The organism is Castellaniella caeni NBRC 101664 (assembly GCF_001592225.1).
GTDB lineage: Bacteria > Pseudomonadota > Gammaproteobacteria > Burkholderiales > Burkholderiaceae_B > Castellaniella > Castellaniella caeni.
Genome location: NZ_BCWN01000004.1, coordinates 165,188 through 210,602, shown reverse-complemented (window position 1 = coordinate 210,602; position 45,415 = coordinate 165,188). Strand labels below are relative to the sequence as shown.

The window sequence follows — 45,415 nt, the reverse complement described above, 5'->3', positions numbered from 1 at the left end:
TAGGTGCCGCATAGGCGCTTCGCGGTAGCAAGCCTAGGAGCGGCGGAGCGGGCAAGGTCGCACCGCTATCATAGCCCGGCCTATCGCAAGCCACCGCTCAAAGCGAAAGCGCAGCCCTTGGGCTGCGCTTTCATCGTGGGCGGATGGTAGAGGCGTCCGCATCGTCAACTCGGCTTCGGCGGGGCGGCCTTGCCTGCCCCTCCTTTTCTGAATCCCCGATCCCCCGCCATGAACGCTTCCAGCATGTGCGGGATCAGCGTCGCCGCATCGACTGCCTCGCCATACGCCTGCGCGTGCAGCGCGGCGTAGCGGTCGAGGTCGGTTTTAAGACTGGCCGGGCAGGCAAAGGTGAGCTTGACGCTTTCGGTCTTGGGCAGCGGCCCCAGCCGCAGCTTCTTGGTTGTGCTCATCGTGAAGTCCCCCGATTGAAGAACAGCGGCTGGTACGGCCGCAACACCAAGTCGCGGTTGACGATGATCCGCACCGGCAGGCCGGGCCGTTGGGTCAAGGTGGGCTGGATGTTGAGGTTGCGCCGGGTCACTTCCTGGCCGATTTGATTCACCGTGTCCTGCAAACTGTCACGCCCGGCGATGATGACGCGATCGCCATCTTGTCGATTCTCCGGCGCGGCCAGTTCGGCGCCGACGCCCAGCAGGGTCGTCAGCGCCGCACCGGCAAAGATGCGGCCCCAGTGGTAGTCCACATCGTCTTCCAGGCCGGCATAGCCGGCCGGATCTGCGCCGGCCAGATTGTCGAGCGTCAACGAAGACGTGTCCGGCAGAATGATCCGATTCCAGACGACTTGAACGCGGCTCTGCCCGTAACTGACCTGGCTGTTGTATTTGCCCAGGATGCGCGAACCCTGCGGGATCAGCAGGAAACGCCCGGTGGCCGTGTCATAGACCGGCTCTGTCACAGTGGCGATCACGTCGCCGGGCAAGTCCGACTTGATGCCCGTCACCAGCGCTCCGGCAACCACCGTTCCGGCCATGACCTGATACGGCGAAGCCGGCAGGGTCAGGTTGCCGGAATTGCGGGTTTCCGTAGAGCCGCCTTTCAGGAAAGCCTCCTTCTGGTCTTGCCGGTTCTGCACGGCGGTCGGATCGGCAGGCTGGGCCGCCGTCGAGGCCGGCCCGGCGGCCATCGGGTCGAACGCCGCATTGGCGGCGAAGCCCGGCGCGGTGGCGGCCTGCGACTGCGCGACCGGCGCGGCCGCCTGCGCACCCGAGCGGAAGAACACGGACGATGCTGCGGCAGCTTCGGCTTCCTTGCGCAGCGCATCGTTCGGGTCGTGGCCGGGAGCCGCGTAGGCGGCTGTCACCGGCTGCTGCGACTTCACGATGGCCGGGCCGAGGTCGCCCGGCAGCGGCGGCCCCAGCTCGGGTACATCGTGCGGCAAGGCTGGCGGCAGCTTCGAGTAGTCCGTCGGTAGCGCATCCAGCCCTTCGGACTTCGAGACGCGATCGACGTTGTAAAGCTCGGTTTGCTCGCCCGTACCGCGCCGATGCGGTTGCAGCGACCAGATCGTGGCCCCAAGCACGGCGACCGACAGGCCGCCCGCGAGGATGGCCAGCGTGCGCCGGTTCAGGCGCGTGACCGGACGCGGCTGGGCACGCAGCGCCACAGCCTCGGGCGCCACCTTGCCCGCCGGCGGAGCGGCGAGGTCGGGAGTGTCATCCTGGCTCATGGTCAGTTCCTCCGCGCCACGCCATCGGTGCGCTCGATCCGCACCACGTCGCCGCCATCGCCGCCCAGCCGCAGTTCGGCCGCGCCGAACAGGCGATCCACGATGTAGTACGGCGAGCGGAAACGATAATTCACCAGTTGCCCGTCGCCCTGCACGCCGATGACGAACAGCGGCGGCAGCTCACCCTGGGCAATGCCCGCCGGAAACTGGATATAGACCTTCTCGCCGTCATCGAAGGCACGCAGCGGCTTCCACGGCGGGTTGCTGCCCGATACCGCGTAACGGAAGCGGATCTTCTCCAACGCCAGGCCGGTATCGACTGGCGCGGCGGCGCTGGCCGCCTGCGACTGGCGCTGCAAGGCCAGCATCCGGTCGCGTGGATAGTCCCAGGATACCGAGGCCATCCATGCCTTTTCCGTTGAGGTCAGCTCCAGCAGGTAGGTGCGCCGACTGGTGGTGATGACCAGATTGGTTTTCAGGCCCGAGCGGATGGGCTTGACCAGCACATTAACGCGCAGCGCGTCGCTGCTGCCGCTGGACGTGTCGCCCACGATCCAGCGCACGGTATCGCCGGCGGCGACCGTCACCAGTTCCTCGCCCGGCTGGAGCGAAACCACGGTCACGCGCCCCGGCGAGGCATAGACCTGATAAAGCGCACCATCGGTGAAAGGCCACACCTGGATAGCATTGACGTAGCCCTCGCGTGTGGGTGCGATGCGTGCCTCGGCGTTGGCACGGGAAACACGTACCTTCTCGTCGGCTGGCTCCGGCGCAGCCGGGGCCGCATCGACCTCCGGCAGTGGCTTCAACTGCGCCGGCAACGCCAGCGGCTCGGGGACGGCGACGACTTCCACCGGCGCGAGCGGTTCGGGCAGCGGCTGGGCCAGCACTGACTCATCAAGTGAGATGGTCGGCGGCGGCTTGCCCTGCGAGGCGCAGCCCGCGAGGGCAAGCAGGATCAACGGCAAAGCGTGAAAGCGGAAAGGCAGGTTCATGGCTTGGCTCCTTCGGAAGAATCCAGTTCGCGGCTCCACGACAGGCCGTTGACGTAGATACCCAACGGGTTCTTGCGCAGGCGCTGTTCGGTGCGCGGGGTTTGCAGGACGGTGGAAAGCACGGCGTTCCAGCGTTCGGTGCCAGCGGGTGCGCCATTGACGAACCGTTGCTCCGTCCAGCGCACGTTGAAAGACGTGTCGCTGGCACGCACCACGCTGGTGATCTGCACCGTCACCGATTCCTTGCCGATGCGAGCGAATGGATCATTGGTGCGGGCGTAGTCGTTGAGCACGGCCGCGCCCCGGTCGGTGGTGTAGTCGTAGGCATCGAGCCAGTTTTGCCGCACGACGATGGGGTCGATGGACAGCGAGCGCACCAGGCTGACGAAGCGTGCCAGGTGGTGCGCGATCTGCGCATCGGCGGGCCGGTACGGCGTGGCGGCCTCGCCCACGGCGCGAACCTGTCCGGCCTGATCGACCTCGATGACGTAAGGCGTCACGATGGACTGCGCCGAGCGCCATACCAGGCCACCGGCCATCAGTAGCGCGAGCACCAGGCAGCCGAAGGCCATCAGCCGCCAGTTCTTGGCCTGCACGCGGGCCGAGCCGATACGCTCGTCCCACACCTGGGCGGCGGCTTGATACGGGGTGGCAGGCTGCGGCGTATCGGCGTAGCGCACCTGCGGTCGTTTGAATCGCATGGGTGTTCTCCTTGAGGGTCAGGTATCGGAATCGCGCAGGCTCGGGCCTTGCCCTGAGCCGCCGCCGTCGCCACCGCGCAGCGTGTGGGCGGTGGTGGTCGCGGCATGGGTGATCTGCTGGCGGCGGTGCATCCGCTTGGCCCAGGCGGGTTGCTCTTGCTTCTGCGAGTTGGCAGCGCCGTCTGCGGCCTCGCTTGCGGCGGATTGGCCCGCCGCGGCTGCACCGGCATCGTCCGAAGATCCGTTCCAGCCGGCACGAAAGGAACTGGTCATCTTCTGCCCTGCTGCGGAAGCACCAGAAGCGACGCGGCGGCTGGCGGCCTGTGCGCTGGTCTTGGCGACATTGCCAAGGCCAGCCGCCGCGCCTTTGGCCCCGCCGCCCGCAGCGGTGGAACCCGCCTGGAACGCCGACCGCGCGTTGCCAGCCGCTGAGGTGGCGGCACGCGCCCCGGCACCGGCCAGCTTCGCGGCGGCTGGCGCCATGCGTGCCCCGGCGGCTACGGCGGCGCCCACGCCGGTCGCGGCGGCACCGATGGCGACGCCCGTGCCGACAGCGCCGACAGCAGCACCGGCCATCGCGCCCGCGCCAAGCTGAGGCGCACCGGACACCAGGCCGGTGGCGATGCCGGGGCCGAAGATGCCCAGCGCCAGCAGCGCGAGCGAGGCCAGCATCACGACCAGCGCATGGTCGATGGATGGTTCATCGGGATGCGCTTGGAACTCGGCGAACAGACCCGAACCGATGCCGACGATGACGGCCAGCACCAAGACTTTGATGCCCGAAGACACCACGTTGCCGAGCACCTTTTCCGCCAGGAAGCTCGTCTTGTTCCACAGCGCGAACGGCACCAGCACGAAGCTGGCGAGCGTGGTCAGCTTGAACTCGATCAGCGTGATGAAAAGCTGCACCGCCAGCACGAAGAAGCAGAGGATCACCACCAGCCAGGCGAGGAACATCACCACGATGGGGTCGATGTTCACGAACACCTCGGGGAACCCGGCCATGTCCCCGATCTGTTCCAGAATCGGTGCTCCTGCGTCAATGCCGGTTTTCGCCAGCCGCCCCGGCTGAAGAAAATTCTCCATCGTGATGGCCGATCCGGTGGCCGTGATTCCCAGGCCGGCGAACGAGCGGAACACGATGCTCGCCAGCCAGTTGAAGTTGCCGATGATGAAGGGTTGCCGGGCGGAATTGCCCGACCCTTCCGTGGCACGGCGCAGCGCAAGCAGTCAGGGGGCAACGACGGCCGCCAGGACGCAAGCGCCATCGGCGCGCAGCCCTTGACGGCGAGCACGCCGTGGCACGATGAAGGGAACAGCAAGACCGCCTCCCTTGCACCTCCATATGCGTCGGTTTTAGGCGAGCAGAGCACCCAGGTCGGAGGCGCCAGGGGGCATAGCCGGATGGCCGTGATTCGACACGAAGCGCGGGACATAGCCCGCGAACCCGACGGCGGCACGAGGTTCTGTTTGCTGGTTTCTTGCACAATGATTCAATAAATGTTGTATTATCGAACCATGAACGAAGATCAAGCTGTTTCCGCCCTCGGTGCCCTGGCCCACACCCAACGCCTGCGCGTGTTCCGCGCCCTGGTCGTCGCAGGCCCCGAGGGGCTGACGCCCAGCGTCTTGGCCGACCAGCTCGACGTGGCCCGCAACTCTCTGTCCTTCCATCTGAAGGAGCTGGCTCACGCTGGCCTCGTCACCATCGAACAGCAAGGGCGCAACCTGATCTATCGCGCCGACTTCGCGCAGATGAACAGTCTGCTTGGCTACATGACCGAGCACTGCTGCCAGGGCGGCGTATGCGAAGTCACTGAATCTCCCTCCACCTGTGCCTCCTGCTGAAAGGAACTCTCCATGAAGCGCTTCCACGTCCACCTGCACGTCGATGACTTGAACCGCAGCATCGGCTTCTATTCCCAACTATTCGCGGCGCAGCCTGCGCGCGTCGAAGGCGACTACGCGAAGTGGATGCTCGAAGACCCGCCGGTCAACTTCGCCATCTCCACGCGCGGCAGCAAGCCGGGCATCGACCACCTGGGCATCCAGACCGACGACGCCGAGGAACTGGCCGCCCTGAAACTCCGCGCACAAGCCGCCGACATGAAGTTGCTCGACGAAGGCACGACCACCTGCTGCTACGCACGCAGCGAGAAGCATTGGGTCACCGATCCGCAGGGTATTGCCTGGGAGCACTTCCACACGTTAGGCAGCATCCCGGTCTTCCATGAAGCGGCCTCAGTCACGACACCGATCACCGCACCGGCTTGCTGCACAGCAAGCCCCCGTTCTTCCTGCTGTTGAGAAAGCACACCATGACCACAGAGGCCGCATACAACGCACTGTTCATCTGCACGGGCAATTCCGCACGCTCCATCCTCGCCGAAGGCATCCTCAACAAACTGGGCCAAGGGCGCTTTCGGGCGTACTCGGCAGGTAGCCAGCCCAAGGGCGAAGTGCATCCGCTGGCGCTCGCCACGCTGGAGAGGCTGCACATGCCAACGACTGGCTACCGCAGCAAAAGCTGGGATGAGTTCGTAGCGCCGGGGGCGCCGGTGTTCGACTTCATTTTTACCGTCTGCGACAACGCCGCTGGCGAGGCGTGCCCGTTTTGGCCGGGCAAGCCGGTATCGGCTCACTGGGGCGTGCCCGATCCGGCAGCCGTCGAAGGCAGCGAAGAACAACGACTCAAAGCGTTCAAGGATGCCGCGCTGATCTTGCGCCGCCGCATCGAGCTGTTTCTCTCGCTGCCACTGCAACGCCTGGACGCCATGTCGCTGCAACGCGAGTTGCGAAACATCGGCCAAGAGTGAAGAGCGTCACTTCATCAACAACCAATTTGAAAGGACACCCCATGCCAAACATCCAGATTTTCGACCCGGCGCTATGTTGCAGCACTGGCGTATGTGGCGTTGAAGTGGATCAAAACTTGGTGAACTTCGCCGCCGATGTGGATTGGGCCAAGCAAAACGGTGCTCAGGTCGAACGCTTCAACCTGGCACAGCAACCCCTCGTTTTCGCCGAAAACCCGACTGTGAAAGGCTTTTTGCAACGCTCGGGCCAAGAGGCGCTGCCCCTGGTTCTGGTCGATGGTGAGGTGGCCTTGGCCGGCCGCTACCCCAGCCGAAGCGAATTGACCCGCTGGGCTGGCATCGAGGCGCCCGAAGCCTCGCCAGCCCAAAATGCCTGCTGCTCTGGCGGCCGCTGCTGCTGAACAAGGAGATCCCATGCACTTTCTGACCCAGCCGCCTCGCTTCCTGTTTTTCACCGGCAAAGGGGGCGTCGGCAAGACCTCCATCGCCTGCGCAACGGCCGTGCAACTGGCGACCCAGGGCAAGCGTGTGCTGCTCGTCAGTACCGACCCGGCTTCCAACGTGGGGCAGGTTTTCGGCGAACGCATCGGAAACCACATCACGACGATTGCCGCCGTGCCGAATCTATGGGCACTGGAAATCGACCCGCAGGCAGCCGCGCAAGCGTACCGTGACCGCATAGTCGGCCCAGTGCGAGGCGTGTTGCCCGATGCGGTAGTGGATGGCATCGAAGAATCCCTGTCGGGTGCCTGCACCACGGAAATCGCCGCCTTCGATGAGTTCACGGCCCTGCTGACCGATGCGGCGCTGACGCAGGATTACGCGCACATCATTTTCGACACAGCCCCTACCGGCCACACCATCCGCCTGCTGCAACTGCCGGGCGCATGGAGTGGCTTTCTGGAAGCAGGCAAAGGCGATGCGTCGTGCCTGGGGCCGCTGGCGGGCCTGGAAAAACAGCGCAGTCAGTACAAGGCTGCGGTAGAGGCGTTGGCCGATCCCTTGCGCACTCGTCTAGTGCTGGTTGCCCGTGCGCAGCGCCCCACGCTGCGCGAGGCGGCCCGCACCCATGAAGAACTGGCCGCTATCGGCCTGTCACAGCAACACCTGGTCATCAACGGCGTATTTCCTGCCAGCGAGGCCGAAACCGATACGCTTGCCGCTGCCATCTACGAAAAAGAGCAGGCTACGCTGGCCGCCATTCCGTCTGTCCTCCAGGCGTTGCCTCGGGATCAGATCGCGCTCAAGCCGTTCAACCTCGTGGGCCTCGACGCTCTGCGCCATCTGCTGGTCGATACCGACGCCACATATGGCGCCGATGCCATCGAGCTGCCCGACCAGATCAATGCGCCGGACTTATCCGCCCTGGTCGATGAAGTCGCTGCCGATGGGCACGGTCTGGTCATGGTGATGGGCAAAGGCGGCGTGGGCAAGACCACGCTGGCCGCTGCCATTGCCGTGGAGCTGGCGGGCCGGGGCCTGCCCGTGCATCTGACCACCTCCGACCCGGCTGCGCATCTGGCCGACACGCTGGAAGGTTCGCTTCCCAATCTGGCTCTCAGCCGCATCGACCCCCAGGAAGCCACGGCACGCTATCGCCAGCATGTGATGGACACCAAGGGCGCGCAGCTCGATGCCGAAGGCCGCGCCTTGCTGGAAGAAGACCTGCGCTCGCCCTGCACCGAGGAAATCGCGGTGTTCCAGGCATTCTCCCGTGCCATCCGCGAAGGGGGCAGAAAGTTCGTGGTGATGGACACCGCGCCCACAGGCCACACCTTGCTGCTGCTCGACGCCACCGGCGCATACCACCGCGACATCGCCCGGCAGATGGGTGAGACGGGCGTTCATTTCACGACGCCGATGATGCAGTTGCAAGATCCGAAGCAGACCAAGGTGCTCATTGTCACCCTGGCCGAAACCACGCCCGTGCTGGAAGCGGCCAACCTGCAAGACGACCTGCGCCGCGCGGGCATCGAGCCGTGGGCCTGGATCGTTAACAACAGCGTGGCGGCCGCACATCCGCATTCCCCGCTGCTGCGCCAGCGTGCACGCAACGAGTTGCGGGAAATCGACGCCGTGGCCACACAACATGCCCGACGCCATGCTGTCGTGCCGCTTCTGACCGAAGAGCCGGTGGGAGTGGAGCGTCTGCGGGCTTTGGCAAACAGGAAAACCTCATGAATCACGACAGCCCCCAAAGCGGGCATTCGATGCTGAACACGCCATCGCGCCTGTCCTTCCTAGATCGCTATCTCACCGTCTGGATTTTCGCCGCGATGGCGCTGGGTGTTGCATTGGGTACGTTCTTCGACGGTTTGCCCGATGCGCTCAATGCGCTCTCGATCGGCACGACCAACGTCCCGATCGCCATCGGCCTGATCCTGATGATGTACCCGCCGCTGGCCAAGGTGCGCTACGAGACGCTACACGAGGTCTTCGCCGACCGGCGCGTGCTGTTGCTGTCACTGGTGCAAAACTGGATCATCGGGCCGGTGCTGATGTTCGTGCTGGCGGTGATTTTCCTACGCGACCAGCCGGAATACATGACCGGCCTGATCCTGATTGGACTGGCACGCTGCATCGCTATGGTGCTTGTGTGGAACCAGTTGGCGCGTGGTGATAACCAGTATGTCGCGGGCCTGGTCGCCTTCAATTCGATCTTCCAGATCCTGTTCTTCTCGACCTATGCCTGGTTCTTCCTGTCGGTGCTGCCGCCTGTGTTCGGCCTGCAAGGCAGCGTCATTGACGTGGGCTTTTGGACGATCACCGAGGCGGTACTGATTTACCTGGGCATCCCGTTCCTGGCCGGCTACCTGACCCGGCGCTCGCTGATTCGACGCAAGGGCCAGGACTGGTACGAGCGTGCATTCCTGCCGCGGATCAGTCCCATCACGCTGGCGGCGCTACTGTTCACCATCGTGGCCATGTTTAGCCTCAAAGGTGCCGACGTGGTGCGCCTGCCGATGGACGCGCTAAAGATTGCCGTGCCGCTGACACTCTACTTCGTGATCCAGTTCCTCATCAGTTTCTTTATGGGCCGGCTGATCCAGGCCGACTACCCACGCACCACCGCCATCGCCTTCACTGCCGCAGGCAACAACTTCGAGCTGGCCATCGCCGTGGCTATTGCGTCGTTCGGCCTGGCTTCGCCTGTCGCCTTCACCACGGTGATCGGGCCGCTGGTGGAAGTGCCGGTGCTCATCCTGCTGGTGCATGTCGCCTTGCGGTTGGGCCGCCGGTGGCGGCTCAAGGGCGCCAGCATGTATTCCGCCAACCCCACGAATCCCTGAACCGAGGCAATGGCATGAGCCAGATCACCATCTATCACAACCCCGACTGCGGTACGTCGCGCAACGTGCTGGGCTTGATTCGCAACAGCGGCGAAGAGCCGACCATCATCGAATACTTGAAAACACCGCCCGACCGCGAGACGCTGAAAACGCTGATCGCTGCGATGGGTGTGCCAGTGCGTGCGGTGCTGCGCGAGAAAGGCACACCTTATGCGGAATTGGGCCTGGATGATTCCAAATGGAGCGACGAACATTTAATCGACTTCATGCTCCAGCACCCCATCCTCATCAACCGCCCCATCGTGGTCTCGCCGCTGGGCGCACTGCTGTGCAGACCTTCGGAAGCGGTGCTGGACATCCTGCCCCAGCCGCAGCGCGGTGCATTCAGCAAGGAAGACGGCGAAGCCGTCGTGAATGCGGAAGGCCGCCGTGTCTGAATCCAGAATCGACCTACCCAATATCGACACCGCGCTGTTCCAGCAACCCGATGCCCAGCGGTTAATGGCACCCGAGCGTGCCACCCACGCGCCGCGCTTCCTGCTGCTCTATGGCTCGCTGCGCGAACGCTCGTTCAGCCGCCTGGCTGCTGAAGAAGCGGCACACATCCTGAGCGCGCTCGGCGGCGAGACACGGATGTTCAACCCCTCGGGCCTGCCGTTGGTGGATGACGCGCCTCACGATCACCCAAAGGTCAGGGAACTGCACGAACTGGTGCAATGGGCCGAAAGCATGGTGTGGAGTTCGCCCGAGCGCCACGGTGCCATGACCGGCTTGATGAAGACCCAAATAGACTGGATTCCTCTGTCGGTCGGCGCGGTGCGCCCGACACAGGGCAAGACGTTGGCGGTGATGCAGGTGTCGGGTGGATCGCAGTCCTTCAACGCCGTTAACCAAATGCGCGTGTTGGGCCGCTGGATGCGGATGCTGACCGTCCCAAACCAGTCTTCGGTCGCCAAGGCATACCAGGAGTTCGATGAAGCGGGACGCATGAAGCCCTCGGCCTATTACGACCGCATCGTGGATGTGATGGAAGAGCTGATGAAGTTCACGCTGCTCACGCGCGACGTGGCGCCATATCTGGTAGATCGCTACAGCGAACGCAAGGAAAGCGCCGAAGCCCTGAGCCGGCGCGTCAATCAAGCAGCGATCTGAGAGCCGCCATCGCAGCAAAATGGGGGCCGAAGCCCCCTCGGTCAAATCAGACCGCGTTCGGCGAAGGATATGGTGCTGCCACCCGCCACGATGATGTGATCCAGCGTGCGGACATCCACCAGCGCCAGCGCCTCCCTGAGCCGCTGGGTCAGTACCTTGTCGGCGCCGCTCGGTTCGGGGTTGCCGCTCGGATGGTTGTGCGAAACGATGACCGCTGCCGCATTGAGCCGCAGCGCCTCCTTGACCAGCTCGCGTGGATACACCGATGCACTGTCGATGGTGCCTCGGAAAAGCTCGCTGTATTCGATCAGGCGATGCTGCGTATCCAAGAACAGCACAGCGAAGACTTCATGCTCGAAACCAGCCAACTTGGCGCTCAGGTACTCCTTGACCGCCACCGGCGAACTGAACGACGCACCGCGCTGCATCTTGTACTCGATGGCCTGGCGCGCGGCCTCCAGAATTTGGTCGGCCGTCGCCAGCAGGTAGCGGCCCTGTGCATCGCGCACCATCAGCGAGGCATCGAACGAGGAAAAGGACAGTTGCGACATGATCGTGCTCCGGTTGCTCGGGCGGAATTGCCCGGAACCGTGGCCAGCACGGCGCAGCGCAAGCAGTCAGGGGTCGCAGACGGCCGCCAGGACGCAAGCGTGCATGGCACGCGCCGCCCTTGACGGCGAGAACGCCGTGATACGGTGAAGGGAACAGCAAGACCGCCCACACCCCGCCCACTGCACACTGTCGTCTTTTGGGCAAGCGAAGCACGCAGGCCCGGCAGGGCCGGAGGCGGCAGGGGCCAAAGCCGGATGGCCGCGATTCGGCACGAAGCGCGGGGCGCAGCCCGCGAACCCGACGGCGGCACGCCGGGACGCCCGACTGCTTGGGGCAGGGCTACTCGTTGTCGGTCTTGCGCTGCTCGATCTGCAACTGCGCCCGCTGCGTTGCCTGTTGTAGCCGCTCCACCAGCACGCCCCTCGGCGGCAAGGCGGTCAGGTACTCGGCGACGTGGATGCCCGACTTGTCCAGCTCCAGCAATTCGATCTGCTCGCGCTTCTTGCCAGTGCAAAGGATGATCCCCAGCGGGGAGGCTTCCTCCGGCTCGCGTTCGTGCTTGTCCAGCCAGCGCAGATAAAGCTCCATCTGTCCCTTGAAAGCCGCCTTGAACTCGCCGACCTTCAACTCTACTGCCACTAGCCGCCGCAGCTTGCGGTTGTAAAACAGCAGGTCAAGGTGGAAATCCTCGCCGTCAATTTGGATGCGCTTCTGCCGGGCCACGAAGCTGAAACCCGCGCCCAGCTCCAACAAGAAAGACTCCATTTCGCGGATGATCGCCGCCTCCAAGTCGCCTTCCTGCCAAGTGTCCCGCAGCCCCAGGAAGTCGAGGATGTACGGGTCGCGCATGACCAAAGCGGGCGACATGCGCTGCGCATCGCGCATCTTCGCCAACTCCTGTGCGATCGTCTCGCCCGGCTTTTGGGACAGCGCCGTGCGCTCATACAGCATCGAGTCGATGCGTTCGCGCAGCGTGCGCACGCTCCAGCGTTCGGCACTCGCCATCTGCGCGTAGTAGTCCCGCTGGAGCGGGTCTTTCAGCGGCATCAGGGCGATGAAGTGCGTCCAGCTCAATTCTCGTATCAGTGATACGAGAATCTGCTCGTCGGGGAAGGTGGCCGCGAACTGCACCATACGGCGCAGGTTCTGCTCGGCAAAGCTGCTGCCGTACTCCTTCACCAACTGCGCCGCCAGGGTGGGCAGGACTTCCTTGCCATAAGCGCCCCGGCGCCCGTCCAAGACCTGCGTGCGGATGCGCTGGCCGATGCGCCAATAGAGCATCGTCAGCTCGCTATTCACCGTCGAGGCGGCGCGCTTGCGTGCCGCCTCGATCAGTGCCCGAATGTCGCCCAGCAGCGCCGACGGTGCTGCGGGCGATGCCACAGATGACCGTCGCCTGGTCATGCTGTCGCCTCCGCAGGAGGCTGCTTGGCGCCGGTAATCGCCTTGCGCCGGTTCGCCACCAGTTCGGCCGCCTCGCGCACTGGATCGTCCTCGGTGTGGACATAGCGCATGAACATCACGACGGTCTTGTGCGCCGTCAGCGCCATGCCGACCTTGACCGGGATACCTGAATTGGCAATGTCGGTCGCAGAGCGATGGCGGATGCCATGCGTCCCCACGTGCGTCGCGCCAGCCGCCTTGAGCGCGCGGCACCAGCCTCCGTAATATTCGCCTGTGGTCAGGTGCTGCGCCGGATGGCGTGGCGACGGCAGCACATAGGGATTGCATTCCTGTCTCGGTGCCGTCGAAAGCAGCCGGTAGGCTTCCTCGCTCATGGGCTTGGACATGCCGCCGGTCTTGCTGTCGGGCCAGACGACGCGCCGATTCTCCAGATCGACCCATTCCCATTCGAGCGTGACGATTTCGGAGCGGCGGGCGGCGAACTCGAATTGCAGGCGAATCGCCAGAGGGATGACGTAGTTCTCAAGCCCTTCGACCTCGATCTTGTCGAGCTGCCGGAACAGCTTGCCCATGTCGTCGTCGCTGATGAGATGGGTGGACTTGCCGGCAGGGAACATCGGGACATGGCGGCAAGGATTGGTGCCGTCTGGCCGATAGCCCCACACCTCCGCCATGTTGAACATCTTGCGCAGGATGCTGAACGCCTTGTTCGCCTCGGTCTGCTTGTATGAAAGTTTCTCCATCAGTCCGGCAACGTCCGGCCGCTTCACGTCGTGAACCTTCTTGCGGCCCAGCAGCGGGATGATGCAGCGGTCGATGACGCCTTGATAGCCGACTCGGGTGCTGGGCTTGTTGCGCTTCTTGGAGTAGTCCTCCATGAACTTCTTGCACAATTCCTCAACGGTGGGTGCCTGGCGTGCCTCGGCCTTGTCCGCTGCCGGATCGCCGCCCCGGCGCACCTGGGCCAGCCATTCCTGCGCCAGCGAGCGGGCCTGCTCAACGGTCAACTCGCCGAACAGGCCCAGGGCCGGCTTGCGTCGCTCGCCGGCGTTCGTTCGGTACTGGAGCATGAACACCTTGCGACCGGCCGGCGTAATCTTGCACAGGAAGCCGGGAACAAGGGTATCGCGCAGCTCGATGGCTTGCGCTTGGGGTTGTGCCGCATCTACTGCGGACTTGGTGAGCTTGATCTTAGCCATGATGACTCCTCGGAAAGACCCGATTCCCAGGAGCCTCGTAGGAGCCAGTAGAAGGGAAGCCGGGTCAAGTTTCAGAAAGCACCGGCATATGTTGAACTCGCCTAAGTCATTGATAAACCTGCTGTATATGGCTGTGGCGTAGTCCAGCAAAGTGCGGTACTGGAGTCATCCTGAAATAAAAAAGCCGCCTGCAAGAGGCGGCGGTGTGGCCGGGCGAGGGGGCTCAGGGCACGATGTGGAAATCGATGACGATTTCGCCCGGATTGCGGGCCAGGTATTCAAACTGGATGTTTTCGCCGAAGTGGTTCTTTAGCTGCTGCAGAAGCGGCAGGGGGTCGTGATCGTTGCAGAAGCGCATGGTTTCGCCCGGCTGCAGGGCCGACAGCGCGCCGAAGATGGCGGCGTGGCGAAAGCGCTTGGCGATGCCGCGGGCATCGAGGGGGTAGGTGTTTTCGGCAAACATGGGGATAGCGTCAGAAGCCACGGTGCGTCATTCCTGATGAGGTGAGTCGAGCTTCTGATTATAGGAACGCGACCCCGTGAACGCGGCAGGAACCCTATGCCCAGCGAGGGAACCCGGCAGGTCAGTCGGCCTGCGCCGGTTTCGCGTGGCGCAGATCCCATTCTTTGACCGCCTGTTGCCAGGCGCGCTTTTCATCGGCGTAGGTGTCGAAGACGCACGGGCAGCAGCCGTTGCCGCAGCACTCGTTCAGATCGGGTTCGATGGGTTCGACCGGGCGCGGGTCGTCGGTTTCGATGGTAGTGCTCATGGTGCGCTGGATGATGGGTTGGCGATGAAGGCCGGCGGGGCGCTCTCAGGCGCAGGCCAGGTTTTCGCGGTTGGCGCGCTGGATGGCTTCGGGGATGGCGATTTGCTCGCTGTGCTGTCGGCGGCCATCGGCAAACATGAGCAGCTCGCCCGTTTTGAACGGTGTCCAGGTTTCGTTGTCGGTGAGCGGCTTGGTGGTGATGACCGACACGCAGTCGCCGGGCTGCGTCACTCGGGAAAAATCAAGCGAGGTGCCGGTATCGACCAGGTGTGCCACCTGAAACGGCCAGGCGCGGGTGATGTAGGCCAGCCGGGTCGAGCAGTGCGCCAGCATGCAGCGCCCGTTGGAGAGCAGGAAATTGAACACCCCGTAGCGGGTCAGCTGCGCCGTCAGCTCGGCCACGGCGGCGAACAGGGCTGCATCGTCGGGCTCGTGCGTGCCGAAGCGGGCGCGCAGGCCTTCCATCATGAAGCAGAAGGCGCGTTCGCTGTCGGTCTGGCCGACGGGTGAATAGTCGCCTCGCAAGGCCGGTTCGAATGCCTTGAGGTCGCCATTGTGGGCAAACAGCCAGTGCCGCCCCCACAGTTCGCGCACGAAGGGGTGGCAGTTTTCGAGTTCGAGCGCCCCTTGCGTGGCCTTGCGAATGTGCGCGATGACGTTGCGCGACTTGATGGGGTAGCGCTTGATGAGTTCGGCCACTGGCGACTGGCAGCAGGGGGTGTTGTCGATGAAGCAGCGCGCGCCGCGATTTTCGTAGAACGCGATGCCGAAACCATCGGCGTGGTGATCGGTATTGCCGCCGCGCGCGGCAAAGCCGGTAAACGAAAAGGTGATGTCCGTGGGCGTGGCGCAATTCATGCCCAGTAGCTGGCACATGGCAGGCTGGTCTCAAGAAGATCGGGATGCTCGCGCCCGGCGTGCTCGTCGCTGGATTGCCACCTGCCGAAGCGGGCGGTCGGGGTGCGAGTCACCCTGAATGGTTCATGCTTGAAATTGTAGCCTTCCTGGCGCCGATATCACCGTCAGTTGGTATGGAAAATCCGCATGAGCTTATGCAGTGTGCCCCAGGCGCCACGGTTGCGGCCATGTCCGCCCTAATCGTCGTGCCGGATCATCAAAATGGCTTGCCGATAGCCGCTGGCCGGGTAAATGGCGGGCATGGGTGGGTGCTCGTCGCTGGGCTCCAGGTGCCGGGTGCCCGCCAGCAGCGCCTGGATCATGGCTTCGAGTTCGAGCCGGGCGAGTGGCGCCCCCGGACAGGCGTGGATGCCCACGCCATAGAGCAGGTTGAGTGCGGGGTCGCGGTCCAGGCGGAATTCATCGGGGTCGCCAAAGACGGCCTCGTCGCGGTTGGCCGAGGCCCAGATGAGCGTCAGGCGCTCGCCTGCCTGGATCTGCGCCGCCCCCACGCGTACCGGACAGGTGGGTGTGCGCCGGTTGGCGATGAGCGGCGCGTGGATGCGCAGGATTTCGTCGTTGGCCGCCCGCACCAGGCTGGGGTCGTGGCGCAGCTGGTCTTGCAGCGCCGGGTGGGCTGCCAGATAGTAGGCGATGATGCCTACGCTGGAGGCCATGGTGCCCAGCTCGCCCACGGTCCAGTTGCGCAGGATGCTGACGATTTCTTCTTCGGTCAGCGGCTTGCCGTTGACGGTTTCGTGCATCAGGCGCGTGGTGGCATCGTCGGGTGCCTGGTCGCCCGCCTGGCGGCGCACCTTCAGCAGGTCGCGGATGGTCTGGTCGAACTCGGTGGCCACGGCGGCGATGGCGTGCGCGTCGCCCGAGAGCGTGGCCACGTTCTTTTTGTTGATCCACTGCAGCAGCGGTTCGTACAGCGTCTTGGGCCAGCCCAGGAAGGCGCACTGCATGCGCAAGGCGAACGGGTGCGCCAGGCCGAACATGATCTCGGTGCTGGCGTTGTGCTGCAGGGCGGCCACCAGCTCGGCGCAGATCTGCCGACAGGTGGGCTCGAACTCGGCCATGCGTGTGGCGTTGAAATAAGGTTCGATGGCGGCCCGGTAGGCCGTGTGCTCGGGCGGGTCCATGCTGTTGGGCACCGAGACGAAGCGCGAGGCCTGGCTGCTGAAAGTGGTGTGATCTTGCAGGATGCGCATCACGTCGGCATGGCGGAAGACCGAATGGTGCAGATAGTCGCTGTGAGCCACCGGGCAGCGCTCGCGCATGCGGTCGTAGGCGGCGATAGGGTCGGCAAGCACCTCGGGGGCGCGGGGATCCCAGTCTTGATAGGGTGTCATGGCTGTCTTCGGAGGAAATCAGTGGCCTTGGACAAGGTCGAGCCGACTGTAGCACCTGCCTGCCGGGCAAGATTTGATCGAAGTGCAATTTAAAAGTTTATCTGGCTGACGTTTGATTTTGCTCAAGAATATGGCTGCGTTGCTTGTGGGCATTGCGCCGTCAGCGAAGGGGCGGTTGGCAGGCAATATTATAAGAGCTAGTATAGTGTCACTTAAGTTCGATCTATACATACAAAAGTATTTTTAATGACACTTACGCTTTGTTCTGCAGAAGAAATTCTTCAAGCTCTGGGTCGGCGCTTGCGTGCGCAGCGGCTGGCTCAGGGCTTGCCGCAGCGCGAGCTTGCACAGATGGCGGGCCTTTCGCTTGGGGCGTTGCGTAAGCTAGAGGGCAATGGCCAGTCTTCGCTTGAAACGCTGGTTCGCGTGGTGCAGGCGCTGGGGCTGGCAGATGAGCTGGATGACGTGTTTGTGCTCAAGCGTCAGTCCATCGCCCAGATGGCACAGGCCGAATCCGTCAAGCAGCGGCAGCGGGCACCTCGCCGGAGAACCCCATGAAGCAGCTGGCTGTTTACTACTGTGGCTGGGACGAAGATTGGCTGTTGGGCCACCTGGCAGACGATGGTGCCACGCTATTGTTCGAATATGCGCCTGAGGCGCTGACCCAGGGGCTGGAGCTCTCGCCTTTGCACCTCAAGCTTCGTGCTGCCGCGTATGGCGACTTTCCGCAGTATCTGCACCGCCTGCCTGGCCTGATCGCGGACAGTCTGCCCGATGGCTGGGGGGTGTTGCTGATGGATCGGCTGTTTCGTCAACAAGGGTTGCGTCACCCGGGGCCTCTGGATCGTCTGGCCTTTATCGGCGACCGCGCCGTGGGCGCCCTGCGCTTTGCCCCAGCCGCAGGGCTTGATGCGTCAGAACCGGATTGGGATTTGTCGACCCTCGCCAAGGAAAGTGATCGGGCTCTGACGGGAGAAGCAAACGTCGCTTTGCGTGAACTGGCGCTTGCGGGTGGTTCGCCACAGGGGGCACGGCCCAAGGCCATGGTGCAATACGATGCCGCGACTGGCAATGTCAGCACGCGCAGCGGTGCCCCCGGTGTCCCTTGGCTGGTGAAGTTTCCGGCTCAAGACGAGCACAAAGAGGTCTGTGCCATCGAGCAGATGTACGCTCAGCTGGCCCGTGATTGCGGTCTGGATATGCCAACGAGCAGGTGGTTCGATTTGTCACCCAAACTGGCGGCTTTCGGCGTGGCGCGTTTCGATCGCCAGCAGGCCGTGCGCGTGCCGATGCATAGCTTGGCGGGACTGCTGCATATAGACTTTCGCCTGCCAGGCAGCACCGATTACACCGCCTTTTTGCGGGCTACCCGTTTATTGACCCGCGATGAGCGCGAGGTATGCAAAGCCTACGCTCGGGTGGTTTTCAACGTGCTGTTTCACAATCGCGATGATCACCCAAAGAACTTTGCCTGGTGTCTTGGGCAAGATCGGCGCTGGCGTCTGGCGCCTGCCTTCGACCTGACGTTCAGCGATGGCCCGATGGGCCAGCATCATATGGATATTTGCGGTGAAGGTGCTGCCGTAGAAAGACAGCATATGCTGCGCCTGGCATCGGAAGGTGGTGTGTCTTTGAAAACGGCCGGGGCGCTTATTGATCAGATGCTCGCGCAGGCAGGCACTTTCGCGCAGCGGCTGGATGCGTTTCCGATTCGTCGTGCGACGGCACGGCGGATGGCGGCGGATGTCGATGCGTGCCGGGGTTTACTTGGGTGAGCGCGTTGCTGTTTCTTGATACAGCCGCTTTAATACAGCACGTCACGCAATTCAACCGTGGCCAGCAGGTAGCGCAGGGCCTCGCGGGTGCCTGAGCCTTCGGGGGCCAGTTCGATGATGTGCGCCAGCTTGGGGCGCCAGTAGGCGTCGGGGATGTGGCTGGCGACGAAGTGCTGGGCGAAAATGGTTTCTGGATGGCGCCGCGCAATGTCGGCCTGATCCAGCACTTCGCCCAAGGTGGTGGCATCCAGGCCGCAGGCCTGGGCCAGGACGGCGCAGGCGTTCATGGCCTCCAGCAGCAGGTCGCAGCGTACGTCCACCGAGCGCTGGCCGTCGGCGCTGAACAGCTGCACATACAGCCCCTCGGACATGATCCATTCCAGATCGTCGATGCTGCGTACTGGAAGCTTGCCCAGGTTGACGGCTTCCAATGTTTTGTAGGCCACCAAAGACACGTGTTGCTCCTGTGATGATGACAGGCACGATGCCTGTCGCAGGCGGCTTGGCGAGCACATGTCGATGGCGACATGTTCGCGCAGCGATGTGTGTGCAAGCTGCCTGCTGGATCATTGTGCATCCGCCCGGACAAAAAAGTGCCTAAGGCATTAGGCCCGACGCTGGATAGATGAGTACACTGAAATCAGATTCATGGCTCGTCAGTCAGGCGTGTCTATTTGCGGGGCCTGTGCTTGAAAACCGGCTGACCGACCGCATGTATCGAATATCGGGGCGTGATGCCCCCTCCCACTAAGGGATCACTCATGCGATTTGACAAACTGACGACCAAGTTCCAGCAGGCGCTGGCCGATGCCCAGAGCCTCGCGGTGCGCCACGATCACCCCTATATCGAAAACGTCCACCTGCTGCTGGCCTTGCTGGCCGACACCGACAGCGGCTCGTCCAGCCTGCTGGCGCGCGCGGGCGTGGCCGTGCCGCGCCTGCAGGCCGAGCTCGACCGCCAGCTCAAGGCGCTGCCCACGGTAGAAGGCACCGAAGGTAATATCCAGGCGGGGCGCGACTTGCAGGCTGCGCTGGCACGCACCGACAAAGAAGCCGGTCAGCGTGGTGACACCTACATTGCCAGCGAGCTCTATCTGCTGGCCCTGGCCGACGACAAGGGCGAGGTGGGCCGCGCGCTGCGTGAGGCGGGCCTGCAGCGCAAGGCCCTTGAGGCCGCCATCGAGGCGGTGCGTGGCGGGGCCAGCGTGTCGGGGGCCGACGACGAAGACAATCGCCAGGCGCTCAAGAAATACACGCTCGATCTCACCGCCCGGGCGCGCGAAGGCAAGCTTGACCCCGTCATCGGGCGCGACGACGAAATCCGCCGCACCATCCAGATCCTGCAGCGCCGCACCAAGAACAACCCCGTGCTCATCGGCGAACCGGGCGTGGGCAAGACCGCCATCGTCGAAGGCCTGGCCCAGCGCATCGTCAATGGCGAAGTGCCCGAAACGCTCAAAGGCAAGCGCATCCTGGCGCTCGACCTCGCGGGCCTGCTGGCCGGGGCCAAGTACCGCGGCGAATTCGAAGAACGCCTGAAGGCCGTACTCAAAGAACTGTCGCAGGATTCAGGCCAGACCATCGTCTTCATCGACGAGCTGCACACCATGGTGGGCGCGGGCAAGGCCGAAGGCGCTATGGACGCCGGCAATATGCTCAAGCCGGCGCTCTCGCGCGGTGAGCTGCACTGCGTGGGCGCCACCACGCTCGACGAATACCGCCAGTACATCGAGAAGGACGCCGCGCTCGAACGCCGCTTTCAGAAGGTGCTGGTGGACGAGCCCAACGTCGAGTCCACCATCGCCATCTTGCGCGGCCTGCAAGAACGCTATGAACTGCACCATGGCGTGCAGATCACCGATCCGGCCATCGTGGCCGCGGCCGAACTCTCGCACCGTTACATCACCGATCGCTTCTTGCCCGACAAGGCCATCGACCTCATCGACGAGGCGGCGGCGCGCATCCGCATGGAAATCGACTCCAAGCCCGAGGTGATGGACAAGCTCGACCGGCGCATCATTCAGCTGAAGATCGAGCGCGAAGCCGTGCGCAAGGATACCGACGAGGCCTCCGAGCGGCGTCTGAAGGCCATCGAAGAAGAACTCGAGGCCCTGCAGCGCGAATACAACGACTATGAAGAGGTCTGGAAAGCCGAAAAAGCAGTGGTGCAGGGGTCGCAGGCCGTCAAGGAAGAAATCGACCAGGTGCGCGCCGAGATGGCCGAGCTGCAGCGCAAGGGCCAGTACGACAAGCTGGCCGAACTGCAGTACGGGCGCCTGCCCGAACTCGAAGCGCGCCTGAAGGCGGCCGAATCGGCCCCCAAGGAAAGCGAGTCCGGCAAGCCGCGCCTCTTGCGCACCCAGGTGGGCGCCGAAGAAATCGCCGAAGTCGTGTCGCGCGCCACGGGCATCCCCGTGTCGCGCATGATGCAGGGCGAGCGCGCCAAGCTGCTGGGCATGGAGGCCGTGCTGCACGAGCGTGTCGTGGGGCAGGACGAGGCCGTTCGCCTGGTGTCCGAAGCCATCCGCCGCTCGCGTGCCGGCCTGGCCGACCCCAACCGCCCGTACGGCTCGTTTTTGTTCCTGGGCCCCACGGGCGTGGGCAAGACCGAACTCACCAAGGCGCTGGCGCGCTTCCTGTTCGATTCCGACAGCCATCTGGTGCGCATCGACATGAGCGAATTCATGGAAAAGCACTCGGTGGCGCGTCTCATCGGGGCGCCGCCGGGCTACGTGGGCTACGAGCAGGGCGGCTATCTCACCGAGGCCGTGCGGCGCAAGCCCTATAGCGTGATCCTGCTCGACGAGATCGAGAAGGCGCACCCGGACGTCTTCAACGTGCTGCTGCAGGTGCTCGACGATGGCCGCCTGACCGATGGCCAGGGGCGCACGGTGGACTTCCGCAACACGGTGGTCATCATGACGTCCAACATCGGCTCGCAGCACATCCAGAACATGACCGACCAGCCGTACGACGTGGTCAAGGAAGTCATTCGCGACGAACTGAAGACGGCGTTCCGGCCCGAATTCCTCAACCGCATCGACGAGATCGTGGTGTTCCACGGCCTGGATGCCAGCCACATTGCGCCGATTGCCCGCATCCAGCTCAAGCGGCTGGCCGAACGTCTGGCGCAGCAGGACATGCGCCTGGAGGTCACCGAGGCGGCGGTCAAGGAACTGGCCCGGGTGGGGTACGACCCGGTGTTCGGCGCCCGGCCCCTGAAGCGCGCCATCCAGCAGTATGTCGAGAACCCGGTGGCGCGGCTCATTCTCGAAGGCCAGTTCGGCCCGCGCGACGTGGTTCCCGTCGATTGGGACGGCGAGCACTTCGTCTTTGAGCGCACCTTGCAGTAAATCGCGACCTGCCTGTTGGCTCAGTCGGACAAAGGGGGCGATGGAATTTTCATCTGCCCCCTTTTTGCGCCTACGCAGCTGGCTGCAGCGCAGTGCTTATTGCTTCCAGATGGGGCAAGTCGATTCTTCTGGTGTGGTGTACACCTGTTCGCCCGGCATGGTCTTCAGGATCTTGTAATAGTCCCATTTGCCTTTCGATTCTGCGGGGGTCTTGACTTGCGCCAGATACACGCTGTTGATCATGCGGCCATGAGAACCAGGAACAGGCGGCCCGATTGCACAATGCGATGCAGGAACTGGAGACCGCTGACGAACGCCGCGATACGCAAGCCTTTTCCACTGCCCGTCGCCGTTTCTATCGTGCCTTGCTGGAAATGGGGGGCATCCGGAACGCGAGGCCGGGGGCATTGGCGACAAGGCCGATCTCTCAATTCAAATCAACTCAGCGGACTTGTGGTGTGACAGAGGGGGCCGCAGCCATGACGCATAGCACGGTTCCCAAATATCTACTGTTCGAGCACAATACTAGCTGTTAAGTGATTTCCCGAAGGGTGTTTTATGTCTACCTCTGAAACCATCGACCACCACACGCTCACGCGCCTGGTTGAGGCCGGAGCCGTGCGCAGTGCAACGGTGATCGGTCAGCCTGGCGGCTGGGGCGTCGTGGTGCAGTACGGCATGACGGAGCGGGCCATTGCCGTCAAGCGCGGCCCGGTGCGCGTGTGGCGACGTTTCGAGACGCTGGCCAGCTACTTGAAGGACATGGGCCTGAATCGCTACCAGGTGGACGCGGCGAACTACTCGCCAGAGTCCCCGAAAGCCTCAACTCCCAAACGCCCGGATGCGGCCGAGCGGATGCGCCGTGCCCATGAAGCCGCCGCCTACGATGAGTGGCTGCGAGGCAAGGTTGAGGCCAGCCGCAACGATCCCCGGCCCTCGATCTCCAACGACGACATGAAGGCCGAATTTGCCAAGCGCCGCGCCGCCTTGCGGGCCAAGGCCATGCAATGAGCGGCGCGGCCAAGCCCGTGCGGGTGGTGTGGCGTCCCGAGGCGCGGGCTGACCGTATTGTGATCATGGATTACATCGCCCAGGACAGCCCCCCTCTAGCGCCACCCCCCACAACTGCCGCACCGCATCCCGTTCCCGCACCAGTTCACTGGCGGGCACGCGTGCCTTTTCCGCCCCCTGCAGCCGCAACGCATGCTGCCGCCGTCGGAACACCCGGTAAGCGTCCGCTACATCGGCCGCCAGCACCACCGGGATCAGGCCCGCCTGTGCCGCCAGCCCCAGCAGCGCAATGTTCCCCAGATTCCCCAACAACTCAGGATGCGCCGCCGACTGGCTGAGCACCAGGAACTGCGTGATGAATTCGATATCGACCATGCCGCCGCGGTCGTGCTTGATGTCGAAGTCGGCGCTGCGGTTGGGGTGGCCCTGCGAGATTTTGTCGCGCATGGACAGCACTTCGCGGCGCAAGGCCTCGATGTCGCGCGGCATGAGCAGAATCCGTTGGCGAAAGGCCTCGAAGCGCGCCCCGATGGCGGGGTCGCCCGCGACGAAGCGGGCGCGGGTGAGCGCCTGGTGTTCCCAGGGCCAGGCCTGCTTGAGCTGGTAGTGCTCGAAGGCGTCGATGGGCAGGGCCAGCAGCCCCGCGTCGCCGTCGGGGCGCAGGCGCAGGTCGATTTCGTACAGCCGACCCGAGGACGTGAGGGTGGCGAGCCACGAGGCCACCCGCCGCCCCAGCTTGGCGTAGCGTTCGCCCGCCTCTTGGTCGGGGTCGTCGTACAGAAAGACCAGATCGAGGTCGGAGGCGTAGCCGATCTCTTTGCCGCCCAGCTTGCCGTACGCGATGATGGCGAAGTGGGGTGTGCCGGGGTTGGCGCGCCGCTCGCGCGGCAGCACCTGCGGCCACACCCGGTGGATGGCCTCGGCCAGCATCAGGTCGGCCAGTGCCGAAAGATGGTCGGCCAAGCCCTCGACGGAAATCGTGTTTTCCAGATCTTGCGCCAGCAGCTGGAATGTCACCTGGTGCTGTACGTCGCGCATCAGGTTCATCTGCTGCTCGACGTCGGGCTGCCCGTCGGGCAGCACGCAGGCGTCCAGGTCGGTGCGCAGCTGTTCGGCCAGCGCCGGGAAGTCGGGCGCCTCCATCAGGCTGCGCCATTCGATCAAGCTGTCGAGCAGCAACGGGTAGCGCGTGAGGTATTGCGAGGCCCAGGGGCTGGCGCTGACGATGCGCGCCACGCGCGCCAGGGTTTCGGGGTATTCGGCCAGCAGCGCCAGGTAGGCGCTGCGCTGGGCGATGTGCTCGACGAGGTCGAGCAGGCGCAGCAGGGTGCCGGGCGGGTTGTCCGTCTGGGTGGCTGCCCGCACCAGGCCGGGCAGCAGGGCCTGCAGCCGTTCCTGGCTGACGCGCGGCAGGCTCTGGATGCGGTGGCTGTCGAGCAGGTGGTCGATGTGCGTCTGCATGTCGCGCGCCTGTTCGTCGGACAGATTGCCTGCGGGCAGGGCTTCGATGACTTCTTCCAGGTCTTGCGCCGGGGCCTCGCCGCCCATGCCCGCGATGCGGAAGGCATCCTGGAAACAGTGGGCGACGTAGGCCCGGTGGCGTTCGAGGACGGCCTGGAAACTGGCCATGTCCGCATGACCCATGGCCTGCGCCAGGGCCGCCATGCCGCTGGGGTCACGCGGCAGCAGGTGGGTCTGTTCGTCCTCGCGGTATTGCAGGCGGTGTTCGAGCCGCCGCAGAAAGCAGTAGGCGTCTTCCAGCCCCCTGGCCTGCGCGTCGTCCAGAATGCCGGCCCGGTGCTGCTTGCGCAGGGCGGCCAGCAGGTTGCGTTGCTGCAGCGAGGGTTGGCGCCCGCCGCGGATCAGCTGGTTGAGCTGAATGACGAATTCCACCTCGCGGATGCCGCCTTCGCCCAGCTTGATATTGTGTTGGGTGTCCACCCCGTGACGCGCGCTGGCGCGCCGCTGCCAGTCTTGGCGGATGCGCTCGCGCAGGCCGCGCAGGGCCGAGAGCGCGTCGAAGTCGAAGTATTTGCGGTAGACGAAGGGGCGGCGCAGGGATTCGAGTGCCTGCCCCTGGCGCGTGAAATGGGTGTCGTCGAACAGCGGGCAGGGGATGAGCCTGGCCTTGAGCCAGGCGTAGCGTTCCCATTCGCGGCCCTGGGCGACCAGATAGTTTTCCAGCGCGGCCAGGCTCCAGGCGAGCGGCCCGCTGTCGCCGTCCGGGCGCAGCCGCAGATCGGTGCGAAAGACGTAGCCGTCGGCATCGAGTTCGGACAGGATCGGCATCATGAGGCGGCAGACTTTGCCGTAGAACTCGTGGTGGCTGATGCGCCGCCGCCCGTCGGTTTCGCCTTCCTCGTCGTACAGCATGATGAGGTCGATGTCCGACGAGACGTTGAGTTCTTTGCCGCCCAGCTTGCCCATGCCCAGGATCAGCATGTCCTGCGGGGCGCCGGTCTCGGGATGGCGCGGCGTGCCGTGGGTTTCCATCAGCGTGCGCATGGCGCAGGCGTAGGCCTGCCCCACGGCCAGATCGGCCAGCGCCGACATGGCGGCCACCACCTCGTGCAGCGGCGCCAGGCCGGCCAGGTCGCGCACCATCAGGGTGTGGAACACGCGCAGGCGCAGCTGCCGCAGCGCGCGCTGCAGGGGGGCGCGCTCGGGCGCCGGGTCGTGCGCCAGCGCCTGCTCGTACCACTGCTGCAGGGTCTTGCGCGTCAGCGGCTCGACGCTGTCGGCAATGAGGCGACCCTGATCCTGGGGATGCGCGGCCAGATGGCGGCGCAGTACGCCGGACCATTGCAAGGCGGGCTCTAATATAATGGCGCTGGGCATTGTTGTTTGGTTTGCAGTTTGCTGAGGCGGTGTCCCGTCTGCTTGTCTCATCCGTCCGAACGCATGAACCACACGGGGTGCCCGGTCCGCCGAGACCAGGCTGGCAGGGGCTCAAACATAACGCAAAACCTGGCATGCGCCAATCCATTTCAACCTTGATTCACCGCTGGGGGCGCCGTGCGCTGGTACTCGCGGTGGGCCTGTACTTCGTGCTGGGGGTGGCGCTGCTCGTGGCGCGCTACGCAGTGGCGCCGACCATCGACGGCTGGCGTCCGCAGATTGCCCAGGCGGCCTCCCGGGCGCTGGGCGAGCAGGTCACGCTGGGGCCCTTGCAGCTCGTCTGGCGGGGTTGGCGTCCACAGTTGCGAGCACGCGACGTCCACATTGCCGATGCCCGCGGACGGCCGCTCTTGACGGTGCCCCAGCTGCAGGCGCAATTCCAGTGGTTGCCCCTGGGGGCGGCGCGGCCCATCGGCCTCAGCCTCGACGTGCGCGGGATGGATCTTTCTATCGAACGGTTGCCCGATGGCCGCCTGCGGGTGCTCGGGCAGGTGCTCGACGACACGGAATCCAGCGGCACGCCCGCCTGGCTTTCGTGGTTGCTGTCGCAGCCCCGCATCGCCTTTCACGCAAGCACCTTGCGCTGGCACGACCGCGTGCGCCAGGCGCCCGAACTGCTGCTGCGCGACGTCGAGGCCGTGCTGCAGCGCCAGGGGCCTCAGGGGCTGGGGCTTGCGCTCGACGCCACCGCACCCGAGGTGGGTTCCGCGCGACTGGCGCTGCGGGCGCGCCTGTCCGACCGTACCGCTCTCGACTCACTGTTGGATCCGCTGCCACCGCGGAGGCCGACACCCTCCGCGGTGGCAGCGGCGTCCCCCGCGCCCGAGGCCGCGTCCGATGGGGCGGCCGCCGGGGTTGGGGATGGCATGGGCCACCTGGGGCAGTTTGGCGCCTGGCTGCACCTGTCGCAGGCGCAGGCACCGGCCTGGCGGGCCTGGCTCGACCTGCCGCCCGAAATGGGCGATGGGCGGCTGGATGCCCGGTTCTGGCTGCAAAGTGAAGCCCAGGCCTCGCCGCAGTCCCCACGGCTGACGGCGCAGATGCGCGTGCAAAACCTGCAGTGGGCGCTGGGCGTCCAGGGCGGGCTGCAGGTGCCCCGCGCCGAAATCTGGGCCCAGGGCGGGCTGGATCAGTGGCGGCAGCTCGCGCAAAGCGAGCGTCCCGGCTCGCAGCCCCGGGTGCAGCCGCAATCGCAACCGCAACCGCAATCTCAGCCTCAGCCCCGGCTCCAGGCACAGTCTCCGGCGCAGCCAGGGACTCCGGTGCAGCCCGAGGCACAGCCGTACCCGCGGCAGAATCCGCCCGACGGGCTGGCTTTCCAGCTGCGTATCGATCAGGCCCGGCTGCGGCAGGCCGATTGGTTCGATCATGCGCTGGACTTCGGCAGCGTGTCGGCCCAGGGGCGGGTGAGCCATGCCGGGCGATGGACGCTCGACCTTCAGCGCTTCGCGTGGCAAAACCCGGATATCGCGCTGCAGGGGGCCGGGCGCTGGTTGGCCGATGGCGGGGCGGGGTCGGCCGATTTTCAGGGCACCATCGCGCGGGCCCGTTTTGATGCCATCCACCGCTATCTGCCGCGCGAAGTCAACGCCGATGCGCGCAGCTGGCTCGAACACGGCCTGCAGGCAGGCACGCTGCAGGATGCCCGCTGGCTGCTGCGGGGCAAGCTGGACGAGTTCCCCTTCACCCAGGATCCCCAGGCCGGCGACTTTCGCGTCTGGGGGCCGTACCGGGATGTGCAGATCGAGTTCGTGCCGCAAGCGCCGGCGCAGCCCGGTGCCGTACAAAACGCTGGTGCCGCGCAGCCCGCCCCCGCAGCGCAGCGCGCGTCTGCCGCAGGGGCGCCCGCCGCCCGCCCGCCCGCCGCACCGCCGTTGTGGCCGCTGCTGGCCCGGATGGACGGCACGGCGGACCTGCACCGCATGGATTTGCGGCTGACGGCCTCGCGCGCCCTGATGGAGCCCATCCAGGGCCAACCCATCGCCTTCAGCGGCCTGCGGGCGCGTATCCCCGATCTTGAACACGACGCTACCTTGCAGGTCTCCGGCCAGACGGCCGCCGATGGCGGCGCCTACCTCGGCCTCATCCGGCAGACGCCGCTGGCGCACATGCTCAGGGGGGTGTTCGACGAGGCGACGGGGGCGGGCGACTGGCGCGTGGCGCTGTCGCTGACCATCCCCCTGATGCATACGCTGGAGACCCGCGTGCAGGGCCGCGTCGATCTGCAAGACGCCACGCTGCGGTTTCTGCCCCAGTCGCCCGCTTTCCAGCAGATCGACGGCAGCCTGCACTTCGACGAGCACGGGGTGAAGATCGCCCAGCCGCTGCAGGCGCGCTGGCTGGGCGGGCCGATGCGGGTGAGCGGCGCGCTGGGCGGCAGCGGCGCGTCCGGGCTGGCCTTGCACGGGCGCGTGACGTCCGCCGCCCTGGCCGCTTTCGTCGGCGTGCCGGGGATGCGACGGATCACGGGGACGGCGGACTATCAGGCGCGGCTTGCACAGCAGGGGCACGACTACGTGCTGGATCTCGAATCGGACACGCGCGGCCTGGCGCTGGATTTTCCGGCCCCTCTGGCCAAGCCCGACACCGAGCCGCGCAGCCTGCGGGTGCGCTGGTCGGACGCGGACGCACAGGCCGACACGCTCGATGTCCACTATGGCGCCGACGTCGTGCTGGCGCTGCGCCATCCGCGCGGCCAGAAGACGGGGCCTTATTTCCAGCAGGCCGCCATCGGCATCGGCCAGGCGCCCGACACCCAGGCCGACGGCCTGCGCCTGAGCCTGTCCTATCCGCTCTTCGACCTGGACTACTGGAACCGCCTCGTCAACGAGTTCTCGATCCCGCGCCGCGGCCAGACTTCTGTGGCCAAGGGGGCGGCGCGCAGGCCCCTGTGGCCCGATCTGGCCCTGCTCAGCCTGCAGACCGACCAGCTGCGCCTGCTCGACACCCGCCTCGATCAGGCCGTCCTGCGCGTGACGCGCACGCCCGCCGAGCAGTGGTCGATGAATCTGCGCTCGCGGCAGACCACCGGTACGCTCAAGTGGCAAGAGCAGGACGGCAAGGTGGTGGGGCGCATGTCGGGGCGCTTTGCGCGCCTGAGCCTGGGCGACGATCCGCGCGACTCGCATTCGCTGCTGCCGCAGGCCGACCCGGATGACGAGACGGTCGTCGATGACGATCTGGATATCCCGGGCATCGTTCTGCAGGCCGACGAGCTGCGCCTCTATGGCCGCGCCATGGGGGCTTTGGCGCTCGAGGGCACGCGCGACCGCGCACGGCACGACTGGGTGCTGAGCCACCTGCGCATGGGCGACGATGCCGCGCTGCTGCAGGGCACGGGCGTCTGGCGCCTGCGCGGCCCCGACCGGGGGCTGACGCTCAAGGCGGACGTCGCGGCCAGCGACCTGGGCGAGTGGCTGACCCGGGCCGGCTGGCCCGGCATGCTGTCGGGCGGGCAGGGCAGCCTCAAGGGGCAGTTCGAGTGGCGCAACCTGCCCTGGCACCACGACAAGGCCGACCTGCAAGGCCAGCTGCAGATCGAGCTGGGCAAGGGGCGTTTTCTCAAGATCGGCTCGCAGACGGCCAAGCTGCTGGAGGTGCTGTCCCTGCAGTCGCTTACCCGCCTCAACCGTCTCGAACAAGGCCTGCTGGGCCTGCCCAAGGACGGTTTCCCCTTTGACCGACTGCTGGGCTCACTCAGCCTGCGCCAGGGGGTCGTGCAGGCGCACGACTACAAGGTGATCGGCCCGGTGGGCACCATTTTGCTTGAAGGCGATACCAACATCCTCGACAAGACCTTCAACCTGCAGGCCGTCATCGTGCCCAATCTGGACATCAGCGGCGCGGCGCTGGCCGCCGGCATCGCCATCAACCCGCTGGTGGGGCTGGGCGCCTTCGTCACCCAGTGGCTGCTCAAGACGCCGCTGGCCAAGGCCATGACGCTGCGCTATCACGTGACGGGCACCTGGGACGACCCAAAAATCCAGGACGTGCCGGTGGCTCAGGCACAGCAGTCGGTCAAGCCTGCGTCGTAAGCGGCGCCCGCGCGGCGGTCGGCGTCCCGCCCCGCAATGGCCCTGTGCGGCGGCTTGCCGTGGACAAGAAAAAAGCTCCCGAGGGAGCTTTTTTCACGGATGTGCTGACATCTGTGTGGCGGGCATTTAGTACACCCCTTGGGCCAGCATGGCGTCGGCAACCTTGACGAAGCCGGCGATATTGGCGCCGTTGAGGTAGTTGACCTGGCCGTCGTCGCTGCCGTAGCGCACGCAGTTTTCGTGGATGTCGCGCATGATGGCATGCAGCTTGGCGTCCACTTCTTCGCGTGTCCAGGACAGGCGCTGGGCGTTTTGGCTCATTTCGAGACCGGAGACCGCCACGCCGCCCGCGTTGCTGGCCTTGCCCGGCGCATACAGCACGCCCGCCGCGATGAAGGCGTTGGCGGCTTCGATGCTGGAGGGCATGTTGGCGCCTTCGGCCACGCAGCGCACGCCGTTGGCGATGAGCGTCTTGGCGTCTTCGATTTCGAGTTCGTTTTGCGTGGCGCAGGGCAGGGCCACGTCCACCGGCACGTGCCAGGGGCGCTTGCCGTCTTCGTAGGTGAGGCCGAACTGCTTGGCGTATTCTTCGACGTTGCCGCGCTTTTGCGTCTTGATCTCGATGAGGGCGGCCAGCTTTTCGGGCGTGAAGCCTTCGGGGTCGACCACGCAGCCGTGCGAGTCGGACACCGTGACCACGCGGGCGCCCAGCTGCATGCATTTTTCGATGGCGTATTGCGCCACGTTGCCCGAGCCCGAGACCGAGACGCGGTAGCCTTCGAGCGACTGGCCGGATTTCTTGAGCATTTCTTCGGCAAAGTAGACCACGCCGTAGCCCGTGGCTTCGGGACGGATGAGGCTGCCGCCGAAGGTGAGGCCTTTGCCCGTGAACACGCTGCCCGTCTGGTTGGAGAGCTTTTTCATCATGCCCGCCATGAAGCCCACTTCGCGCGCACCCACGCCGATGTCGCCCGCCGGCACGTCGGTGTCGGGGCCCAGGTGGCGGAAGAGTTCGGTCATGAGCGCCTGGCAGAAGCGCATCACTTCGGCGTCGGACTTGCCCTTGGGGTCGAAGTCGGAGCCACCCTTGCCGCTGCCCATGGGCAGGGTGGTGAGCGCGTTCTTGAAGGTTTGCTCGAAGGCCAGGAACTTGAGGATGGACAGGTTCACCGAGGGGTGAAAGCGCATGCCGCCCTTGTAGGGACCGATGGCCGAGCTGTGCTGGATGCGAAAGCCGCGGTTGACGCGGGTGTGGCCGGTGTCGTCCATCCAGCAGACGCGGAACTGGAATGCGCGTTCGGGTTCGACGATGCGTTCGAGCAAAGCCTGGCTGGCGTAACGCGGATTTTTCTGGATGAAAGGCCACAGGCTGTGCATGACTTCTTTGACAGCCTGCATGAATTCGGGCTGATGGGGGTCGCGTGCCTGTAGCTGGCTGAGAAACTGCTCGACGGAAGGAAGACTCATGAAAGATGCTCGCTTATTTCTTCATCATGTCAAAAAATTCGGCGTTGTTTTTGGTGGCCCGGATTTTGTCCAGGATGAATTCCATGGCCTCGATCTCATCCATGTCGTGGATGAATTTGCGTAGCACCCAGACTTTTTGTAAAAGTTCGGGTTTGATCAGGAGCTCTTCGCGACGCGTGCCGGATTTGTTCAGGTTGATGGCCGGGTAAATACGTTTCTCGGCCAATCGGCGTTCGAGGTGCACTTCGGAGTTGCCGGTGCCCTTGAATTCCTCGTAGATCACTTCGTCCATACGGCTGCCGGTTTCGATCAGGGCCGTGCCGATGATGGTGAGCGAGCCGCCTTCTTCAAGGTTGCGCGCGGCACCGAAGAAGCGCTTGGGACGCTGCAGGGCATTGGCATCGACCCCGCCGGTGAGCACCTTGCCCGAGGCCGGAACCACGGTGTTGTAGGCGCGTGCCAGCCGGGTGATCGAATCCAGCAGAATGACAACGTCCTTTTTTAACTCAACCAGGCGCTTGGCCTTCTCAATGACCATTTCGGCGACCTGCACATGGCGGGTGGCCGGCTCGTCGAACGTGGAGGCCACCACCTCGCCGCGCACGGTGCGCTGCATCTCGGTGACTTCTTCCGGGCGCTCGTCCACCAGCAGCACGATCATGACGGCATCGGGATAGTTGCTGGTGATGGCGTGCGCGATGTGCTGCATCATCACGGTCTTGCCCGACTTGGGGCTGGCGACGATGAGCGCGCGCTGACCCTTGCCGATGGGGGCGAAGATGTCCATGATGCGCCCGGTGATGTTTTCTTTGCTCTTGATGTCGCGTTCGAGCACCATCGGCACGTCGGGGTGCAGCGGCGTGAGATTCTCGAACATGATCCGGTGCTTGATGGCCTCGGGCTGCATGCCGTTGACCTTGTCGACCTTGACCAGCGCGAAGTAGCGTTCGCCGTCTTTGGGGGTGCGCACCTCGCCCTCGATGGAGTCGCCGGTGTGCAGGTTGAAGCGGCGGATTTGCGACGGCGAGATGTAGATGTCGTCGGTGCTGGCCAGGTACGAGGTGTCTGGCGAGCGCAGGAAACCGAAGCCGTCGGGCAGCACCTCGAGCACGCCGTCACCGAAGATCTGTTCGCCCTGCTTGGCGCGGCGTTTCATGATGGCAAACATCAGTTCCTGTTTGCGCAGCCGGCTGGCGTTGTCGATCTCGAGACCGGCGGCCATGTCGAGCAGCTGCGAAACGTGCAGCGCTTTGAGTTCGTTCAGGTGCATGGGAAAGGGAGAAAAGGAAGAAACAAACGTCGGGTTGACGGCGGGCCAGGAACGGGCCCGCGCGTGAGGTCAACGCAACAGGTAGGGGAGACTAGAGGGATTCGTCGAGAAACGCCTGCAGCTGGCTACGGGACAGGGCGCCCACCTTGGTGGCGGCAACCTTGCCGTCTTTGAACAGCATGAGCGTGGGGATGCCACGGATGCCGTACTTGCTGGCGCTGTCGGGGTTGTCATCGACGTTGAGCTTGGCGATGGTGACCCGGCCCTGGTATTGCTTAGCGGCTTCATCGAGCAGCGGGGCGACCATCTTGCAGGGGCCGCACCATTCGGCCCAGTAGTCGACGAGAACGGGAAGATCGGATTGGAGCACGTCGTCCTGGAAGGACGTGTCGCTTACGTGCTTGATGGAGTCGCTCATAGTGTGTGCGGTCAGTGCGCAAATGCTGGAAAAGGGAAGGCGGGGGCCAGATTGTGTAATCGCGCAGCGGGGCGCGGCGGGCCCGATGTCGATAAGCATACCATTATCTTCGTAAAATGGTGGTCTTTTTGATGGTTGATGGGGCATATTCGTGAGCACTGCACGCTACGACGAATCGTCGATTCGGGTTCTGAAGGGGCTGGAGCCAGTACGCCAGCGGCCCGGGATGTATACGCGCACCGACAATCCGCTGCATATCGTCCAGGAAGTGATCGACAACGCGGCGGACGAGGCCCTGGCGGGCTTTGGCCACCGCATTGCCGTCACGCTGCATGCCGATGGCAGCGTGTCGGTGGAAGACGACGGGCGCGGCATCCCGGTGGGCGAGCACCCCGAAGAACACGCGCCGGTGGTCGAACTCGTGTTCACGCGCCTGCACGCGGGCGGCAAATTCAACAAGGCTGACGGCGGCGCCTACGCGTTTTCGGGCGGTCTGCACGGGGTGGGGGTGTCGGTCACCAACGCGCTGTCTGGTCGGCTGGAAGTCACGGTGTGGCGCGACGGCGGCGAATACCGCATCGTCTTTGCCGATGGGGCCGTGGTCGAACCGCTCCGCCAGGTGGGGGCCGTGGGCAAGCGCCGCTCGGGCACGCGCGTGCGCGCCTGGCCCGACGCCCGCTATTTCGACCAGGCGCAGATCCCGCTGGGCGAGCTTGAACACGCCCTGCGCAGCAAGGCCGTGCTGCTGCCCGGCACGCGCGTCACGCTGACGTTGGAAAAATCGGGCCAGCAGCGCGAATGGCACTACGAGGCGGGCCTGAAGGGTTACCTGAGCGAGGCCTTGGCGGGCACCGAGCCCCTGGTGCCGCTGTTTGCCGGCCAGCAGTACGCCGCCGAAGACGACGAGCAGTACGCGCTGGGCGAGGGCGCCCAGTGGGTGCTGGCCTGGACGGCCGAAGGCGCGGTGGTGCGCGAGTCGTACGTCAACCTGATCGCCACGCCCGCGGGTGGCACGCACGAATCGGGCCTGCGCGAGGGCCTGTTCACGGCGGTCAAGTCGTTTGCCGAGCTGCACAATCTGCTGCCCAAGGGCATCCGCTTGTTGCCTGAAGACGTCTTTGCCCGGGCCAGTTTCGTGTTGTCGGCCAAGGTGCTCGACCCGCAGTTCCAGGGGCAGATCAAAGAGCGGCTGAACAGCCGCGACGCCGTGCGCCTGGTGGGCGGTTTCGTGCGCAATGCGTTGGAACTCTGGCTGCACGCCAACGTGGAATACGGCAAGCGCCTGGCCGAACTGGCCATCGGCCAGGCGCAGGCGCGCACCCGGGCGGCGCGCAAGGTGGAAAAGCGCAAGGGCTCGGGCGTGGCGGTGCTGCCGGGCAAGCTCACCGATTGCGAATCGTCGGACGCCGCGCGCACCGAAGTGTTTCTGGTCGAGGGCGATTCGGCGGGCGGCTCGGCCAAGATGGGGCGCGACAAAGAATTTCAGGCCATTTTGCCCTTGCGCGGCAAAATCCTGAACGCCTGGGAGGTCGAGCGCGACCGCCTCTTTGCCAACAACGAAATCCACGATATTTCCGTGGCGATCGGCGTCGATCCCCACGCGCCGGGGCAGGACGTCGATCTGTCGGGCCTGCGCTATGGGCGCATCTGCATTCTGTCGGATGCCGACGTCGATGGCGCGCACATTCAGGTCTTGCTGCTGACGCTGTTCCTGCGCCATTTCCCGCGCCTCATCGAAGCGGGCCATGTGTATATCGCCCGCCCGCCGCTGTTTCGGGTGGACGTGCCCGCCGCAGGCAAGCGCCCGGCGCGCAAGCTGTACTGTCTTGATCAGCTCGAACTCGATGCCGTGCAGGAAAAGCTGCGCGGCGAAGGCGTACGCGAAGGCGCCTGGCGCATCAGCCGCTTCAAGGGCCTGGGCGAGATGAATGCCGAGCAGCTCTGGGACACCACGCTGAACCCGGACACGCGCCGTCTGGCGCGGGTGCGCCACGGTGACACCGGGCGTCCGGATTCGGTACGGATGTTCGACATGCTGATGGCGCGCGGCGAGGCCAATCAGCGGCGCAGCTGGCTCGAAGAAAAGGGCAACCTGGCCGAACTGGACGTGTAAGGAAAACCGATGGATGCAAACATGCCGAGCCTGCCGGATGCAGGCGGTGATGAATCGCTGGTGCTGGCCCAGTATGCCGAACAGGCCTACCTGGATTACGCCGTTTCGGTGGTGCGCGGACGCGCCCTGCCCGAGGTGTCGGACGGCCAGAAACCCGTACAGCGGCGCATTCTGTATGCCATGGACGCCATGGGGCTGGGGCCGCAGGCCCGGCCCGTGAAGTCGGCCCGGGTGGTGGGCGACGTGCTGGGCAAGTATCATCCGCACGGCGATCAGGCCGCCTACGATGCCATGGTGCGCATGGCGCAAGACTTCGTGCTGCGCTATCCGCTCATCGATGGTCAGGGTAATTTTGGTTCGCGCGACGGCGACAACGCCGCGGCCATGCGCTATACCGAAGCGCGCCTGACGCCGTTTTCGCGCCTGCTGCTCGACGAGCTCGACGAGGGCACGGTCGATTTCACGCCCAACTACGACGGCAGCCAGCAAGAGCCGGTGTGCCTGCCCGCGCGCCTGCCCATCATGCTGCTCAACGGTGCTTCGGGCATCGCTGTGGGCATGGCCACCGAAATCCCCTCGCACAATCTGCGCGAAGTGGCCAAGGCCTGCGTGGCGCTGTTGCGCAAGCCTGGGCTGGATGATGCCGATCTCTACGCCCTGGTGCCAGGGCCGGATTTTCCCGGCGGCGGACAGATCATCTCCGCGCCCGAGGACATCGCGCAAATCTACGCCACGGGGCGCGGCACACTGAAGGCGCGGGCGCGCTGGCACTTTGAAGAACTGGCGCGCGGCCAGTGGCAGCTGGTGGTCACCGAACTGCCGCCCGGCGCTTCGTCGCAGAAAATCCTCGAAACCATCGAAGAACTGACCAACCCCAAGCCGCGCGCGGGCAAAAAGACGCTGTCGGCCGAGCAGCAGCAAAACCGCGCCCTGGTGCTGGGTCTGCTCGACACCGTGCGCGACGAATCGGGCAAGGATGCGCCCGTGCGCCTGGTGTTCGAGCCCAAGTCGCGCACCATCGACCGCACGGAATTCGTCAATCTCCTGCTGGTGCGCACCGGCCTGGAAGGCAATGTGTCGCTCAACCTGGTGTGCATCGATACCGATGGGCGGCCCGGCCAGCGCAGCCTGCGCCAGGTGCTCGAATCCTGGCTGGCGTTTCGCGCGCAGACCGTCACGCGGCGTACGCGCCACCGGCTCGACAAGGTGCTCGACCGCATCCACATCCTGGAAGGGCGCAGCATCGTCTACCTCAACGTCGATGAGGTCATCCGCGTCATCCGCGAGGCCGAAGAGCCGCGCGCCGCGCTGATGCAACGCTTTGCGCTCAGTGAACGCCAGGCCGACGACATTCTGGAAATGCGCTTGCGCCAGCTGGCCCGCCTGGAGGGCATCCGCATCGAACAAGAGCTGGCCCAGAAGCGTGAAGACCAACAGGCCTTGCAGGATCTGCTGGACAACCCCGAGGCCTTCAAGCGCCTGATGATCCGCGAGATCGAGACCGACGCCAAGCAGTACGGCGACGATCGGCGCACGCTCATCGAGGCTGCCGACCGGGCCGTGCTGGAAGCGCAGGTGGTTGACGAACCGGTCACCGTCGTCATGTCGCAAAAGGGCTGGCTGCGTGTGCGCCAGGGCCATGGGCACGACGCCAGCCAGTTCAGCTTCAAGACCGGCGATGCGCTCTACGACGTGGTCGAATGCCGCAGCACGCAAGACCTGCTGGCCCTCTCCAGCACTGGGCGCAGCTATTGCGTGCCGGTGTCCAGCCTGCCGTCGGCCCGGGGCGATGGTCAGCCCGTCACCGCGATGCTGACGCTGGAGGCGGGCAGCCGCATCGTGCACATGCTGGTGGCGCCGCCCGAGCAGCGCGTGCTGCTGGGCGTGGCCTCGGGCTACGGCTTCGTGGCGCGCGTGGGCGACCTGGCCACGCGCCAGCATGCGGGCAAGCAGTTCATCACGGTCGAAAAGGGCGACACCCTGCTCAAGCCGCTGCTGTTGCGCGCCGACGACCAGGCCGTGGCCCTGTTCAGCGAGAAAGGCAAGTTCCTCGTGGTGGCGCTGGACGAGTTCAAGGTGCTCTCGGGCGGTGGGCGCGGCACCATTCTCATGGGGCTGGATACCGGCGACCGTCTGGCCCAATGGGCCGGGGTGGGGCCCACGGGGCTCGTGCTGCGCGGCGTCTATCGCGCCCGCGACACTGAACTCGTGCTGTCGCCGGACGATCTGGCCGAGTACACCGGGCGCCGGGCGCGCAAGGGCAAGCTGCTGGATGTGAAGATCAAGCAGCCCAGCCTGTTTGCCAAGTAGGCCGGGCGGTTCACGCGCGATAGAATGCCTGCTTCTGTGACATTTTTTTGTGGAATGCCTCATGAGCTTCAAGGTCTCGGTGCAGCCAGCGGGTCGGGATTTCATCGCCGAGCCCGGCCAGACCATACTCGATGCCGCCCTGGCCGCCGGCATGGTGTTGCCCTACAGCTGTCGCAACGGCACGTGTTCGACCTGCCGCGGCAAGGTGGTGTCGGGCAGCTACGAAGCCGGGGTGGCGCCCGAGCGCATTCTGGATGCCGCCGACCTGGCCCAGGGCTACACCCTGTTCTGCCAGGCGCGTCCCACATCCGACCTCTGCATCGAGGCCGAAGAAGTGCGGATGCGTGGCGACATCGTCGTGCGCAAGATGCCGGTGCGGGTGCAGGCGCTCACGCCGCTGGCCACCGACGTCATCGAGCTCACCTTGCAGCTGCCGTCCGCCGAAGCCTTCAATTTTCAGCCGGGCCAGTATCTCGAATTCCTCTTCAAGGACGGCAGTCGGCGCAGCTATTCCATGGCATGCGCGCAGGTGCACGACCATCGCGTGCAGCTGCACGTGCGTCACATGCCGGGCGGGGCTTTTACCGATCGGCTGTTTGGCGGCACCGATCAACCGCTCAAGGCGCGCGACATCCTGCGCATCGAAGGGCCCTTGGGGTCGTTTTTCCTGCGTGACGACGATCGGCCCATCGTCTTCCTGGCCAGTGGCACGGGCTTTGCCCCCATCAAGGCCATGGTCGAAGGCATGCTCGCGCGCGACGACCGCCGCCCGGCCGTGCTCTACTGGGGCGGGCGCCGCCCGGCAGATCTTTATCAAGCCGATCTGGCGCGAGCCTGGCAGGCGCAAAGGCCCGGTTTCACCTTCGTGCCGGTGGTCTCCGACGCCCGGCCCGAAGACGGCTGGGCGGGGCGCACCGGCTGGGTGCACCAGGCCGTGATGGCCGATTTGCCCGATCTGTCCGCCCATCAGGTCTATGCCTGCGGCGCGCCGCCCATGGTCGAAGCCGCCCGGCGCGATTTCGTCCACCTGTGCGGCCTGCCGCCGGACGCCTTTTATGCCGATGCCTTTACGTCCGAGGCCGACCGCGCCGAGGTGCGGGCATGAAAGTTGCCGTTTTCGGGGCGGGCATCATCGGGGTGTCCAGCGCCTGGTGGCTGGCCCGGGCAGGCCACGAGGTCGAGGTCATCGACCGCCGCCCGGGGGCCGCACTGGAAACCAGCCGCGCCAATGGCGGCCAGATATCGGTCTGCTATGCCGAACCCTGGGCCAGCCGACACACGCTCAACAACATCCTGCGCTGGATGGGGCGGGCCGACGCCCCGCTGCGGGTGCGCCTGCGGCTCAGCCCGCGCCAGTGGCTGTGGTGTGCGCGCTTTCTGGCCGAATGCCGCGCCGCGCGCTTCAATGCCAACCTGCGCGCCATGGTCGGCCTGGCGCAGTACAGCCGGGCCACCCTGCGCGAACTGCGCGCCGAGCTGGGCATCGAATACGATCACCTCGAACGCGGCATCCTGGCCTTCTACCGCGATCCGCGCGAGTTCGAGCACGCCCAGGCCAGTGCGGCGCTGATGCGCGAGCTGGGGGTGGATCGCCGGGTGCTGGACGCCGCCGAAGTCGTGCGCATCGAGCCCGCCCTGGCCGCCGCGCGCGATCCCATCGTCGGCGGCGACTTCACCGCCGACGACGAATCGGGCGACGTCCATCTCTTTACGCGCGCCCTGGCCGAGAAGGCGCGCGACGCGGGCGTGGTTTTTCGCTTCAATACGCACGTCAACCGCCTGGTGCCCGTCAACGGGCGGGTGTCGGTGGCCGAGCTCATCGAGCCCGACGGTTTCTTTCGCGCCCTGAAGGCCGACGCCTACGTCGTGGCGCTGGGCAGCTTCAGCCCCATGCTGCTGGCCCCGCTGGGGGTGGCCTGCCCGGTGTATCCGGCCAAGGGCTATTCGGCCACCTTCGGGCTGCGCGATCCCGACGCCACGCCGATGGTGAGCCTGGTCGATCAAGAGGCCAAGATCGTCACTTCGCGCCTGGGCGATCATCTGCGCATGGCGGGCACCGCCGAGATCGGCGGCTATTCGCGCGCGCTGGATACGGGCCGTTGCAATCAGCTGGTGGAACACGCCCGGTCTTTGTTCCCAAATGCCCTCGATTTTGATAACGTTCAGTTCTGGTCCGGCCTGCGGCCAACGACGCCTTCCAATGTGCCGTTGATTGGCCGCTCGCGCATCCGCAACCTGTATCTCAACACAGGGCACGGCAGCCTGGGATGGACCATGGGCGCTGGCTCGGGCAGGGTGCTGGCCGATCTGGTTTCGGGCCGCGTGCCGGACATTCGTTTTCCTTTTTTGGACTGACTCACTATGAAATCCCCCTTTGGCTCCGGCGTGCAGCGTCCGGGATTGCGTGCTGTCTGCGCGCTGGTCGCGGCTGTCGTGGCCGTGCCGGTCTGGGCCGCCACGAACGTGCCCGTCTGGGTGTCGCTCAATGGGCATAACGCCGAGGCCTTCCAGAGCCTCGTCAAGGCCTACAACCGCAGCCAGTCTGCCGTGCAGGTGCAGGTGCGCGCTTTCGACACGCCCGCCGCGCTCAACCAGGCGCTCGACGGCGCCGCGCGAGGCAAGGGGCTGCCCGCGCTGGCCCAGCTGGGCGACAGCCATACACTCGAAGAAATATCCGCGCGCAGCTACGTGCAGCCGCTGTACACCCTGCAAAAAAGCGGCCCGCTCAAGAATGTGCGCTGGTTCGTGTCCTCGGACAATGCCTTCATCCACGATGCCAAGGGGCGCCTGATGGCCTTCCCGGCCATGCTCGAAGTGCCGGTCATGTACTACAACCAGGATGCCTTCAAGAAGGCCGGGATTGCCCCCGCCGCGCCCAAGCGCACCTGGATGGATCTGCAGGGGCAGCTGGTCGATCTGGCCAACCACGGGTCGCGCCAGTGTCCGCTGGCGTCCGATCTGCCGGTCTCCATCAACCTCGAAAACCTGGCCGCCGTCAACAACCAGCTGTACGCCAGCGCCGATAACGGCCTGAAGGCCAAGGGCCTGCCCAGCTTCTCGTTCGACACCACCTACGTGCGCCACCTGTCGCTCATGGTGAGCTGGGTGCGTTCGCAGATCATGGTCAAGCCCGAGGCCGGCCTGCAGTCGGCCAGCCGCTTTGCCGAAGGCCAGTGCGCCGTGTTCATGTCCAATTCGGGCAACATCGGTCAGTTCAACAGCCAGCGCAAGCTCAATTACGCCGTCTCCGGCCTGCCGTACTACCCCGAGGTCACCAAGGTGCCGGGCAACCCCTTCGTCAGCGGCGCCGGCCTGTGGGTGATGAAGACGTCCAAGCCCGTCACCGAGGCCGCGGCGTCGTTCCTGGCCTGGATGGCGCAGCCCGAGCAGGCGGCCCGCTGGTATCAGGAAACCGGCTATCTGCCGCTGACGCAGGCCGCCTTCGATGCCACCCCTGCCAGTTATTACAGCCGTCTGGGGCAGTGGCGCAGCCTGGTGGCCGTATACGCGGGGCGTTCGGCGGTCACCGGCCAGGGTTTCCGCATCCATAACTATCCGGCCATCCGCTCGCGTTTCCAGCAGATTCTCACCACCGCGCTCGACGGCCAGCAGCCCGCCGTCACGGCGCTCAGCCTGGCCGCCACCGAGGGCAACCGCCTGTCGCGCCAGCGCTGAGACTCTTTTATCCGTTCGTACTTCCCAGTCTGGCGGCGCCCAAGCCGCCAGGCCACCATAGGCGCCTGATTCCTCGAATCCGGCGCCTTTTGCTTGCCGCATTCGAGCTTGCGAACGGAGGGCGGCATGTGGAAGCGGCTGGTGGCAGTGGGGTTGGCAGTGGGGCTGGGCGGCTGTGCTGCTACCGGGGACAGCGCCTGGTGGCGGGCATTCGCCGGTCTGGAGGCGCCGGTGGGCGCGTATCACTTCGACTGGCGCCTGTCGGGCGACCCCGGCCTTGCGCCCCTGCAGGTCTTTGACGACGGCCAGGATACCTGGCTGCAATACCCCCAGGGGCAGGCGGTTCCCGCCCTCTTTGCCCGCACGGCGGCGGGCGATCGCCTGCTGACGCCGCGCCGCGAGGGCGATTACCTGGTGGTGCGCGGTGTGCCTGGGCACCTGGTGATGCGTGGCGGCCTGCTGCAGGCCGAGGCGCAGCGCGTCTCGACGGTGGGGCAGGCGGATGGCGCGGCTGGCGTACATGACGCGACTGCCGCCGTGGCGGCGGCCGTGGCTGTCGCCGCGCCGTCGGCGCCTGAGGTGGGCGGGTTTGCCGCGCTGCCCGCAGCGCCCGTTGCGGCGCCTGTTTCGGGTGCGGCGCCGTCGCCCGAGAGGCTGCCTGTTGCTGGCAGGGCGGGGTCTGATTTGCCAGCCGCAGGCAGGGCGGACGGTGTCGTGGCAGGCAGCCAGGCCGGTGGTGGGGCCGCGATGCGCGGGGGCCGGACGGGCGGCGAAGGTGCGACCAGCGAGGCTGCGGTCGGCCGTGTGCATCCGCCTGCCGCGCGCCTGGAATCCTTCGAGGTGACGCCTGCCGACGGCAACGTGCGCCGTGCCCTGGGGCGCTGGGCGCGTCAGGCGGGCTGGACGTTCGATACCGAGCACTGGGCGGTGGATGTGGACATCCCGCTGGCCGGGTCGGCCGTTTTCCAGGAGCCGTTTCGCGCCGCCGTCCGGGGCCTGCTCGCGGCCACCGAGCTGGGCGACCGTCCGCTGCAGCCTTGCTTCTATAACAACCGGGTCTTGCGCGTCGTGCCGCTGGCACAGCGCTGCGACCGCACGCAGGCAGCCGGGGCCGAATCATGAGCTGGCGTCTCGTGAGCGGCGGGCTGGCGGTCGGCCTCACCTTGTCCGCCTGCACCTTGCCCGAGCGCCTGCGTCAGGCGGCGCAGGACTATCTGCGCGCCGACCAGGCCGTCGAACAGGGGCACGAGCGCTTCGGCCGTGCGCTGGCCGATCCGGCGCGGCGGCTGGCCGCGCAAGACGTTGACAAGCCCTGGGTGGCGGGTCGGGCGCAGCCCCTGGCGCGCGAAGCGCTGTTGCCGTCCGCGTTGCGGGCCTCGGTGAAGACAACCTTGCTGTTTGCCGATGGCACGGACGACCTTCGCGTCCTGGGGCGGCGGATTGCCGCCGTCACCGGGATTCCCGTCACGGTGCGGCCAGACGCGCTCTTGCCCGCCTGGCACTTCCTGCCGCGCCTGGCGAGTCTTGCCGGGCAAGGCGGGGCGGCTGCCGCGCCGGAGCCGGCCTTCGACCCGGCGGGCGGCCCCGCCCCCTTGCCGGAAATCCTGGATCGCATCAGCGCCCACGCCGGGGTGCGCTGGCGCTATGAACAGGGCCGCCTCGAATTTTTCCGCACCGATACGCGCGTCTTCAACGTCCGTGCGCTGACGTTGGACGCGCGGGCGCAGGCGTCATTGGGCCTGGGGGCGCGCCAGGCCGAGGGCGGCTTCATCAGCACGTCCAGCACGCAACTGAGCAGCGGCGAGCAGGACGTCATGAAAACCGTGCGCGCCCGCATTGAGCCCTTCCTGTCGCGGGCCGGGGTGCTGGCCGCCGAGCCCGGGGCGGGGGCCACCGTCGTGGTCACCGACACCCCCGAAGTGCTGGATCGCATCGCCCGCTATCTGGATCAGGAGAACCGCGCGCTCACGCGGCGCGTGCGCCTGATCTTTGAAGAACTCACGGTGGCGCTCGACGAGCAGGCCCAGCTCAGCCTCGACTGGAATCTCGTCTTTTCGGGTGCCCGGGTGGCGGCGGGGCTGGCGCTGCCCGCGCTGGCGAGCGAGTCGGCGGCCAGCCTGGGGGTGGGGATGGTGCAGGGGGCCATGACGGGCAGCGAGGCCGTCATCCGCGCGCTGGGCGAGTCGGTGCGTCTGGTGCGCCGCAGCAGCGTCCCCATGCTGACGCTCAATCGCCGTCCGGTCACGCATGCCGTGCGTACGACTTTCTCGTACATCGACCGGGTGGAAACGACCCCCTTGTCCGGGGTCAATGGCCTGGCTGTGCCCGCGGTCTCGGTCAACCAGAAAGAAGAGACCGTCGGGTCGCTGCTCACGCTGGTGCCCGACGCGCAGGAGGACGGCCAGATTCTCCTGTCCCTGGCGTATGACAACACGGTGGCGCAGCCACTCAAGAGCGTCACCTTCGGCGACAAGAACAACCCCCTGCAGCTGCAGCAGCTCACGATCGAGGGCAACGGCACGGTGCAGCAGCTGGCCTTGCAGCCAGGACAGCCACTGGTCGTGTCCGGCTTCGACCGCCGCCAGACCGAAAGCGGCGAGCGGCGCCTGAACCCCGGCCTGCCCGCGATCCTGGGCGGCGGCGAGCAGCTGCATGCGCAGCGCCTGGCCACGGTGCTGATCATCACCGCGCAGGTCGAAGAGGGGTTGTGAGCATGCGGACGACGCGCCTGGTCTGGGTAGAACAAATCCCGTTGGTCTTCGGGCTCGAATGGCTGCCCCTGCTGGGCGAGCCCGATCGTATCGCGTCGCAGGCGCGCCAGGAAGGCGCGGGGCACTGGGTTCTGTCGGGTAATCCGCCCGCGGCGCTGGGGCTGGCCCGGGGCCTGGCCGTGCGTCGTCCGTGCTGGTCGGCGGCGGCGCTTTGGGCCCGGCAACATCCGCAGGGCACAGTGGCCTGTGTGCTGGCACTCGACACGCACAGCTGGCACGTGCTGGCCAGCCACGAAGGGGTGGCGCTGGCGCGTGCCGACCGTGGTTATCCGGATCAGGCCCTGGCCACGCAAGCGCTTGAGACCTTGCGCCTGTCCTATCCCCGCCTGCGGCAGGTATGTGCCGACGACGACGGCGTGCCCAAGCAGCTGGCGGGCCTGGCTGCCGGGGCGCCGCCCATGACGCGTGTGCATCGGCGCGCCCGCTGGCTGTTCGTCGCGGCCCTGGCCCTGGCGCTGGTTGCGGCGGGCGCCATCTGGCTGCGCGGGTGGACGGCGGATCGGCCCGCCGCCGATGCCCGACAACAGGGGGCCTGGGAGGCGGCGCTGTCCGCCGCTCTGGCCCGGCGGCCCATTCATGGCGAGGCGGGCACGCGCGCCTTGCTGGGCGCGGTTTACCGGCAGCCCGCCCGCCTGGCGGGCTGGTCTCTGCAATCCCTGTCGTGCCAGCCCGCGCCGCCTTCGACGCAATGGCACTGCCGCAGCGAATACCGGCGCCGGGATGCGCGGGCGGACAACCGAGGTCTGCTGCGGGGGGCGCTGGCGGGCTGGACGGTGGATTTTCCGGCGCTGGACATCGCCCAGGTCACCTGGCGCGTGCCGGTGCCCGCGCAGCCGCCCGATCCACGGCGGCTGCCCCGCGCCCGCCTGGCCATGCGGGACTGGGCCAGCGCCTTGCAGGCCGTGCTGCCCGCGTTCACGACCCTGCGCCTCGAGGCTGCCCGCCCCCTGACGGTCGAGGCGCCGCGCGACGAACAGGGTCGCGCGCTGCCGCCGCCCGCCACGCTGCCTGCGCTTGCCTTGCGCGCCCTGCGGGTCGAGGGGCCTTTGCGCTCGGGGGTCTTGCTGGCGCCGCTGGCGCAGTCCGTGTCCTGGCAGAAGCTCTCGGTGTCCCATCTGCCGGGCACGCGCCCGGGGCTGCGGGCCAGCCGCCTGTCGTTTCATCTGGAGGGCCATGTCTATGAAAATCATCCCTGAGCGGCAAGGCCGCGTGCGCAGGTCGGCATGCGCTGTCCTGCTGTGCCTGTTGCCCCTGCTGTCCGGTGCATTGTCGGCCCGCGCGGCGGTGCCAGGTGGGGCCGTGCCGTCCAAGGCGCAGCAGGCCGTGACGCAGGCATCGCCGCCACGGGCGCCCTCGCCGCAGCAGGCGCCCGGTGACGGCCCGGGCGGTCTCCGGGCCGATGCCCCGGGCAATTCCCAGGCGGATCCCCAGGAACACTGGCAGGTGCAGTCGATTCACGAACTGATGCAGCAAGACCTGAACGACGCCCACCGCCGCGCCGC

The 45,415-nt window shown here is 65.9% G+C and carries 38 protein-coding genes and 2 pseudogenes (1 of these 40 only partly in view); 22 read left to right on the top strand and 18 right to left on the bottom strand.

The window, feature by feature from the left end; genetic code table 11:
• Positions 1 to 164: 164 nt before the first annotated feature.
• From CCA01S_RS04385 to trbL, 5 genes and pseudogenes are all read right to left on the bottom strand, one after another.
• Complete coding sequence (locus CCA01S_RS04385; RefSeq protein ID WP_011716368.1) at positions 165 to 410, bottom strand: DUF2274 domain-containing protein; 246 nt, start codon at positions 408 to 410, stop codon at positions 165 to 167.
• On the bottom strand, positions 407 to 1,687 hold the full coding sequence (locus CCA01S_RS04380) for a TraB/TrbI/VirB10 family type IV secretion system protein (RefSeq protein WP_011716367.1): 1,281 nt from the start codon (positions 1,685 to 1,687) through the stop codon (positions 407 to 409). The genes CCA01S_RS04385 and CCA01S_RS04380 overlap by 4 nt, the downstream gene beginning before the upstream one ends.
• Positions 1,688 to 1,689: 2 nt before the next feature.
• Entirely contained in the window at positions 1,690 to 2,682 is a 993-nt protein-coding gene (gene trbG, locus CCA01S_RS04375; RefSeq protein ID WP_011716366.1) for a P-type conjugative transfer protein TrbG, read from the bottom strand.
• Positions 2,679 to 3,383: a conjugal transfer protein TrbF gene (gene trbF, locus CCA01S_RS04370; RefSeq protein ID WP_011716365.1), complete on the bottom strand. Its 705-nt coding sequence runs from the start codon at positions 3,381 to 3,383 to the stop codon at positions 2,679 to 2,681. The genes trbG and trbF overlap by 4 nt, the downstream gene beginning before the upstream one ends.
• Before the next feature lie 18 nt (positions 3,384 to 3,401).
• Positions 3,402 to 4,559: pseudogene (gene trbL / locus CCA01S_RS04365) on the bottom strand (P-type conjugative transfer protein TrbL); the annotation flags it as partial.
• A 324-nt stretch (positions 4,560 to 4,883) separates the two neighbouring features.
• Here trbL and CCA01S_RS04355 point away from each other — a divergent pair.
• The 8 genes from CCA01S_RS04355 to arsH are packed head-to-tail and all read left to right on the top strand — an operon-like array spanning position 4,884 to position 10,641.
• Entirely contained in the window at positions 4,884 to 5,231 is a 348-nt protein-coding gene (locus CCA01S_RS04355) for an ArsR/SmtB family transcription factor (RefSeq protein WP_020203137.1), read from the top strand.
• 12 nt (positions 5,232 to 5,243) lie between these two features.
• Positions 5,244 to 5,690, top strand: a complete 447-nt coding sequence (locus CCA01S_RS04350) for an ArsI/CadI family heavy metal resistance metalloenzyme (RefSeq protein WP_066454559.1) — start codon at positions 5,244 to 5,246, stop codon at positions 5,688 to 5,690.
• Positions 5,691 to 5,701: 11 nt separating this feature from the next.
• On the top strand, positions 5,702 to 6,199 hold the full coding sequence (locus CCA01S_RS04345) for an arsenate reductase ArsC (protein ID WP_008643209.1): 498 nt from the start codon (positions 5,702 to 5,704) through the stop codon (positions 6,197 to 6,199).
• 41 nt (positions 6,200 to 6,240) lie between these two features.
• On the top strand, positions 6,241 to 6,600 hold the full coding sequence (arsD, locus tag CCA01S_RS04340) for an arsenite efflux transporter metallochaperone ArsD (protein WP_066454557.1): 360 nt from the start codon (positions 6,241 to 6,243) through the stop codon (positions 6,598 to 6,600).
• A gap of 13 nt (positions 6,601 to 6,613) precedes the next feature.
• A complete protein-coding gene (arsA, locus tag CCA01S_RS04335) occupies positions 6,614 to 8,380 on the top strand; it encodes an arsenical pump-driving ATPase (RefSeq protein WP_066454556.1) in 1,767 nt (588 codons plus the stop codon).
• Positions 8,377 to 9,489, top strand: coding sequence for an ACR3 family arsenite efflux transporter (arsB, locus tag CCA01S_RS04330; RefSeq protein WP_008643204.1), 1,113 nt, complete (start codon positions 8,377 to 8,379; stop codon positions 9,487 to 9,489). Before arsA ends, arsB begins: the two co-directional genes overlap by 4 nt.
• Before the next feature lie 14 nt (positions 9,490 to 9,503).
• The gene (arsC, locus tag CCA01S_RS04325; protein WP_020203139.1) at positions 9,504 to 9,926 is read left to right on the top strand and encodes an arsenate reductase (glutaredoxin); all 423 of its coding nucleotides are present in this window, start codon (positions 9,504 to 9,506) and stop codon (positions 9,924 to 9,926) included.
• A complete protein-coding gene (gene arsH / locus CCA01S_RS04320; protein WP_008643201.1) occupies positions 9,919 to 10,641 on the top strand; it encodes an arsenical resistance protein ArsH in 723 nt (240 codons plus the stop codon). Before arsC ends, arsH begins: the two co-directional genes overlap by 8 nt.
• A 41-nt stretch (positions 10,642 to 10,682) precedes the next feature.
• Here arsH and radC read toward each other — a convergent pair whose 3' ends face one another.
• The 7 genes from radC to CCA01S_RS04285 form a co-directional block, all read right to left on the bottom strand.
• Positions 10,683 to 11,192 carry a RadC family protein gene (gene radC, locus CCA01S_RS04315; RefSeq protein WP_008643200.1) on the bottom strand — a complete coding sequence of 170 codons (510 nt, stop codon included), beginning with the start codon at positions 11,190 to 11,192 and terminating at the stop codon, positions 10,683 to 10,685.
• A 340-nt stretch (positions 11,193 to 11,532) separates the two neighbouring features.
• Positions 11,533 to 12,597: a PDDEXK nuclease domain-containing protein gene (locus tag CCA01S_RS04310; protein ID WP_066454552.1), complete on the bottom strand. Its 1,065-nt coding sequence runs from the start codon at positions 12,595 to 12,597 to the stop codon at positions 11,533 to 11,535.
• Positions 12,594 to 13,796 carry a tyrosine-type recombinase/integrase gene (locus CCA01S_RS04305; protein WP_066454549.1) on the bottom strand — a complete coding sequence of 401 codons (1,203 nt, stop codon included), beginning with the start codon at positions 13,794 to 13,796 and terminating at the stop codon, positions 12,594 to 12,596. The genes CCA01S_RS04310 and CCA01S_RS04305 overlap by 4 nt, the downstream gene beginning before the upstream one ends.
• A 223-nt stretch (positions 13,797 to 14,019) precedes the next feature.
• The gene (locus tag CCA01S_RS04300; protein WP_043681763.1) at positions 14,020 to 14,259 is read right to left on the bottom strand and encodes a DUF2249 domain-containing protein; all 240 of its coding nucleotides are present in this window, start codon (positions 14,257 to 14,259) and stop codon (positions 14,020 to 14,022) included.
• A 121-nt stretch (positions 14,260 to 14,380) separates the two neighbouring features.
• A complete protein-coding gene (locus tag CCA01S_RS04295) occupies positions 14,381 to 14,566 on the bottom strand; it encodes an oxidoreductase-like domain-containing protein (protein WP_066454547.1) in 186 nt (61 codons plus the stop codon).
• 45 nt (positions 14,567 to 14,611) lie between these two features.
• Entirely contained in the window at positions 14,612 to 15,442 is an 831-nt protein-coding gene (locus CCA01S_RS04290) for a class II glutamine amidotransferase (protein WP_066454544.1), read from the bottom strand.
• Positions 15,443 to 15,660: 218 nt separating this feature from the next.
• On the bottom strand, positions 15,661 to 16,818 hold the full coding sequence (locus tag CCA01S_RS04285; RefSeq protein WP_066454543.1) for a cytochrome P450: 1,158 nt from the start codon (positions 16,816 to 16,818) through the stop codon (positions 15,661 to 15,663).
• A gap of 246 nt (positions 16,819 to 17,064) precedes the next feature.
• Between CCA01S_RS04285 and CCA01S_RS04280 the strand changes: the two genes are divergently transcribed.
• The gene (locus CCA01S_RS04280; RefSeq protein WP_066454540.1) at positions 17,065 to 17,376 is read left to right on the top strand and encodes a helix-turn-helix domain-containing protein; all 312 of its coding nucleotides are present in this window, start codon (positions 17,065 to 17,067) and stop codon (positions 17,374 to 17,376) included.
• Positions 17,373 to 18,593 (top strand): type II toxin-antitoxin system HipA family toxin, encoded by a 1,221-nt coding sequence (locus CCA01S_RS04275; RefSeq protein ID WP_066454538.1) that lies wholly within the window; start codon positions 17,373 to 17,375, stop codon positions 18,591 to 18,593. Before CCA01S_RS04280 ends, CCA01S_RS04275 begins: the two co-directional genes overlap by 4 nt.
• Before the next feature lie 29 nt (positions 18,594 to 18,622).
• Here CCA01S_RS04275 and CCA01S_RS04270 read toward each other — a convergent pair whose 3' ends face one another.
• Positions 18,623 to 19,048 (bottom strand): hypothetical protein, encoded by a 426-nt coding sequence (locus CCA01S_RS04270; protein ID WP_066454537.1) that lies wholly within the window; start codon positions 19,046 to 19,048, stop codon positions 18,623 to 18,625.
• A gap of 306 nt (positions 19,049 to 19,354) precedes the next feature.
• Here CCA01S_RS04270 and clpB point away from each other — a divergent pair, with 306 nt between their 5' ends.
• Positions 19,355 to 21,946, top strand: a complete 2,592-nt coding sequence (clpB, locus tag CCA01S_RS04265; RefSeq protein WP_066454536.1) for an ATP-dependent chaperone ClpB — start codon at positions 19,355 to 19,357, stop codon at positions 21,944 to 21,946.
• Positions 21,947 to 22,042: 96 nt separating this feature from the next.
• Here clpB and CCA01S_RS15985 read toward each other — a convergent pair.
• Positions 22,043 to 22,174 (bottom strand): annotated as a pseudogene (locus CCA01S_RS15985) (ABC transporter substrate-binding protein); the annotation flags it as partial.
• A 330-nt stretch (positions 22,175 to 22,504) separates the two neighbouring features.
• On the opposite strand from CCA01S_RS15985, the gene CCA01S_RS04260 reads away from it, so the two are divergent.
• Positions 22,505 to 22,957 carry an antitoxin PaaA2 family protein gene (locus CCA01S_RS04260; RefSeq protein WP_066454534.1) on the top strand — a complete coding sequence of 151 codons (453 nt, stop codon included), beginning with the start codon at positions 22,505 to 22,507 and terminating at the stop codon, positions 22,955 to 22,957.
• Positions 22,958 to 23,020: 63 nt separating this feature from the next.
• On the opposite strand, the gene glnE is transcribed toward CCA01S_RS04260, so the two are convergent.
• A complete protein-coding gene (gene glnE / locus CCA01S_RS04255; RefSeq protein WP_066454532.1) occupies positions 23,021 to 25,795 on the bottom strand; it encodes a bifunctional [glutamate--ammonia ligase]-adenylyl-L-tyrosine phosphorylase/[glutamate--ammonia-ligase] adenylyltransferase in 2,775 nt (924 codons plus the stop codon).
• 134 nt (positions 25,796 to 25,929) lie between these two features.
• Between glnE and CCA01S_RS04250 the strand changes: the two genes are divergently transcribed.
• Positions 25,930 to 29,889, top strand: coding sequence for a YhdP family protein (locus tag CCA01S_RS04250; protein ID WP_066454525.1), 3,960 nt, complete (start codon positions 25,930 to 25,932; stop codon positions 29,887 to 29,889).
• A gap of 126 nt (positions 29,890 to 30,015) precedes the next feature.
• On the opposite strand, the gene gdhA is transcribed toward CCA01S_RS04250, so the two are convergent.
• From gdhA to trxA, 3 genes are all read right to left on the bottom strand, one after another.
• Positions 30,016 to 31,356: an NADP-specific glutamate dehydrogenase gene (gdhA, locus tag CCA01S_RS04245; protein WP_066454523.1), complete on the bottom strand. Its 1,341-nt coding sequence runs from the start codon at positions 31,354 to 31,356 to the stop codon at positions 30,016 to 30,018.
• Between the two features lie 13 nt (positions 31,357 to 31,369).
• Entirely contained in the window at positions 31,370 to 32,626 is a 1,257-nt protein-coding gene (gene rho / locus CCA01S_RS04240; protein WP_066454522.1) for a transcription termination factor Rho, read from the bottom strand.
• 91 nt (positions 32,627 to 32,717) lie between these two features.
• Entirely contained in the window at positions 32,718 to 33,044 is a 327-nt protein-coding gene (gene trxA / locus CCA01S_RS04235) for a thioredoxin TrxA (protein ID WP_066454520.1), read from the bottom strand.
• Positions 33,045 to 33,195: 151 nt separating this feature from the next.
• Here trxA and CCA01S_RS04230 point away from each other — a divergent pair, with 151 nt between their 5' ends.
• From CCA01S_RS04230 to CCA01S_RS04190, 9 genes are all read left to right on the top strand, one after another.
• Complete coding sequence (locus CCA01S_RS04230; RefSeq protein ID WP_066454518.1) at positions 33,196 to 35,157, top strand: DNA topoisomerase IV subunit B; 1,962 nt, start codon at positions 33,196 to 33,198, stop codon at positions 35,155 to 35,157.
• A gap of 9 nt (positions 35,158 to 35,166) precedes the next feature.
• Positions 35,167 to 37,467 (top strand): DNA topoisomerase IV subunit A, encoded by a 2,301-nt coding sequence (gene parC, locus CCA01S_RS04225; protein ID WP_066454516.1) that lies wholly within the window; start codon positions 35,167 to 35,169, stop codon positions 37,465 to 37,467.
• A gap of 61 nt (positions 37,468 to 37,528) precedes the next feature.
• Positions 37,529 to 38,572 (top strand): CDP-6-deoxy-delta-3,4-glucoseen reductase, encoded by a 1,044-nt coding sequence (locus CCA01S_RS04220; RefSeq protein ID WP_066454514.1) that lies wholly within the window; start codon positions 37,529 to 37,531, stop codon positions 38,570 to 38,572.
• Entirely contained in the window at positions 38,569 to 39,822 is a 1,254-nt protein-coding gene (locus CCA01S_RS04215; RefSeq protein WP_066454506.1) for a D-amino acid dehydrogenase, read from the top strand. Before CCA01S_RS04220 ends, CCA01S_RS04215 begins: the two co-directional genes overlap by 4 nt.
• Positions 39,823 to 39,828: 6 nt before the next feature.
• Entirely contained in the window at positions 39,829 to 41,142 is a 1,314-nt protein-coding gene (locus tag CCA01S_RS04210) for an extracellular solute-binding protein (protein ID WP_066454504.1), read from the top strand.
• Positions 41,143 to 41,268: 126 nt separating this feature from the next.
• Positions 41,269 to 42,264, top strand: a complete 996-nt coding sequence (locus CCA01S_RS04205; RefSeq protein ID WP_066454502.1) for a TrbG/VirB9 family P-type conjugative transfer protein — start codon at positions 41,269 to 41,271, stop codon at positions 42,262 to 42,264.
• On the top strand, positions 42,261 to 43,853 hold the full coding sequence (locus tag CCA01S_RS04200; protein WP_066454500.1) for a hypothetical protein: 1,593 nt from the start codon (positions 42,261 to 42,263) through the stop codon (positions 43,851 to 43,853). Before CCA01S_RS04205 ends, CCA01S_RS04200 begins: the two co-directional genes overlap by 4 nt.
• 2 nt (positions 43,854 to 43,855) lie before the next feature.
• Positions 43,856 to 45,109, top strand: a complete 1,254-nt coding sequence (locus CCA01S_RS04195; protein ID WP_066454498.1) for a hypothetical protein — start codon at positions 43,856 to 43,858, stop codon at positions 45,107 to 45,109.
• A protein-coding gene (locus CCA01S_RS04190) for a hypothetical protein (RefSeq protein ID WP_066454494.1) crosses the window boundary here: on the top strand, positions 45,093 to 45,415 show its 5' portion. 286 nt of this gene lie beyond the right edge of the window; 323 of the gene's 609 nt are visible here — the first part of the coding sequence; it begins with the start codon at positions 45,093 to 45,095; its stop codon lies beyond the right edge, outside the window. Before CCA01S_RS04195 ends, CCA01S_RS04190 begins: the two co-directional genes overlap by 17 nt.

What these genes read in the sequence shown, in the direction of transcription:
- CCA01S_RS04385 (WP_011716368.1), bottom strand. Translation starts at nt 410, where the DNA reads ATGAGCACAACCAAGAAGCTGCGGCTGGGGCCGCTGCCCAAGACCGAA.
- CCA01S_RS04380 (WP_011716367.1), bottom strand. Translation starts at nt 1,687, where the DNA reads ATGAGCCAGGATGACACTCCCGACCTCGCCGCTCCGCCGGCGGGCAAG.
- trbG (WP_011716366.1), bottom strand. Translation starts at nt 2,682, where the DNA reads ATGAACCTGCCTTTCCGCTTTCACGCTTTGCCGTTGATCCTGCTTGCC.
- trbF (WP_011716365.1), bottom strand. Translation starts at nt 3,383, where the DNA reads ATGCGATTCAAACGACCGCAGGTGCGCTACGCCGATACGCCGCAGCCT.
- CCA01S_RS04355 (WP_020203137.1), top strand. Translation starts at nt 4,884, where the DNA reads ATGTTGTATTATCGAACCATGAACGAAGATCAAGCTGTTTCCGCCCTC.
- CCA01S_RS04350 (WP_066454559.1), top strand. Translation starts at nt 5,244, where the DNA reads ATGAAGCGCTTCCACGTCCACCTGCACGTCGATGACTTGAACCGCAGC.
- CCA01S_RS04345 (WP_008643209.1), top strand. Translation starts at nt 5,702, where the DNA reads ATGACCACAGAGGCCGCATACAACGCACTGTTCATCTGCACGGGCAAT.
- arsD (WP_066454557.1), top strand. Translation starts at nt 6,241, where the DNA reads ATGCCAAACATCCAGATTTTCGACCCGGCGCTATGTTGCAGCACTGGC.
- arsA (WP_066454556.1), top strand. Translation starts at nt 6,614, where the DNA reads ATGCACTTTCTGACCCAGCCGCCTCGCTTCCTGTTTTTCACCGGCAAA.
- arsB (WP_008643204.1), top strand. Translation starts at nt 8,377, where the DNA reads ATGAATCACGACAGCCCCCAAAGCGGGCATTCGATGCTGAACACGCCA.
- arsC (WP_020203139.1), top strand. Translation starts at nt 9,504, where the DNA reads ATGAGCCAGATCACCATCTATCACAACCCCGACTGCGGTACGTCGCGC.
- radC (WP_008643200.1), bottom strand. Translation starts at nt 11,192, where the DNA reads ATGTCGCAACTGTCCTTTTCCTCGTTCGATGCCTCGCTGATGGTGCGC.
- CCA01S_RS04310 (WP_066454552.1), bottom strand. Translation starts at nt 12,597, where the DNA reads ATGACCAGGCGACGGTCATCTGTGGCATCGCCCGCAGCACCGTCGGCG.
- CCA01S_RS04305 (WP_066454549.1), bottom strand. Translation starts at nt 13,796, where the DNA reads ATGGCTAAGATCAAGCTCACCAAGTCCGCAGTAGATGCGGCACAACCC.
- CCA01S_RS04300 (WP_043681763.1), bottom strand. Translation starts at nt 14,259, where the DNA reads ATGTTTGCCGAAAACACCTACCCCCTCGATGCCCGCGGCATCGCCAAG.
- CCA01S_RS04295 (WP_066454547.1), bottom strand. Translation starts at nt 14,566, where the DNA reads ATGAGCACTACCATCGAAACCGACGACCCGCGCCCGGTCGAACCCATC.
- CCA01S_RS04290 (WP_066454544.1), bottom strand. Translation starts at nt 15,442, where the DNA reads ATGTGCCAGCTACTGGGCATGAATTGCGCCACGCCCACGGACATCACC.
- CCA01S_RS04285 (WP_066454543.1), bottom strand. Translation starts at nt 16,818, where the DNA reads ATGACACCCTATCAAGACTGGGATCCCCGCGCCCCCGAGGTGCTTGCC.
- CCA01S_RS04280 (WP_066454540.1), top strand. Translation starts at nt 17,065, where the DNA reads ATGACACTTACGCTTTGTTCTGCAGAAGAAATTCTTCAAGCTCTGGGT.
- CCA01S_RS04275 (WP_066454538.1), top strand. Translation starts at nt 17,373, where the DNA reads ATGAAGCAGCTGGCTGTTTACTACTGTGGCTGGGACGAAGATTGGCTG.
- clpB (WP_066454536.1), top strand. Translation starts at nt 19,355, where the DNA reads ATGCGATTTGACAAACTGACGACCAAGTTCCAGCAGGCGCTGGCCGAT.
- CCA01S_RS04260 (WP_066454534.1), top strand. Translation starts at nt 22,505, where the DNA reads ATGTCTACCTCTGAAACCATCGACCACCACACGCTCACGCGCCTGGTT.
- glnE (WP_066454532.1), bottom strand. Translation starts at nt 25,795, where the DNA reads ATGCCCAGCGCCATTATATTAGAGCCCGCCTTGCAATGGTCCGGCGTA.
- CCA01S_RS04250 (WP_066454525.1), top strand. Translation starts at nt 25,930, where the DNA reads ATGCGCCAATCCATTTCAACCTTGATTCACCGCTGGGGGCGCCGTGCG.
- gdhA (WP_066454523.1), bottom strand. Translation starts at nt 31,356, where the DNA reads ATGAGTCTTCCTTCCGTCGAGCAGTTTCTCAGCCAGCTACAGGCACGC.
- rho (WP_066454522.1), bottom strand. Translation starts at nt 32,626, where the DNA reads ATGCACCTGAACGAACTCAAAGCGCTGCACGTTTCGCAGCTGCTCGAC.
- trxA (WP_066454520.1), bottom strand. Translation starts at nt 33,044, where the DNA reads ATGAGCGACTCCATCAAGCACGTAAGCGACACGTCCTTCCAGGACGAC.
- parC (WP_066454516.1), top strand. Translation starts at nt 35,167, where the DNA reads ATGGATGCAAACATGCCGAGCCTGCCGGATGCAGGCGGTGATGAATCG.
- CCA01S_RS04220 (WP_066454514.1), top strand. Translation starts at nt 37,529, where the DNA reads ATGAGCTTCAAGGTCTCGGTGCAGCCAGCGGGTCGGGATTTCATCGCC.
- CCA01S_RS04215 (WP_066454506.1), top strand. Translation starts at nt 38,569, where the DNA reads ATGAAAGTTGCCGTTTTCGGGGCGGGCATCATCGGGGTGTCCAGCGCC.
- CCA01S_RS04210 (WP_066454504.1), top strand. Translation starts at nt 39,829, where the DNA reads ATGAAATCCCCCTTTGGCTCCGGCGTGCAGCGTCCGGGATTGCGTGCT.
- CCA01S_RS04205 (WP_066454502.1), top strand. Translation starts at nt 41,269, where the DNA reads ATGTGGAAGCGGCTGGTGGCAGTGGGGTTGGCAGTGGGGCTGGGCGGC.
- CCA01S_RS04200 (WP_066454500.1), top strand. Translation starts at nt 42,261, where the DNA reads ATGAGCTGGCGTCTCGTGAGCGGCGGGCTGGCGGTCGGCCTCACCTTG.
- CCA01S_RS04195 (WP_066454498.1), top strand. Translation starts at nt 43,856, where the DNA reads ATGCGGACGACGCGCCTGGTCTGGGTAGAACAAATCCCGTTGGTCTTC.